General features: G+C 64.2%; 50 protein-coding genes and 3 pseudogenes (1 of these 53 running past the window's edge). 29 read left to right on the top strand and 24 right to left on the bottom strand.

The window, feature by feature from the left end; all coding sequences use genetic code 11:
- From AC1DQ3_RS20235 to AC1DQ3_RS20245, 3 genes and pseudogenes are all read left to right on the top strand, one after another.
- Positions 1–493, top strand: a pseudogene (locus AC1DQ3_RS20235) (ISNCY family transposase); the annotation flags it as partial.
- Positions 494–578: 85 nt separating this feature from the next.
- The gene (locus AC1DQ3_RS20240; protein ID WP_477121938.1) at positions 579–1,016 is read left to right on the top strand and encodes a hypothetical protein; all 438 of its coding nucleotides are present in this window, start codon (positions 579–581) and stop codon (positions 1,014–1,016) included.
- 164 nt (positions 1,017–1,180) lie between these two features.
- A complete protein-coding gene (locus AC1DQ3_RS20245) occupies positions 1,181–2,377 on the top strand; it encodes an efflux transporter outer membrane subunit (protein WP_477121939.1) in 1,197 nt (398 codons plus the stop codon).
- A gap of 114 nt (positions 2,378–2,491) precedes the next feature.
- Here AC1DQ3_RS20245 and AC1DQ3_RS20250 read toward each other — a convergent pair whose 3' ends face one another.
- Positions 2,492–3,175 carry a TetR/AcrR family transcriptional regulator gene (locus AC1DQ3_RS20250; RefSeq protein ID WP_477121940.1) on the bottom strand — a complete coding sequence of 228 codons (684 nt, stop codon included), beginning with the start codon at positions 3,173–3,175 and terminating at the stop codon, positions 2,492–2,494.
- Positions 3,176–3,261: 86 nt separating this feature from the next.
- Here AC1DQ3_RS20250 and AC1DQ3_RS20255 point away from each other — a divergent pair, with 86 nt between their 5' ends.
- The 3 genes from AC1DQ3_RS20255 to AC1DQ3_RS20265 all read left to right on the top strand — a co-directional run bounded on the left by AC1DQ3_RS20255 (position 3,262) and on the right by AC1DQ3_RS20265 (position 6,220).
- Entirely contained in the window at positions 3,262–3,996 is a 735-nt protein-coding gene (locus AC1DQ3_RS20255; protein ID WP_477121941.1) for an SDR family oxidoreductase, read from the top strand.
- A 211-nt stretch (positions 3,997–4,207) separates the two neighbouring features.
- A complete protein-coding gene (locus AC1DQ3_RS20260) occupies positions 4,208–5,200 on the top strand; it encodes a DnaJ C-terminal domain-containing protein (protein WP_477121942.1) in 993 nt (330 codons plus the stop codon).
- A 342-nt stretch (positions 5,201–5,542) separates the two neighbouring features.
- The gene (locus AC1DQ3_RS20265) at positions 5,543–6,220 is read left to right on the top strand and encodes a hypothetical protein (RefSeq protein WP_477121943.1); all 678 of its coding nucleotides are present in this window, start codon (positions 5,543–5,545) and stop codon (positions 6,218–6,220) included.
- Between the two features lie 188 nt (positions 6,221–6,408).
- On the opposite strand, the gene AC1DQ3_RS20270 is transcribed toward AC1DQ3_RS20265, so the two are convergent.
- Positions 6,409–6,894 carry a SixA phosphatase family protein gene (locus AC1DQ3_RS20270; protein ID WP_477121944.1) on the bottom strand — a complete coding sequence of 162 codons (486 nt, stop codon included), beginning with the start codon at positions 6,892–6,894 and terminating at the stop codon, positions 6,409–6,411.
- Between the two features lie 754 nt (positions 6,895–7,648).
- Here AC1DQ3_RS20270 and AC1DQ3_RS20275 point away from each other — a divergent pair.
- Positions 7,649–8,092 (top strand): GNAT family N-acetyltransferase, encoded by a 444-nt coding sequence (locus AC1DQ3_RS20275; protein WP_477121945.1) that lies wholly within the window; start codon positions 7,649–7,651, stop codon positions 8,090–8,092.
- 91 nt (positions 8,093–8,183) lie between these two features.
- On the opposite strand, the gene AC1DQ3_RS20280 is transcribed toward AC1DQ3_RS20275, so the two are convergent.
- From AC1DQ3_RS20280 to gabT, 6 genes are all read right to left on the bottom strand, one after another.
- A complete protein-coding gene (locus AC1DQ3_RS20280) occupies positions 8,184–10,112 on the bottom strand; it encodes a potassium transporter Kup (protein ID WP_477121946.1) in 1,929 nt (642 codons plus the stop codon).
- Between the two features lie 248 nt (positions 10,113–10,360).
- Positions 10,361–10,606: a hypothetical protein gene (locus AC1DQ3_RS20285; protein WP_477121947.1), complete on the bottom strand. Its 246-nt coding sequence runs from the start codon at positions 10,604–10,606 to the stop codon at positions 10,361–10,363.
- Positions 10,607–11,063: 457 nt separating this feature from the next.
- The gene (locus tag AC1DQ3_RS20290) at positions 11,064–12,653 is read right to left on the bottom strand and encodes a gamma-glutamyltransferase family protein (protein WP_477121948.1); all 1,590 of its coding nucleotides are present in this window, start codon (positions 12,651–12,653) and stop codon (positions 11,064–11,066) included.
- A gap of 57 nt (positions 12,654–12,710) precedes the next feature.
- Entirely contained in the window at positions 12,711–13,694 is a 984-nt protein-coding gene (locus tag AC1DQ3_RS20295) for a Bug family tripartite tricarboxylate transporter substrate binding protein (RefSeq protein WP_477121949.1), read from the bottom strand.
- A gap of 187 nt (positions 13,695–13,881) precedes the next feature.
- Positions 13,882–15,339: an NADP-dependent succinate-semialdehyde dehydrogenase gene (gene gabD, locus AC1DQ3_RS20300; protein WP_477121950.1), complete on the bottom strand. Its 1,458-nt coding sequence runs from the start codon at positions 15,337–15,339 to the stop codon at positions 13,882–13,884.
- 37 nt (positions 15,340–15,376) lie between these two features.
- Positions 15,377–16,639 carry a 4-aminobutyrate--2-oxoglutarate transaminase gene (gene gabT / locus AC1DQ3_RS20305; protein WP_477121951.1) on the bottom strand — a complete coding sequence of 421 codons (1,263 nt, stop codon included), beginning with the start codon at positions 16,637–16,639 and terminating at the stop codon, positions 15,377–15,379.
- A 413-nt stretch (positions 16,640–17,052) separates the two neighbouring features.
- Here gabT and AC1DQ3_RS20310 point away from each other — a divergent pair, with 413 nt between their 5' ends.
- The 5 genes from AC1DQ3_RS20310 (at position 17,053) to AC1DQ3_RS20330 (ending at position 20,202) form a co-directional block, all read left to right on the top strand.
- Positions 17,053–17,364: a helix-turn-helix domain-containing protein gene (locus AC1DQ3_RS20310; RefSeq protein ID WP_477121952.1), complete on the top strand. Its 312-nt coding sequence runs from the start codon at positions 17,053–17,055 to the stop codon at positions 17,362–17,364.
- Positions 17,365–17,443: 79 nt separating this feature from the next.
- Positions 17,444–18,688, top strand: a complete 1,245-nt coding sequence (locus AC1DQ3_RS20315) for a type II toxin-antitoxin system HipA family toxin (RefSeq protein ID WP_477121953.1) — start codon at positions 17,444–17,446, stop codon at positions 18,686–18,688.
- A 440-nt stretch (positions 18,689–19,128) separates the two neighbouring features.
- A complete protein-coding gene (locus AC1DQ3_RS20320) occupies positions 19,129–19,410 on the top strand; it encodes a hypothetical protein (protein ID WP_477122035.1) in 282 nt (93 codons plus the stop codon).
- A 225-nt stretch (positions 19,411–19,635) separates the two neighbouring features.
- Positions 19,636–20,031, top strand: coding sequence for a hypothetical protein (locus tag AC1DQ3_RS20325; protein ID WP_477121954.1), 396 nt, complete (start codon positions 19,636–19,638; stop codon positions 20,029–20,031).
- Between the two features lie 30 nt (positions 20,032–20,061).
- Complete coding sequence (locus tag AC1DQ3_RS20330; protein ID WP_477121955.1) at positions 20,062–20,202, top strand: hypothetical protein; 141 nt, start codon at positions 20,062–20,064, stop codon at positions 20,200–20,202.
- Between the two features lie 179 nt (positions 20,203–20,381).
- Here AC1DQ3_RS20330 and AC1DQ3_RS20335 read toward each other — a convergent pair.
- The 3 genes and pseudogenes from AC1DQ3_RS20335 to AC1DQ3_RS20345 all read right to left on the bottom strand — a co-directional run bounded on the left by AC1DQ3_RS20335 (position 20,382) and on the right by AC1DQ3_RS20345 (position 25,893).
- Positions 20,382–22,906: pseudogene (locus AC1DQ3_RS20335) on the bottom strand (spermine/spermidine synthase domain-containing protein).
- Positions 22,907–23,056: 150 nt separating this feature from the next.
- Entirely contained in the window at positions 23,057–23,779 is a 723-nt protein-coding gene (locus AC1DQ3_RS20340) for a protein-L-isoaspartate(D-aspartate) O-methyltransferase (protein ID WP_477121956.1), read from the bottom strand.
- Positions 23,780–23,877: 98 nt separating this feature from the next.
- Positions 23,878–25,893 (bottom strand): thioredoxin domain-containing protein, encoded by a 2,016-nt coding sequence (locus tag AC1DQ3_RS20345; protein WP_477121957.1) that lies wholly within the window; start codon positions 25,891–25,893, stop codon positions 23,878–23,880.
- Positions 25,894–26,164: 271 nt separating this feature from the next.
- On the opposite strand from AC1DQ3_RS20345, the gene AC1DQ3_RS20350 reads away from it, so the two are divergent.
- The 4 genes from AC1DQ3_RS20350 (at position 26,165) to AC1DQ3_RS20365 (ending at position 28,896) form a co-directional block, all read left to right on the top strand.
- Positions 26,165–26,602 carry a universal stress protein gene (locus AC1DQ3_RS20350; RefSeq protein WP_477121958.1) on the top strand — a complete coding sequence of 146 codons (438 nt, stop codon included), beginning with the start codon at positions 26,165–26,167 and terminating at the stop codon, positions 26,600–26,602.
- A gap of 103 nt (positions 26,603–26,705) precedes the next feature.
- On the top strand, positions 26,706–27,068 hold the full coding sequence (locus AC1DQ3_RS20355; RefSeq protein WP_477121959.1) for an avidin/streptavidin family protein: 363 nt from the start codon (positions 26,706–26,708) through the stop codon (positions 27,066–27,068).
- Positions 27,069–27,125: 57 nt separating this feature from the next.
- Positions 27,126–27,812 (top strand): TetR family transcriptional regulator, encoded by a 687-nt coding sequence (locus AC1DQ3_RS20360; protein ID WP_477121960.1) that lies wholly within the window; start codon positions 27,126–27,128, stop codon positions 27,810–27,812.
- 172 nt (positions 27,813–27,984) lie between these two features.
- Positions 27,985–28,896, top strand: a complete 912-nt coding sequence (locus AC1DQ3_RS20365) for a LysR substrate-binding domain-containing protein (protein ID WP_477121961.1) — start codon at positions 27,985–27,987, stop codon at positions 28,894–28,896.
- A 76-nt stretch (positions 28,897–28,972) separates the two neighbouring features.
- On the opposite strand, the gene AC1DQ3_RS20370 is transcribed toward AC1DQ3_RS20365, so the two are convergent.
- The 6 genes from AC1DQ3_RS20370 to AC1DQ3_RS20395 form a co-directional block, all read right to left on the bottom strand.
- On the bottom strand, positions 28,973–30,298 hold the full coding sequence (locus AC1DQ3_RS20370; RefSeq protein ID WP_477121962.1) for an ATP-binding protein: 1,326 nt from the start codon (positions 30,296–30,298) through the stop codon (positions 28,973–28,975).
- A complete protein-coding gene (locus tag AC1DQ3_RS20375; RefSeq protein WP_477121963.1) occupies positions 30,295–31,047 on the bottom strand; it encodes a response regulator in 753 nt (250 codons plus the stop codon). The genes AC1DQ3_RS20370 and AC1DQ3_RS20375 overlap by 4 nt, the downstream gene beginning before the upstream one ends.
- Positions 31,040–31,303, bottom strand: coding sequence for a hydroxyquinol 1,2-dioxygenase (locus tag AC1DQ3_RS20380; protein ID WP_477121964.1), 264 nt, complete (start codon positions 31,301–31,303; stop codon positions 31,040–31,042). Before AC1DQ3_RS20380 ends, AC1DQ3_RS20375 begins: the two co-directional genes overlap by 8 nt.
- A gap of 610 nt (positions 31,304–31,913) precedes the next feature.
- A complete protein-coding gene (gene rpoD / locus AC1DQ3_RS20385; RefSeq protein ID WP_477121965.1) occupies positions 31,914–33,878 on the bottom strand; it encodes an RNA polymerase sigma factor RpoD in 1,965 nt (654 codons plus the stop codon).
- A 431-nt stretch (positions 33,879–34,309) separates the two neighbouring features.
- Positions 34,310–35,545, bottom strand: coding sequence for a type II toxin-antitoxin system HipA family toxin (locus AC1DQ3_RS20390; RefSeq protein ID WP_477121966.1), 1,236 nt, complete (start codon positions 35,543–35,545; stop codon positions 34,310–34,312).
- A complete protein-coding gene (locus tag AC1DQ3_RS20395) occupies positions 35,542–35,922 on the bottom strand; it encodes a helix-turn-helix transcriptional regulator (RefSeq protein WP_477121967.1) in 381 nt (126 codons plus the stop codon). The genes AC1DQ3_RS20390 and AC1DQ3_RS20395 overlap by 4 nt, the downstream gene beginning before the upstream one ends.
- A 222-nt stretch (positions 35,923–36,144) precedes the next feature.
- On the opposite strand from AC1DQ3_RS20395, the gene AC1DQ3_RS20400 reads away from it, so the two are divergent.
- Positions 36,145–36,948, top strand: coding sequence for a TatD family hydrolase (locus AC1DQ3_RS20400; protein WP_477121968.1), 804 nt, complete (start codon positions 36,145–36,147; stop codon positions 36,946–36,948).
- 22 nt (positions 36,949–36,970) lie between these two features.
- Here the strand turns inward: AC1DQ3_RS20400 and AC1DQ3_RS20405 are convergent, their stop codons facing one another.
- The 3 genes from AC1DQ3_RS20405 to AC1DQ3_RS20415 form a co-directional block, all read right to left on the bottom strand.
- Positions 36,971–38,806: a flavin monoamine oxidase family protein gene (locus AC1DQ3_RS20405; protein ID WP_477121969.1), complete on the bottom strand. Its 1,836-nt coding sequence runs from the start codon at positions 38,804–38,806 to the stop codon at positions 36,971–36,973.
- A gap of 36 nt (positions 38,807–38,842) precedes the next feature.
- Positions 38,843–40,207, bottom strand: a complete 1,365-nt coding sequence (locus AC1DQ3_RS20410; RefSeq protein WP_477121970.1) for a c-type cytochrome — start codon at positions 40,205–40,207, stop codon at positions 38,843–38,845.
- A 129-nt stretch (positions 40,208–40,336) separates the two neighbouring features.
- A complete protein-coding gene (locus tag AC1DQ3_RS20415) occupies positions 40,337–40,522 on the bottom strand; it encodes a DUF2970 domain-containing protein (RefSeq protein WP_477121971.1) in 186 nt (61 codons plus the stop codon).
- Between the two features lie 171 nt (positions 40,523–40,693).
- Between AC1DQ3_RS20415 and AC1DQ3_RS20420 the strand changes: the two genes are divergently transcribed.
- A complete protein-coding gene (locus AC1DQ3_RS20420) occupies positions 40,694–42,103 on the top strand; it encodes an aminotransferase-like domain-containing protein (RefSeq protein ID WP_477121972.1) in 1,410 nt (469 codons plus the stop codon).
- Positions 42,104–42,127: 24 nt separating this feature from the next.
- Here the strand turns inward: AC1DQ3_RS20420 and AC1DQ3_RS20425 are convergent, their stop codons facing one another.
- Positions 42,128–43,642, bottom strand: a complete 1,515-nt coding sequence (locus AC1DQ3_RS20425) for an ABC transporter permease/substrate-binding protein (RefSeq protein WP_477122036.1) — start codon at positions 43,640–43,642, stop codon at positions 42,128–42,130.
- Positions 43,643–43,926: 284 nt separating this feature from the next.
- Here AC1DQ3_RS20425 and AC1DQ3_RS20430 point away from each other — a divergent pair, with 284 nt between their 5' ends.
- The 10 genes from AC1DQ3_RS20430 to AC1DQ3_RS20475 are packed head-to-tail and all read left to right on the top strand — an operon-like array spanning position 43,927 to position 54,488.
- Positions 43,927–44,925: a LysR family transcriptional regulator gene (locus AC1DQ3_RS20430; protein WP_477121973.1), complete on the top strand. Its 999-nt coding sequence runs from the start codon at positions 43,927–43,929 to the stop codon at positions 44,923–44,925.
- Positions 44,922–46,418 (top strand): NAD(P)-binding domain-containing protein, encoded by a 1,497-nt coding sequence (locus AC1DQ3_RS20435; RefSeq protein WP_477121974.1) that lies wholly within the window; start codon positions 44,922–44,924, stop codon positions 46,416–46,418. Before AC1DQ3_RS20430 ends, AC1DQ3_RS20435 begins: the two co-directional genes overlap by 4 nt.
- Positions 46,415–47,401 (top strand): ABC transporter permease, encoded by a 987-nt coding sequence (locus tag AC1DQ3_RS20440; RefSeq protein WP_477121975.1) that lies wholly within the window; start codon positions 46,415–46,417, stop codon positions 47,399–47,401. The genes AC1DQ3_RS20435 and AC1DQ3_RS20440 overlap by 4 nt, the downstream gene beginning before the upstream one ends.
- Positions 47,398–48,330 (top strand): ABC transporter permease, encoded by a 933-nt coding sequence (locus tag AC1DQ3_RS20445; protein ID WP_477121976.1) that lies wholly within the window; start codon positions 47,398–47,400, stop codon positions 48,328–48,330. Before AC1DQ3_RS20440 ends, AC1DQ3_RS20445 begins: the two co-directional genes overlap by 4 nt.
- Positions 48,327–49,337, top strand: a complete 1,011-nt coding sequence (locus AC1DQ3_RS20450; RefSeq protein ID WP_477121977.1) for an ABC transporter ATP-binding protein — start codon at positions 48,327–48,329, stop codon at positions 49,335–49,337. Before AC1DQ3_RS20445 ends, AC1DQ3_RS20450 begins: the two co-directional genes overlap by 4 nt.
- Positions 49,334–50,371 carry an ABC transporter ATP-binding protein gene (locus AC1DQ3_RS20455; protein WP_477121978.1) on the top strand — a complete coding sequence of 346 codons (1,038 nt, stop codon included), beginning with the start codon at positions 49,334–49,336 and terminating at the stop codon, positions 50,369–50,371. The genes AC1DQ3_RS20450 and AC1DQ3_RS20455 overlap by 4 nt, the downstream gene beginning before the upstream one ends.
- Before the next feature lie 48 nt (positions 50,372–50,419).
- Positions 50,420–51,994: an ABC transporter substrate-binding protein gene (locus AC1DQ3_RS20460; RefSeq protein ID WP_477121979.1), complete on the top strand. Its 1,575-nt coding sequence runs from the start codon at positions 50,420–50,422 to the stop codon at positions 51,992–51,994.
- A 12-nt stretch (positions 51,995–52,006) separates the two neighbouring features.
- Positions 52,007–53,326 (top strand): acyl-CoA thioester hydrolase/BAAT C-terminal domain-containing protein, encoded by a 1,320-nt coding sequence (locus AC1DQ3_RS20465; protein ID WP_477121980.1) that lies wholly within the window; start codon positions 52,007–52,009, stop codon positions 53,324–53,326.
- Between the two features lie 44 nt (positions 53,327–53,370).
- Positions 53,371–53,901 carry a CMD domain protein gene (locus tag AC1DQ3_RS20470; protein WP_477121981.1) on the top strand — a complete coding sequence of 177 codons (531 nt, stop codon included), beginning with the start codon at positions 53,371–53,373 and terminating at the stop codon, positions 53,899–53,901.
- Entirely contained in the window at positions 53,898–54,488 is a 591-nt protein-coding gene (locus AC1DQ3_RS20475; RefSeq protein ID WP_477121982.1) for a peroxidase-related enzyme, read from the top strand. The genes AC1DQ3_RS20470 and AC1DQ3_RS20475 overlap by 4 nt, the downstream gene beginning before the upstream one ends.
- A 62-nt stretch (positions 54,489–54,550) precedes the next feature.
- On the opposite strand, the pseudogene AC1DQ3_RS20480 reads toward AC1DQ3_RS20475, so the two are convergent.
- Both AC1DQ3_RS20480 and AC1DQ3_RS20485 read right to left on the bottom strand, forming a co-directional pair.
- Positions 54,551–54,628, bottom strand: a pseudogene (locus tag AC1DQ3_RS20480) (IS6 family transposase); the annotation flags it as partial.
- Between the two features lie 123 nt (positions 54,629–54,751).
- Entirely contained in the window at positions 54,752–54,973 is a 222-nt protein-coding gene (locus tag AC1DQ3_RS20485) for a DUF2188 domain-containing protein (protein WP_477121983.1), read from the bottom strand.
- Here AC1DQ3_RS20485 and AC1DQ3_RS20490 point away from each other — a divergent pair.
- Positions 54,972–55,439, top strand: a complete 468-nt coding sequence (locus AC1DQ3_RS20490; protein WP_477121984.1) for a hypothetical protein — start codon at positions 54,972–54,974, stop codon at positions 55,437–55,439. The two genes, AC1DQ3_RS20485 and AC1DQ3_RS20490, sit on opposite strands and share 2 nt — an antisense overlap.
- Before the next feature lie 411 nt (positions 55,440–55,850).
- Here AC1DQ3_RS20490 and AC1DQ3_RS20495 read toward each other — a convergent pair whose 3' ends face one another.
- Positions 55,851–56,330, bottom strand: partial view of a cation:proton antiporter gene (locus tag AC1DQ3_RS20495; RefSeq protein WP_477121985.1) — the 3' end only. The gene runs 765 nt beyond the window's last position; the window shows 480 of its 1,245 coding nt (coding positions 766–1,245); its start codon lies off the right edge, out of view; it ends in the stop codon at positions 55,851–55,853.

Here is a 56,330-nt window from a genome sequence, read left to right on the forward strand (position 1 = left end):
CCACGACGCGCATCGGCCGCTGCGACCAGATGAGAATCTGGATCTGATCTTCACCTGGCGCGAACCGCGCTGCGTGTCCAAGAGCCTGACGATTCAGTACGACAAGATGCTCTACCTGCTTGCCGACACCTCGGAGCATCGCAAGCTGGTTGGGCGCTATATCGATGTCTATCACTACCCGGATGGACGCATAGAACCGCGGGCGAATGGCGCCGCCCTTCCCTACGCTATCTACGACCGGCTGTCGGAAATTGATCAAGGTGCGATCGTCGACAACAAGCGGATCGGACACGTCCTGCAGATGGCGCAATACGTTCAGGAGAAGCGTGACAATCGGCGCTCTCAGGCTGTGCCAAGTACCGATGGGACACCGCGCAAACGTGGCCGGCCGCCTGGCAAGAAAGCGCAGCGGTCGCTGGATCAGAACGATATGCTGGAAGCGCTGCAGCGGTTGCAGAAGCAGCCATGGCCACTCAACGGAACCGACAACTGATTCGCTAGTTGTGCCATTCCAACAGGATCATCTCTAGCGCTCTTCTAATCGTGGCATGCTTCTAGATCTACAGCAAGGGGGAAGCATGGCACGTCCGCTCTGGAAGCAGGATCTCATTCGTTGGTTAATAGCACTCTCGCCAGCGCTTCTGATCTTGTCAGCAAAAGCAGCTACGGATGCACGTCCACAGATCTACGTCGGCTTTTACAAAGACCGCGGAATGCTCGTCCTCTATCCCAACAATCCGAAGACAGCAAGGATCTTTCTAGACGGTGACTTCGGCGAGAACGTGACGCACATAAGTTGTGGTGGCCACATAGAGACAACAGCGAAGCGGATTGGAGAAGACACCTATATTGCTGCCGAGCAAAGTACAGACAAAGATTTCTCCGGCCAAGTCTGCAGACTAAGAATCAAAGTGACGGGGCACCGTGCCATTGTCTCAGAGGAATCTTACGGGTGCGCACTCTGGCGTGGCGCATGCGCATCGTTCTCTGGCCATGCGCGCCGTATCTTTCCTTAAAATCCCGCCCGGCGGAAAGCGCTGCCGCTAAGCTTCAACCCGGACATTTCAACTTAGCCAAAGACCGGACATCTGAATTTAGCCTAGACAGTTGGTGTAGCGGCAAAGTTGTAATGTCGCGATCTGGCTAGATAGAAATGTCGTACCCACGAGCTAACGCGAGCATGCTGGCGCTCTATCCGCCTGGATCGGAGTCCAGCCATGCCGAAGCCCGAGATGTTGACCATGTCGATGCGCGAACTGGACCGGCTCAAGGTCATTCAGGCAACGGGGTCAGCGGACTCGATGGCCGTGACGCGCGCACCCCGTTCAACCTCTACCAGTTCGGTTTCGATGCCTCCTGGGAAATTGACATCTGGGGCCGGACGAGGCGCGCGATCGAGGCCGCGGACGCCCTGACCTTCGCATCCGCGGAATCAAGACATGCCGTGATCCTGTCGGTGGTCAGCGAGGTGGCCGCCAACTATATCCGCCTGCGCACGGCCCAGGCGACCCTTGCAAGCGTAAAACGAATGGTCGCGTTTGCGCGCGACAGCCTGGCCCTGACCGAGAACCGCTGTGCCGCCGGGGCCGCAACAAAACTCGAGGTCTCCGAGGCGAGCGCGCAGCTCCATGCCATCACCGCGCGCATACCCGATCTTGAAACGGAGATCGAAGTCTCCATGAACGCCCTGAGCCTGCTCCTGGGTGAACAGCCTGGCTCGCTTGCCGAAGCGCTGGCGCAGGAAACGCCCATTCCGCCGGTTCCGTCAGTCGCGCCGATCGGGCTTCCCTCCGAGCTCGCCAGGCGGCGCCCGGACATTCGCGAGGCCGAGGCCAGGCTACATGCCGCGACGGCAACCATCGGCATGGCCAAGGCTGACTTCTATCCCTCGGTCACGCTGAGTGGCAGCTTTGGCACCCAATCCCTGAACTTCGCCACGCTTGGCTCGTGGGCGTCGCGCCAGTTCGCGATCGGGCCGACACTCCACCTGCCGATCTTCGAGGGAGGACGCCTGGTCAGTACACTGCGGCTCCGCGAGGTCCAGCAACAGACCGCGGCAATCTCGTACCAGAAAACCGTCCTGAGCGCCTGGAACGAGATCGACAACACGCTCACCGCTTTTGATGGCGAGCAGCGCCGCCGGTCTTCCCTGCAAGCGGCGGTCGATCATGGCCGCACCGCGCGGGAAGCCGCACGCGCCCGCTACAAGGCCGGCTCCGTGACCTTCCTTGATGTGCTTGTCATTGAGCGGGCGCTCCTCGAGAACGAGGTCCAGCTGATCCGCACACAGGGGAATGTCTCGCTGACCGCGGTCCGCCTGTATAGGGCACTCGGCGGGGGTTGGGAGATTTCCGCCGCCGGGGCGCATGACGGTTGACGGGAAGTCCGGTTTCCCGCGCGGTGATGCGGGACCCGGAAGTGCGGGACGTCCATCGGCATCAGTGCGGCCCGGATGGATGTGCCCGGCTACGCGCAGCGGTCATGGATGCGTTTAACGTGGCGCTTTCCGGGTGCGCGTAGTGCGCTTGAAGACGGGCGATGCTTTCCCGACAGCCATTGCCTGCAGATACGCCAGGCACATCGTAGCAAGTTGAGTGCGCAGCACCCGCAACATGGCGGGCGGTGCGCCCCGCTCGAAGGCCGCACGCGTCATTCCAGCCATTGTGGCGCCCAGGGCGAACGTGATGGAAGGAAGGTCGTCGAATGCGGCGTCCGCCGCAGTGGTCAACAGCGTGGCCATGGCATCTTGCACACGCTGTGTGATGCCGCCCACCAGATCGGCCGTGTCCAGTTCGGCCGCTATCAGGTAGAGCGCACGCGACAAATCCACATGGGCTGTCTTTGCATTGATGTAGGCGGTAACCAGGCCACTTACCATCGTGGCCGCGGGCGCCCCCCGGAACTGAAGGCAAGCGGCCTCCACCGTGCTGGCGACGGCTTCAAGGTGCTGCTTCAGGACCGCATACAGCAAGGCCTGCTTGTGGGGGAAATACTGATACATCGTGCCCACCGACACACCTGCCCGCTCGGCCACGCGCGTCGTGGTCAGCCGGCCGGCTCCCTCAGCCAGCAAAACCTGAATGGTCGCCTCGAAAATAGCCTGGACGGTGGCTTCCGAGCGGGCTTGCCTCGGCTTCTTTCTTGGCTTCAGGCCCTCTGGGTGCAGTGCTTCCATATGCGAATTCAAAAGCTGAAGGAATGTTCATAAACTGTAGCGCATCCGCCGAGCAGTTTCCACGTCAAAGAACCTGGGAGTTCATCATGCAAGCGTCAACGGATCGGATCGCACTGGTCACCGGAGCCAATAAGGGCATTGGCTTCGAAATCGCTCGCCAGTTGGGCAAGTCAGGTGCCTGCATCCTGCTGGGTGCGCGCGACACCGCCCGCGGCGAAGCAGCCACTGCCAGCCTGAAAGCGGAAGGCATCGATGCGCATTTCACGCAAATCGATCTCGCCGAGCCGACCACCATCGAGGCCGCCGCCGCGGCTATCGAAGCCAGGTACGGCCGACTCGACATCCTGGTCAACAACGCTGGCATCGCCGATCACGCCGACGGCCCGCCCAGCAAAGCCAGCATCGACGCGATGCGCCACATCTTCAACGTGAATTTCTTCGGCGCGCTGGCTGTCACTCAAGCGATGTTGCCGCTGCTGTACAGATCAAGCGCGGCACGGATAGTCAATGTATCGAGTGGGCTGGGTTCGCTCACACACAACAGTGATCCAACATGGGAATTTGCACAGGTCAAGCTACTCGGCTACAACGCATCCAAGGCTGCACTCAACATGCTGACGGTGCAACTCGCGGCCGAACTGAGGGAAACTGGGATCAAGGTGAACTCCTCGGATCCGGGCTTTACGGATACTGACCTGAACGGCCATCGTGGCTACCAGACGGTGGCCCAGGGAGCGGCAGCAGCAATCCACCTTGCGCTACTCGGCGATGATGGCCCTTCTGGTGGCTTCTTCAGCGCGAAGCAATCTGAGCCCTGGTGAGCCGTTCCGACTCAGCTGGCAACGACAGTGCCCTGGGCTATCGTTCGCCACACGCATTTGAACACATTCACCGCTGCGCAGCCTTTTATTCAGGCAATTGGCGCCTCAAGATCCGCCGAGTTATGCCGATATCGTTTGAGACGAGCATGGCCAATTCAAGGCCATATTCCACTTTGGCTCGCAGCGGGGCCTATGGCAGGCGCAATCTTACGTGACCAAGCATGACTATTATCAGACCCTCGGAATAACCCCCGCAGCAACGCGGGAGGAGATTCTGCACGCCTTTCGGCGGCTCGCCATGCGCTGGCATCCCGACAGAAATCTCGAACGCCCATCGGAGGCCGAAGAGAAATTCAAGCGCCTCCAGCAAGCATACGCTGTGTTGAAGGACGAGAAGGCACGAGCGTCCTATGACGCCGCGCGATCCGAAGCGAATACCGCGCCGTCCGCACAACATGACAGGAACAGGGACGCACGCCGGAGCCGGGATGGATCGCCCCCAAAGCCAGGAGCGGACTATTTCTGCGAAACCAGCATTCCTCTTGAGACCGCGGTACTTGGGGGATTGGCTTCGACCAGGGTCAGAATGGCGGTCGGGTGCGGCCCGTGTGACGCGCGCGGGATGTTATTTGTGGCCTGTATTGCCTGTGCGGGAACCGGTCTTGTCGCGCGAGGCCTGTTTAATCTGCAAGCCGCTTGTGCGCGGTGCGGCGGCAACGGGCACACATCGACCCGATGCCACAGTTGTTCAGGCATGGGGAAGAATCGCATAGATAAAGCGCTGCGAATCAATATCAAACCAGGCGTGCTGGATGGAATGGTATTGCGCGCGCGAGGCATGGGTAGCGCCGGTGTCAATGGCGGACCCAATGGCAATCTGATGTGCAAAGTCAGAGTGAGGAAGGATCGCGTATTTGACGTTAGCGGGCTGGATCTCACACGGGAATTGAAGATCGATTTCGTGCTTGCCTGTCTTGGAGGAAACATCCCTGTGATGCGTTTCAGGGAGGCAATCACGGTGAACATTCCTGCCATGACACGCAGCGGAACCGTCGTACGTGTTGCCGGGCTGGGATTGCACGACCGCGCGCGCCGCCGGACGGGGGACTTGCTCCTCACCATTGCGATTGACCTGCCGCCGCGCATGCGTATGCCGAACGAAGCCCAACGCGCCCTGCTGCGCGAGCTCTCGCAGGGCAGATAGCAGGAAAAGCCGCTGTACTTCGATCTCGTGCGACAGGCCGCGCTCCGCCATCATTTCGAAGCGGGAGGGCATTGGGATAATGCTGCACCTGCACAAAGTCGGTGGCGGCTGTTTGAACGGATTGAGGTCGAGCAGCCCGCAAAAGGGGCGACCCCACCAAAATGCGAGATAGACCTTCTGCCGCGCATGGACCAAACTGGAATGTAGTGGCGGCCGTTGTGTGTCCTGGCGCCCAGAGCTTCTGTTGTTCGCCGGGCAGACTCCCGAGTGTGTGGTGAGCGCCGGCTGCGCGGCGGCGATAGCCACGCCACACCGAAGCTGCCTTTCCTGGGGACAGAGGCCATGAGCTACATTCGCGCACCGTTCACCGACGATCAGGTCCAGAACCTCAACGAGAACCAGGTCGGCCTCGGCGGCCCGGTCCTGCGCGCCTTCACCTGCAGGAACAGCAGCGATCATCGCCACGGGCTCGAAGGTGGTGCCCTTGGCGTTCTGATCGCCACGAAATCCGGCTGGGTTTGCCCACACTGCAGCTACACAAGGGACTGGGCATTCGCGATCATGGCAACCCGGTTGTCTCGCCCGCCGACCGCAATCCAATCCTTTGTCTATGCGACGCCCTCAATTGAGAAGGCCAACCTCCTCCTTGGACAATACGAGCGGCTCGCGGCAGTCGAGCGCCTCGGCGCCGCCGTGATGGTAGCCTGCATCAAGAATCGCATCGAGGAAATGTCCCTTCCCGGATTCGGCGTCGTCGAACTGGGCGAGATCCCCACCGAAGCGATGGTGCGGCGATCAGAGGGCAATCACTACCGCATCGTCTCTGGGAGAACGCGCCTGCAGGCCGCCCTGCGCCTGACCGGCCGCGCACTGGTGACGGACGCTGTCACCCATGAGCCTCTGCACGTCCATGACATTGACGGCAAGTTGTTCGCTATTCCGTCGGACGCCCAGGCGGTGCTTGATTTCGAAACGTCCAAGACAATCGAACACGCCAGGAGCGATTCGGATTCGTATTAGCGGCGACCGTGGCGCCGCCCTGCCCTTAAATCCCCACCGGACGGTGCAGGGGGTTCCATCCTTTGCAATAGTCGGGTCGTGTCTTACACGACACATCTTGAGTGTCCGAGCCTATACGCTTCCGGTTGCCCGACGGCGCGGCCCAACGATGAAGCTGGGCCTGGCGCCGCACATCGGCGAAGTCTGAACTATTTCTTCGGTGTGTCCATCCTCACCTTCGCCGGGCCGATCTCCGCGACATCCGCCCACGCCTTTGCGTCGAAGCAGAACTCCGCGATGGCGCATGTTGGCATGTCAGTGATCGTGCTCGATAGCCGGTGCGCGAGGTCGGTGATCTCGGGATTGTGGCCAAAGAGCATCACGCGGTCCAGCCTGTCGTCGAGTGTGCAGATGACGGCGAGCAAGTTGTCCGGGCTGCTGGCGTAGAGCCGTTCATCGATGACGATGTCCGTGCGCTTGTAGCCGATCTCATCGGCGATGCGTTGCGCCGTGGTCAGCGCACGCAGCGCCGGGCTCGACACGAGCAGACCGGGCTCCACCCCGCGATCAGTCAGGCGCTTGCCCATCCTGGACGCGTCATGGCGGCCGCGATCGTCTAACGGTCGCAGCCGATCGGGCAAGGACGGATCGTCGCGACTCGATTTGGCATGCCGCACCAGAAACAGGGTTTTCATGATCAAGCTGAAAGAGGATGGCCTGAATCGTCATTATTGTGCGCTTCGGCCGCCCCGGCGACTACCTGGAAAGCCAGCCAGGGACATTCGGCTGACGTTCAGGGCTGTTCTCTGGCACCTGCACGAAGGCGTCCGAAGGCTTTGAGGAAAACGTATCCCTGGATAGTGACCGCAGGTCGACTGCAGCGTGGCCCAAGACATTCAAGGGTGATGAGTTGATTTTCCAGCAACGCTCGCACATCCTCGGAATCAGGCTCAACCTGGCCGGGGCTATCGTTCACAAGTATGAGAGTGGCAAATTCATGAGGGCTCAGCATCATCGTCTCCTGGGCTATAGCTCTATGTCTACTGGGAGGACTACGACTGCAGGGTGGATGGCAGCAAGCCGGGCAACTGCCTTTTTGCTGCATGAACAAATGCAAAAGTTGAGTGGAGAACGCTTATCACCGCGCTTCGAAGAACATATTAGATGCGCTCCCCTCACAATTCAAGATACCCGAAAAGCATATGCCGGGTTTTTCACGGTATCTTCATAATCCGCTGCCATATTGACCGGCCGTGCTCGAGTCTGGTGGCAGGTTCATCACATAGTGATGCAGATTGCATCTGGCTTGTCATCGGCGCATTCAAGCGATAGCTTCGCTGCAGCACATGGTTGCGCGGCACCAGTAGTGGGTACTGGGTACTGATACGTAGCATCAACAAAGTGCCAGGCTGTTGACAGCCCCATCGAGCACTGACCGGAGACCTTTTCATGCTGACCCACGTTTATCTCCGTTCGGCTTCCCAAGCCGATACGGAGCAGATTGCTGCATTGCTGGCACGATGCGGCCTGGCCACGGAGGATGTGGCGGAGATGCTCGACACCTTCCAGATTGCGCTTTGTGATGACCGTATCGTCGGCTGTGCCGCAGCAGAGCGTCATGGGCGATCCATTGTTATCCGGTCCGTGGCAGTGGAGCCTGCTTATCGCGATCGAGGTGTCGCGGGCCGCCTCGTAGAGAAACTCCTGGTGCGCGCTCGCGGTACCGAAGCGCGGCAGGCGTTTCTCTTGTCCGCATCGGCTCCTGCCTTTTTCGCTCGCTGGGGTTTTTCCCATATCCCAGTCGATAACGCGCCTTCTGAGCTTCAGGTCTCGCTTGAGTTTCGGAACGCGGCACGAACCTCAGCGCTGTGCATGCATTGCGCGCTCAATTAAACCCAGGCTCGGAGAATTTCGATCGGCATGCGCCAAGGAACTGTGTCACGTGATTTCCGTACTGTGGCAGAGCCCGCGCCTGCGTCATGCATCAAATCTCCACCCTGGCCCCGAGCTCGATGACCCTGTTGGCCGGCAGCTTCAGATACGCGGCGACGTTGCCGACGTTGTGCAACATCACGGCGAACAGTTTTTCGCGCCATAGCGCCATGCCCTTGCTGCCGGGCGTCGGCACCACTGTTGCGCGGCTCATGAAGTAGGACGTCTCGCTCGGCTCGAATACGAGGCCGTATGGCTCGCAGGCTTCCAGCGAGCGTGGCAGATTGACCTCGTCCTTGAAGCCAAACGTCACCGTGATCTGGTAGCAGTCTTGCCCCAGCGCATGCACCGCTACGCGCTCGCTCGCGGGAACCCACGGCACCTCGCGGGTCGTCACCGTCAGGAACACCACGCGCCGATGCAGCACGCGATTATGGATCAGGTTATTCAGGAGCGCATGCGGTACGCCGTTCGGATCGGGCGACATGAATATGGCCGTGCCTCCCACACGGATCGGCGAGCTCGCCAGCAGCGCTTCCAGAAACGGCTTGAGCGGCGTGGCGCCGGCGCGCGCCTGCGCTTCATGCAGCATCATTTTCCAGCCGCGTCCCCACGTCGCCATGATCGTGAACAGAACGAAGCCGATTGCGAGCGGGAACCAGCCGCCCTCTGCGATCTTCAGCAGGTTGGCCGCGAAGAACGTCGCGTCGATCACGAAGAAGATACCGGTGGCGAACACGCAGAGGAACCAGTTGTAGTGCCAGGCATAGCGCACGACGAAGAACGTGAGCAGGGTCGTGATCAGCATCGTGCCAGTGACGGCGATTCCATACGCGGACCCCAGCGCGGTCGAGGAGCCGAAGCCGATCACCGCAGCGATAACCGCAGCAAGCAGCGCCCAATTGATACCCGGCACATAGATCTGGCCGATTTCCTTTTCCGACGTGTAGATGACGTTCATGCGCGGCAGGAAGGCCAGTTGCATTGCCTGCTTGGTCATCGAGTAGGTGCCGGAAATCACGGCCTGCGACGCGATCACCGTTGCGATCGTCGACAGCACGACCATCGGATACAGCGTCCAATGCGGAAACAGCCGGTAGAACGGGTTCTCCAGCGCCGAAGGATCGGCGAGGAGCAAGGCGCCCTGGCCCAGATAGTTCACTGCGAGCGCGGGAAAGACGAGCCCGAACCACGTGAGCCGGATCGGGCGCTTGCCGAAATGCCCCATGTCCGCATAGAGCGCCTCGGCGCCGGTCAGCGAGAGCACCACCGCACCCAGGGCGACGAATGCGAGCCAGCGGTGATGCAGGCAGAACGCGAGCCCGACGAACGGATCGAGCGCCGCAAGAATGCGCGGCGCATCGAGAATATTGACGAGGCCCGCGCCGGCCAGGATGACGAACCAGATCACCATGATCGGCCCGAATACCGCGCCGATGCCTGCCGTGCCGTGCTTCTGCATGACGAACAGCACGATCAGCGCGATCAGCGTCACGGGAACGACATAGGGCCTCAATGCCGGCGTCGCGACTTCGAGCCCCTCGACCGCGCTCAGGACCGAGATCGCCGGCGTAATCACGCCGTCGCCGTAGAACAGCGCTGCACCCATGACACCGGCGATGAGCAGCGCTTGGCGCAATCGTGGACGGGTCGCAACCGACGACGCGGCAAGCGCAAGCAGCGCCATGATGCCGCCTTCACCGTGGTTGTTCGCGCGCATGATGAGCGCCACGTATTTAAGCGAGACGACAATCGTCAGCGACCAGACGATCAGAGAGACGATGCCGATCACATTGTAGGCATTCAGCGGCAAGCCGTTGCCGGGGTCGAAAACGGTCTTCAGCGTATACAGCGGACTGGTGCCAATGTCGCCATAGACGATGCCCAGCGCGGCGAGGGCGAGGCCCCATACTGCCGGCCGGTGCGATCCGGATTGATCGACTTCATTGTCGCCGGATGCAGCCGATGCAGAGCGCCCCATGATTCCTCCAGTTGCGTGCCCTTCGCGGCAAAGCGCTGTCTCTGTCTTGGCGGCGATGGCGCAGATCGTCCCGCAAGACGACCCACGCTGGTTGAATTGTCAGGGAATGGCTTCTTCCCTGTGGTTATCGAAGTATAGGGAAGCGTGGCGGGAAAAGCGGGTTCTATCCCGTCAAGAACGTGTGCTGGGAGTCGGTGCGCTACCCCGGCCGGCATTGGTCGAAGCGCGCCGGCCAGTATGGACGCGTATCAGCGAACGGCGTCGCAACCGTCCTCATTTCCGCGAGCAGCTGGACCGTGACTGGGCCAGGCGTCGTGGTTCAGGCCGTGCTTGGCCATCTGGATGCGGACCCAGGTGATGGCCGCTGGGAAGTTCCAACTGGTCTGGTCCGCCCAGGCTTGAACTTGGCGCGCGTCGCCGCCCTTCCGGCGCTGCGCGCGCTCCCGGTCGATCTCGCGCAGCGCGCGGCGCTCGGTGGCGCTGGCGACGGCCATCTGCTCGCGGGTGCGTTCCGGTTCCGTCGCGAACTACGCGCGCTGCGTGGCAACATCGGCCTGCAAGGCGGCGTCGAACCGCGTGGATTCAGGGTCGGCGGTCATGTTTGCGGTGGCCGGCATTGACGACGATGTAAATATTACTACGTAATACGTAGCATTTATGACTCGTATGGCATATCTTTAGACATAATTATTGTTCTGTCTATATCTTCACATTGGCATTCAGCAAGAGACTCCTTCTCCACCGATGGAAGCCAGCCCACTGCCCCCAGCGGCCAACCCAAGGAAACGCTGGTCGACGAGGTCGGCGAGCGAAGGCGCTCCGCCGCAAGGAGACGATGCTCTTGGCGATCAGCGGATCGCCCGGCTGCGCTGCATGACATCAACGCCGAAGGAGGCGCCGCCATCGTCATCCGGGCATTGCCAATCGTATGGCCGGCTGGCGCCTCACCCCTCAGAAACCCACCGCTTGCCCATCCCGCCGCGAATCCGAGGCAGCGATATACCCGTGCTCCGCCTTGTAAATCAACTGTGCGGATCCGAACTCCAGGCTTTGCGGCGGCGCCACTTCGACCTTGTGCCCACGCGCCCGCAGCGCGGCTACCACGTCACCCGGCATATGCGATTCCACGTTGACCACCGGACCGTTCTCCACGCGGAAGCGCGGTGCATCGCTCATGGCCTGCGGGTTCTGGCCGAAGGCTGCCAGCCGCGCCATCATCTGCACGTGGCCCTGTGCCTGCATGGAGCCGCCCATTACGCCGAATGACATCACAGGCGCGCCGTTGCGCGTGACGAAGCCAGGGATGATGGTGTGCATCGGCTGCTTACGCGGGCCGACGCAGTTGGCGTGCCCCGGCTTCAGGTTGAAGCCTTCGCCGCGGTTATGCAGCGAGATGCCGGTACCCGGCACCACTACGCCCGAGCCAAAGCCGCGATAGTTGGACTGGATGAACGAAACCATCGTCCCCGCCGCATCGGCCGATGTCAGGTACACCGTGCCGCCAGTCTTGGGCATGCCGGCGCCAGGCGTGCTCGCCTGCGCCATGTCGATGGTCGCTGCGCGCCCGGCCAGATAGGCCGGATCGAGAAATGCCTTCGGATCATGCTGCATGGTCGCCGGGTCGGAGACGTGGCGATGCAGGTCGGCGAACGCAAGCTTCATCGCCTCAACCCCGACATGATAGAAGTCCGCGCTGTCGCGCCCCATGTTTTCGATATCGAAGCTGTCAAGAATACCTAGCCCGATCAATGCAGCCAGACCCTGCCCATTGGGCGGAATCTCGTGCAGCGTGTAGCCACGGAAATTTTGCGACAGCGGCGTAACCCAGCTATGCGCATGCTGCGCCAGGTCATCGGCACGGATCGCGCCACCGGTCTCCTCGGCAAAGGCGACGATGCTTGCCGCCAGTTCGCCCCTGTAGAAGCTCTCACCATCGCTCTCGGCAATGCGCTGCAGCGTGGCGGCCTGCTCCGGGAAGCGCCAGCGCTCACCAGCCTGCGGCGCCTTGCCATCGCGCAGGAAGGCCTTGGCGAAACCAGGCTGTCCGGCCAGCACAGGTACCTGTGCCGCCCACTGGCGCGCGATCTGCGGCGACACCATAAAGCCCCACTCCGCATATTCCATTGCCGGTGCGAACAGGCGCGCGAACGGTAGCTTGCCGAAACGAGCGGACAGCGCCTTCCAGCCGGCAACCTGACCCGGCACCGTCACCGTATCCCATCCGACCGACGGCATTTTCTCGCGGCCGGCGAAATATTCGGGCGTCCAAAGCGCGGGGGCGCGGCCGCTGGAGTTGAGGCCATACAACTGGCCTTCGTGCCAGACCAGCGCGAACATGTCGCCGCCAATGCCATTCATCACCGGCTCCACCACCGTCAGCGCAATCGCCGTGGCAACCGCGCTGTCAATGGCGTTACCGCCTTCGTACAGCATGCGCAGGCCGGCTTGCGCGGCGAGAGGCTGGCTGGTGCTCACCGCATTGGCGGCCAGCAGCGGCATCTTCTGGGAGAGATAGGGAAAGGACCAGTCGAAAGGCAACATAAGGTGCGACTCAGTAAGATAGGGAAAGGCCGGAACTCGGATGGAAGCACGCGTTACTTATTGCAAGGCGATGCCGGATTGCCTCACCAGCTTTTCGGTGCGTGGAATCTCGGCGCTGACCATCGCGTTGAAGTCCGCCGTGCTGCCGCCGCGCGGCTCGGCGCCCGTAGCGGCCAGCCTCTCGCGGAAGGCGGGGTCCTTGAGCAGCTTGTTGATCGAGAGATTGAGCTTGGCCACGATCTCGTGCGGCGTGCCCTTGGGCGCGACCAGGCCGTACCATGGCGCGATATCGAACCCCGGATAGCCCTGCTCCGCAATGGTCGGCACATGGGGCACCATCGACGAACGCTTGTTGTTCGATACACCAAGCGCGCGCAGCTTGCCCGCCTTCACAAAAGGCAACGCCGTCATGATGGTGTCGAAGTACATCGAGACCTGACCCGACAACAGCGCCGGAATGGCTTCCGCTGCGCCCTTGTAAGGCACGTGGACGATGTCGATGCCGGCCATCGTCTTGAGCATCTCACCGGCCAGATGCGAGGTGGTTCCAGCGCCGAAAGAGGCGTAGCTCAGCTTGCCCGGATTGGCCTTGGCATAGGCCACCATCTCGGGCAGCGTCTTGAACGGCAGCGACGGATCCGACAGCAGGATATTCGGCGTGTAAGCGACGACTGCGACCTTCTCGAAGGCATCCGGCTCGTATCTGAGCTTCTTGTAGAGGAAGCGGTTGGTCACCATCGACGCGGGACCGGACATCAGCAGCGTGTAGCCATCGCCAGGCTCGCGGGCCGCAGCCTCGCTACCGATCATGGCGGAAGCGCCAGGCTTGTTTTCCACCACGAAGGGTTGGCCGTATTCCTTGCCGAGTGCCATGCCGAGCTGGCGGGAAAGCAAGTCGGTGGCAGAGCCGGCCTGGAATGGCACGACGATGCGAACCGGCTGCGTGGGCCAATCGCCCGGGCCCTGCGCCAGGACCAGGGACGATGCCGCCATTGCCGCCAGAGCGGCAAAGGCGCGGATAAAACGAAAGCGAGCCTGCATGAAACTACCCTCCTCGATAGTAGAGAATCCACTCGCCGCGCTGCGGACAACGCATGCCCTGGGCGGGCGGCCACCGCAGCGGACCGCCTCTTCCCAGGTTGTGGCTTAAGTCAATACCGGCACAAATCCAGACAGAAAGACATCGGGCGCCGGGACGATTGCCTCGGCAGTGCCAACCCCGCCGGCTTCAGCGGTCCACGCCTCCCATGCATAAGTACTTGATCTCCAGGTAATCCTCGATGCCGTACTTCGAACCCTCGCGGCCCAGGCCGGATTGCTTGACACCGCCAAACGGCGCGACTTCGTTCGAAATCAGGCCCGTATTGATGCCCACCATGCCGTACTCGAGTGCTTCAGCCACGCGCCAGATGCGGCCGATATCGCGGCTGAAGAAATAGGAGGCGAGACCGAACTCGGTGTCGTTGGCCATGCCGATCACTTCCTCGTCGGTGGAGAAGCGGAACAGCGGTGCCAGCGGGCCGAACGTCTCCTCCTTCGCCACGCGCATGGCCGGTGTCACGTCGGCCAGCACGGTGGGTTCGAAGAAGGTGCCGCCAAGAGCGTGCCGCTTGCCGCCGGACAGCAGCCGCGCGCCCTTGGCCATTGCGTCAGCGATATGCAGTTCCACCTTGGCCACCGCGTCTTCATTGATCAGCGGACCCTGCAGTACGCCGGGCTCGACACCGTGGCCAACCTTGAGCTTCGCCACGGCGGCTACCAGCTTCTGCGCAAAGGCGTCATAGACCTTGTCGTGCACGTAGAGGCGGTTCGCGCAAACACAGGTCTGGCCCGCGTTACGGTACTTCGAGGCGATCGCCCCCTCCACCGCGGCGTCGAGGTCGGCATCGTCGAATACGATGAAGGGCGCATTGCCGCCGAGTTCGAGCGAGAGCTTCTTGATGGTATCCGCCGACTGGCGCATCAGGACGCGGCCAACTTCCGTCGAGCCGGTAAAACTGAGCTTGCGCACGATCGGATTGGCGGTCAGTTCGCCGCCAATGGACCGGGCGTCGCCCGTCACCACGCTCAGCAGGCCGGCCGGCACACCCGCACGCTCCGCCAATACCGCTAGCGCAAGGGCCGACAGCGGAGTGTCTTCCGCCGGCTTGAGCACCATCGCGCAGCCCGCAGCAAGTGCGGGCCCGGCCTTGCGCGTGATCATGGCCAGCGGGAAATTCCAGGGCGTGATCGCCGCGCAGACGCCCACCGGTTCCTTCAGCACCAGCATCCGCTTGTCGCCGGCTGGGGAGGACAGCACGTCGCCGCTGACGCGCTTGCCTTCCTCGGCGAACCATTCGAGGAACGACGCGGCGTAGGTCACTTCGCCTCGGGCTTCGGCCAGCGGCTTGCCTTGCTCGGTCGTCATCAGCAAGGCCAGGTCGTCGGTATTGGCGAGCATCAGCTCATGCCAGTTGCGCAGCACCTGGCTGCGATCGCGCGCGGTCTTGCCGCGCCATGCGGCCTGCGCGGTACGCGCGGCCTCGATGGCGCGGCGCGTTTCCGCCGCGCCCATCAGCGGCACCGTGCCGATCACGGCGCCGGTCGCGGGATTGGTGACGGCGAAGGTCTCACCGCTATCAGCGTTCTGCCACGTGCCGCCGACCAGGGCTTGCGCACGCAGCAAGCCTGCATCCTTGAGTTCCATGATGAAGTCCGTTTGGGTCCGTTGGGGACGTTTGGTATTAGCGGGTCAATGCGTCGGCCAGAATGTCGAGACCCTCGTCCATCACGGCATCGCTGATGGTGAGGGGGAACAGGAAACGAATCACGTTGCCGTAGATTCCGCACGACAGCAGCAGCAGGCCCTTCTCCAGCGCGCGGCTCTGCACGGTGCGCGCGAAGTCGGCGTCCGGGCTGCCATCGGCCTTGCGGAATTCCACGGCGACCATCGCGCCGACGCCACGCACTTCGGCAATTTGTGGCACGCTGGACTTGAGGTTCTCCAACTGGTCCACCAGGCGCTGGCCCAGCACGGCGCCGCGTTCGATCAGGTTCTCGCCCTCCAGTACATCGAGCACCGCGAGCGCGGAAGCCACGGCCAGCGGATTGCCGGCATAGGTGCCACCCAGACCGCCAGGCGCGGGCGCATCCATCACCTCGGCGCGGCCGCATACCGCCGACAGCGGCATGCCGCCCGCCAAGCTCTTGGCCATGGTGGTGAGATCCGGCGCCACGTCGTAGTGCTCCATGGCAAACAGCTTGCCGGTACGGCCGAAGCCGGTCTGCACTTCATCGGCGACCAGCAGGATGCCGTGTTCATCGCAGATGGCGCGCAGTGCCTTGACGAACGCCAGCGGCGCCACGTTGAAGCCGCCCTCGCCCTGCACCGGCTCGAAGATGATGGCGGCCACGCGCCTGGGATCGACATCAGCCTTGAACAGGTTCTGCAGCGCCTTGAGCGAGTCCTCCACGGACACGCCATGCAGAGCGCAAGGGTACGGCGCATGGAACACTTCGCCCGGAAACGGTCCAAAGCCGACTTTGTATGGCACGACCTTGCCGGTCAGCGCCATGCCCATCATCGTGCGGCCATGGAAGCCTCCGGAGAAGGCGATCACGCCTGGACGACCGGTGGCGGCACGCGCAATCTTGATGGCGTTTTCGACGGCTTCGGCGCCCGTCGTAAAGAACGCCGTCTTCTTGACCGAGCGGCCGGGGGCGCGCTGGTTGATCTTCTCGGCCAGCTCGATATAGCTGGCGTAAGGCACGATCTGATAGGCGGTGTGCGTGAAGCGCTCCAGCTGGCGCTGCATCGCGTCCACCAGGCGCGGATGGCGATGGCCCGTGTTCAGTACTGCGATGCCAGCGGCGAAGTCGATATAGCGCTTTCCCTCCACATCCCAAATCTCCGAATTCTCGGCACGCTCGGCGTAGAAATTGCACATCACCCCAACGCCACGGGGCGTGGCTGCATCTTTGCGGCGGACCAGTTCGGCGTTCTTCATCTCTTGCTCCATCTCTGCTTCGGTTTGTGCTGATGGGCTTCGTCGCCCTGTGCTTGCGTCATTCGGCAGCCAACTGCGACAGCGCCGCCGTAACACGGTGGAGTGGAAAATTAACTGATAAATGGCCCCATGGATAGATCCACAATTGCGATTGCCAATAGAGCCATTCTCGAGGGGCCAAACTGGTCCGCGGCCTGTATGCCCGCGAGCAGCATGCTCTATGCGGCATGTCATCACGCCAGGGCGCGCCATTCCCGCATCGTTATGTCTTCTATTCCGGTAGTTGTGTCGCCTAATGCCACGTTACATCTGCTATAGCGGTCTTATCGATGTATATATTGACATGCCATCATAGATGCAGGACCATATGATGTATCTGCCTTTCCAGGCGTAATCGCCAAATAGATCACGTTATGCCTGCTATCCGAAGCACATCGACAGGTGATGAAATCGCTGCTGAAATCGGTGCGCGCCTGCGCTCCAAGCGCATAGAGCGCAACTTCACGATCGAGGACCTGGCGAAGCGCGCCGGGATCGGCCGGACCGCGATGGGCGACCTGGAGGCCGGACGGGATGTGCGCGTATCCACGCTGGTGAAGGTGATGCGAGCGCTAAGCATGATCGGCAACCTGGAAGCGGCCTTCCCGGATACCTTGCCGTCAAGCGAAGCGCTGTCTGCACGCGGCGAGGTCCGCAAGCGCGCCTACAAGCCCAGGGAGCGATAGTTTGGTAACGCAAAGGAAGTCGCGCTCGCCACAGCGCGCCCGTCCGGCACAAGGCGTTCTCGCGAGCGCCCATGTCCTCATGCACGGTCAGGCCGTCGGTGCCGTCACCGAGTTCGATAACGGCCGAATCGGCTTCAACTATGACGCGGAATACCTGGGCACCGGGGGGCCGAGCATTTCCCCTGAGTCCCTTCCATCCCGGTCAGGCACCTTCGAGTTTCCCGAGCTGCGGCGTGTCGACGCGTTTCTGGGTTTGCCCGGCGTACTGGCGGACGCGCTGCCGGACACCTTCGGCAACCTGATCATCAGGAAGTATTTCGAGGACCGAGGCGAGCCTGACAAGGCGATGAGCCCGGTCCAGCGCCTGCTCTATATCGGCGACCGTGCAATGGGTGCGCTCGAGTTCCGGCCCAGGATCGACCGGAGGGCAACGGCAGGCGAGAGCGAAGCCCTTGAGGTCGGCACGCTGGTGGAGGCGGCGCGCAAGCTCGTGGCCGGCGAACAGGATGGCGCGATCCAGGAACTGATGCGGATTGGTGCGAGCGCCGGCGGGGCGCGGGCCAAGGCGCTGATTCTCTGGAACCGTCGGGACAAGCAGATCCGTTCCGCATTCGTCAAGCCGCGTAAGGGCGAGGAGAGTTGGCTGATCAAGTTCGGCGGCGTCGAGTCGGCCAACCCGAATGACCATCACGCCCAGCCTTTCAACCGGGTTGAATACACCTACGCTCTCCTGACGAAGGAACTCGACATCGACATGGCGCCGGTCGATTTCATCGAAGAGGACAACGGCCGCTTCCACTTCCTGACCAAGCGATTCGATCGCAGCGAAGGCGGTGGCCGAGTGCATATGCACAGCCTGGCCGGTCTCACGCACATCGACTACAACATCCCGCGCGCCTACAGCTACGACCAGTACTTCCGCTGGATCAGAGCCTTCCAGATGCCCCATGCAGCGATCGAGGAAGCCTACCGCCGAATGATTTTCAATGTAGTGGGCCGCAACCAGGACGACCACGTGAAGAACTTCGCTTTTCTGATGTCACCCACCGGCGAATGGAGCCTGTCACCGGCCTATGACCTGACGTTCTCCGCGGGCACTGGTTACACGCTGCAGCACCAGATGACCATCGGCGGCAAGGCGGACAATTTCACCGTGGACGACCTGGCCGACTTCGGCAAGAAATTCGATGTAGCCGATCCCAAGGCAGTGATCGAGCGCACTGTCGATGCCTTCAGCGGCTGGGCAACACTGGGCCGACTCTGGAAAGTGGCACCAAAGGAAATTGAGGCGCGCGCCGGGCGCCTGCGTCTGTTTACATTCTGATCTGCCTGGCGCCCGGGGGATTGCTTTGTGTCGTACGCCATCTCCCCTTTCAGGCCAGGAATTCGACGACCCCACCGTCCAGGTGGTACATCGCTCCAACAACTTTATTTTTCCATCATTCTCCATCGGGGCCAGCACGTTACTGCCCTTTCGTATTGCGTCGATCGTGCGGCCGCTCCTGAGCCGGTCGGAAATTACAGAAAATTACAGAAAATTACCCTCTCCCTCGATCTCGACGCATCGCTATCGATGCATCAAACTCAGCTTCGGCATCAACAAATCGTTACAAAGCACCCCGCCCTCTCGTCATCGCCGCCCGATTCCGCGGCGTTACTGGATCATGCGCGGCCAATCCTGCCGGGCATCAACAACCAAGGGAGCTCACGGTGTTTACTCGCAAACTGATCGGAAGTGTGGCAATCGCCGTTTTGGCGGCAGGCATGGCTGGTGGCGCCATGGCAAACGATACCCAGTGGCAAAAGAATCACCCGCGTCGCGAGCAGGTCAACACGCGCCTGGCCAACCAGAACGCTCGTATCCATCAAGAGGTCAAGGAAGGTGAAATGTCCCGCGGCCAGGCAGCCAGACTGCACAGCGAAGATCGCCAGATCCGCGCCGAAGAACGCACCATGGCAAGCCATGACGGCGGCCACATTACCCGTGCCGACCAGCGCGCCCTTAACCAGCAGGAAAACGCCGTGAGCAAGCAGATCGGCCGTTGATCGATCGCTATGGATTCGCGTCCTGATTCCTGATATCACTGCTCGCCAGGCAAGAGTCAGCACGCGCGAATCAGGAAGCAAGCCGGCGACCCGGTCGTCGTAGCCCGCCCGCCGGCGGGCTTTTTTGTTCCAAAAGCACAGGGAGCGGCACTGAGTTGGCGGGCGCGCCGTGGGAATGCTGCGCAGGCGTTCTTGTCTAATCATTCGGATGTACGGGGCACGTCAATGAACACATGTATCCGAACCCTTTCGATCTGCGCGGCGTTGTGCGTGCCGCTGGCCGGCTGCGTGACAGAGCCAGCCTACGACCCCTACTATCCTTACTATCCCTACCAGCCGTCAGGTCCTGACCTGGATTATTACCCCTACGGCCTCTACGACGGCTACGACCCCTACTACGCGGGCGACCCCTACTATTTCGGCTGGTGGCCCGGGTTCTACGGGGGCGGCTTCTTCATCGGAGGCGGCGGTCATGGCGGAGGGCGCCACGGCGGCCATGGGGAGGGTCACGGCCATGGGGAGGGTCACGGCCATGGTGAGGGTCACGGCCATGGTGAGGGCCACGGCGAAGGCCGTGGCGGTGGGCATGGCGGTGGGCACGGCGGAGGCCACGGCCGATAAGCTGCGCAAGATGCCGGACAGGGGGCTGACATGACGATTCTCACGCTATTCATCGCCGCACTGCTGATCCTGGCGATCTACGTTTTCGCAATCCGCTCGATCTTTCACCACGATCGCCGCCCCGGACGTGGTCCGGCGCGGCCGCATCACCGGCGGCACTGGCACACCTGAGGCCTGCTCGAGTTCCACGTTGGGTGGCGATGGCTGTGCGGCGGGAGTCACGATGGTGGACTCGCCGGCGCTTGACTTCATCGCCCATGTCGCCCAATCATCGCTTTCCATATCTTCTGCCGCTCTGGTCGCGCCGCCGCCCGCAAACCAGGCCCCGCCATCACCCGTACGTCCGGAATCTATGGATAGCTGAATGCCGCCGCAAGATAGAGCAAAAGCGCTATCAGCACCACCGCGGCAAAGCCAAGATGGATCGCCAGCAGGGGGGCGAGGATCGCAGCCACTACCGATGCGCAGGCGTTGATGCCCCACGCCCAAGGTATGAGCGATTCAACGCGGGAGGCAAGCCGCCCGAGCCCCAGTGGAAACGGCATTCCCATCGCGAACGCGAGCGGTGCCACCAGCAGTGCAGAGATTGCGATTCTGGCTGCATCCGGGAGGGATATCAGCAGCCTGAACAGGGTTGGGAGGATGGCCAGGTAAAGCAGGGCGATAAGACAGATCGCGAAAACGATCCAACCAACCGGGTACCAGCGCGGGTACCAGCGCGGGTACCAGCGCCCCCTCCTCCAGCGCGATCCGTACATTGGCCTGCGTGGAGTCTGGCCGCCTGCTTGCAAGCGCTGTGCATATCGGCTTCCCAGTCCGGCAAACGATAGGAATGCGCATAGCACCACCGCCACCGCATAGAGCGGGTGAATCAAGAACAGGATGAACTTCTGAATGAACGCGATTTCGATGAACATGAATGCGGAGCCAACCGCGAGGAAGTAGAGGACGACGCGCCGGTCTGACAGGGCCGCTGCTTCAGTGCCATCGCCGACAAGCGATGGCGTTGACGGCGACGGCACGTGAACCAAGCCATGGCGGCGCCTTATCACCCAGAGCGGAAGGATGATCAGGAACAGGCTCGCGAGTACGGCCTGAAGCAGCGTCGCGATGAGTACCGGGTAGCCCCATTCCAGCAATGGCAAGCCGCCCTCCTCTTTCAAGGCGAGGAGTTCGGGGAGCGAGCGCCATTTGAAGAAGTGAAAGAAGTATGGCTTATCGTCGGTGGCGGGCCGGACATCGAACTTGTAGCGCGCCCAGAATCTGTCGCGACCGGCGCTCAGCAAGGCTTGCGCGGCGTCGAAGAAATAGGGTTTCTCCAGCAGGTTGTAGTGGTTTGCCTCTGCCGCCGACATCCCCGAGTAATATTCGACGTCGAACGAACGCGCGCGGCAGAATTCGCGCAACGCGGCGATTTCCGCTGCGCTGATCTCCCCGTTCTTGACCACCAGCGTCGCGGTCTTCCAGCCGCGAATCAGCGCGAGCCGGCGGGACGGCTGTGACACGCCGGTGCGTTCCATCGCCATCATTGCGGTTGCAAACAATTTGGGGATATCGCGCGGCGGCAGCGTGACCCAGCGCGTGATCGCCAGGAGGCCACCGGGTCTGAGATGGCGGAGATAGTCCTGGAACGCTTCCACCGTGTACAAATAGCTCTCGGAAAGCGCATAGAGGCCGGCCGACGAGGCGCCGAACGAATCCAGCAGCGCGACCTGGATGAGGTCGTAGTGCTCGCCTCGGCCAGCGATGAAGCCGCGCGCTTCGCCGACAAAGACGCGGACGTTGGGTGCGCTGTAGGGCTTGCCGGAGAATTCGGCGAACCGGCCCTGCACCAGGTCGATCACCTGTGGATTCAACTCTACCGCGTCGATGGTGCTCGCCTGATGGTATATCGCCTGCAACACATCGCCCCGGCGCCGCTACCAAGTACCAGGACCCGGGGGTGTTCCAGCAAGTGGTAGGGAAGCGCGGAGGTGAGGTAATCCAGATACCCGAGCGGCTCGCGCTGGCCGTCATAGCGATTGAGCGCAGAGAGCCCCTCACCGTCGGTAAACACCCCCAATTGTGGCGGCGGTTCCAACATGGCGTTGAGGCTCAGCCCCGGTGCGTGCCGGAAAGGAATCGAAGGGCTTTCCACCACCGAGATGAGACCCAATGGGCTCGAGCGTTCAGCGACCACCCGTGCGTCCTTGATGCGCAGAGTCTGACTCAATTCCTTGTACTCGGAGGGCCGCAGCGCGATCCACTCGCTTGGCAAGCCAGCCGGCACAATGGCCGCCGCGCCCAATAGCAGTACCGGCAACCAGTGTCGATGCCAACTGCATTCGATGCTTGCCAGTGCGGCTGCCGCCAGACCCGCGCCTCCCAGAAGGCGGAGCGCATCCACGGGAGTCAAGGCGAATAGTGCAACGATGATGGCGACGCTGCCTGTCCCTGCTCCCAGGATGTCAAAGCTGTAAATGCGGTGGACCTGATGATGGAACCGTGTGAAGGTGAGACAGATACAAGTCGCGGCGCAAAAGAAAGGGACGAACAGGAGCAGATACATCAAGAGCAGACGCAGCGCCTGTCGCGGATTCCACAGCATCTCCAAGGGATTGAACGCGACGCGCTGGGCGAGCGCAAAACAGGCGATCGCGGACACGCCGAACAGCATGGCGCCGGTAACGAACACCGCTGCAAACCTGGGTGCGATCGTGCGCTGCGCCAAGGCCACAATGGCACCGGCCGCGCCATACCCCAGCAGGGCGACACTGATCATCATGTAGGCGAAGTGGTGCCATTGAATGATGGAAAGAAGTCGCATCAGCAGGATTTCGTAGCCGAGCGCGGCAGCGGAGAGCAGGGAAACGGCGAAGAGCGGCGGGGAGAGCATGGTGGTGTGACGACGCAGGATGCAGCATGCAAGACACGCATAACAAATACGGTTCATCCGACTTTCGTGTGGGTCGATTCATCGCTGGGCCAATTCCAGCACTGCCGCAATTCCCCTTCCATTTCATCCCGCCATCCCTACCCCGGCACCTCAGCGCCCTTCGGCCAACGGCACGAACCTGACAGGCAAGATCTGTTTGGTGGAGATCGTTCCGTCCCCCGCTTTTTCGATCAGTAGCAAGTACTGGGTCAGGAACGGGGCGCCCACCGGGATTACCATCCTGCCGCCGGGTTTCAGTTGCCGAATCAGCGGGGGAGGAACATGGCTTGCGGCCGCGGTGACGATGATGGCATCGTAGGGTCCGTTGGCCTCCCATCCGTAGTAGCCGTCGCCCACCTTGGTCTGCACCTGGGTGTATGCGAGGCGTTTCAAGCGTTCCTGCGCCTGTGCCCCCAGCGGCTCGATGATTTCCATCGTATAGACCGCTCGCACCAACTCTGCGAGGATCGCCGCCTGGTAGCCGGAGCCGGTGCCGATTTCCAGCACGACGTCGGTGGGCTTGACCCGCATCAGGTCGGTCATCAGGGCAACGATGTAGGGCTGCGAGATGGTCTGGCCATATCCGATGGGCAGCGGCCGGTTCTCGTATGCGTGGTGTGCCTGCTCGGGCGGAACAAACTCTTGGCGCGGCACCTTCTCCATGGCCGCCATGACGCGCGCATCAAAGACATGCCTACCCGTCGCGGCGCCGGTATCAACCGTCAGCGCTGTAATTTCCCTGACCATCCCGGCACGCAGTGCCGCAAAATCGTCGGCGGCGCGGACGCCGGCAGACGCCACCGCCATTGCGATTGCCGGAATCAAGATGCGCATCAGGAGCGTCGTTGGTTTCACAATGGCCTCCACGCTTGCCGTACAGTCATCCCATTTCCGCAAGTGAGCACCCGCAGGCCGTGTTGAAGCCACAGGTGTCACGCCCCAATATCTTCATTTCTTGCCTGGGCGCAGCGTTCAAGGAGCGCCTTGCCACTGGTCACCGGCGCCGCACAGGTGCGATGCCGGCACACGTAGGCTGCCGGCCGGCCTTTGATCGGGCACCGCCCGTGGCCGATTGGGACGTCTTCGGCAAATGCCAGGACGCGTGCCGGCAGGTACGTGCGGTGAACGCTATGCACGAGGTCGGCAGCCGCCGCCTTATCGCCAGCAAGAACGATCTCGAACGGGCCGCACTGCGCGAAATCCCGGGCGGCCAGCAGGTGCGCGAAGCCGGCCGGCGCCGCGGCGGCCACGGACCGGTATCTGCGGAATTCGTACTCGGCGACGTCGCGGTAGTGATCGTGCCCGGTAAGCGCATGCAAGCGCAAGCAGGCGAACACGCTGGTCGAGATGCCCGATGGCCAGGCGCTGTCGTGCGGCGCGCGGGGCCTATGCACCATCCGCTCGCCATCGCGGGACGTGAAATACAGCCCATCGTCCCGGAACTTGTCGAGGATGAGCGCCACGAGTTCGACTGCGCGATCCAGATAGCGCTTGTCGAAGCAGGACTCGTAGAGGTCGATCAGCGCATTGGCCAGGAAGGCATAGTCCTCAAGGAACCCGGGCACCTTGGCTGCGCCGTCCTTCCAGGCGCGGTACACGCCACCGTCTGGCATGGTGAGTTTGTCCTGGATAGCGCTGGCGGCACGCCGCGCGGCGGCGAGGTGCGCGGCGGTGCCCGTCGCCTGGTAAGCCGCACAGAGTCCCTGGATCATGAGGCCGTTCCAGGCAGTGAGAATGTTGTCGTCACGGCCAGGGCGCACGCGTTGGGTGCGCGCTGCGAATAGCCGCTCGCGCCAGCCTTCGCGCCGCGCCTCGTCCAATGCGTCCAGCGCGACGGCGCGGCGAAGCACCGATGTACCGTGTTCAAAGTTCCCACCGTCGGTCACGCCATAGGCCAGACATGCCCGGGTGCCCTCGGCTTGGCCCAGCACAGCCTTCACCTCGGCCGGTGTCCAGACATAGAATCGGCCTTCCCCGCCTTTGCTGTCGGCATCCTCGCCGGCATAAAAGCAGCCATCGGGGTGCGTCATGTCACGCAGAATGTACGCGATGGTGTCCTCGAAGACACGGCGCCAGGCTGGCTTGCCGGTCTGGCGATAGGCGTCGGCGTACAGCGCGACGAGCTGGCCGTTGTCATAGAGCATCTTTTCGAAGTGGGGCACGGCCCAGCGCTCGTCGACGCTGTAGCGGGCAAAACCGCCGCCGAGCTGGTCATGGATGCCACCGGCGGCCATGCAGTCGAGCGTGCGCTCCAGCGCTTCAAGCAGCGCGGGTTCACCGGTTCGTTGATAGATGCGCAGCACGAGGTCGTAGCCGCTTGCGTTGGGAAACTTGGGCGCGCCGCCGAACCCACCATGGATGGGATCGGTGCCTTGTGCCAGGGCGCGAGCTGTCTGCGCAGGCAGGTCCTCGACTTCGTCGGCGTCACGGCCAGGAGCCGCCAGGTCGAGCTGGTGGAATCCCCGCAGAAACTGTTCGATCAGGTCGCGCAGTTCGTCGCGGCGATGCGTCCATGCATCGCTCAGGCTCAGCAGCAGCCGCGCAAACCCTGGGCGGCCGTAGCGGTCATCCGGCGGAAAATAGGTGCCACCGAAGAACGGCTCGCCTTGCGGCGTCAGGAACACCGTGAGTGGCCAGCCGCCGCCCTGCCCCATCATCAGGGGAACCTTCTGGTAGATGTCGTCGATGTCGGGACGCTCCTGCCGATCCACCTTGATGCTGATGAAATGCTCGTTCATCAGTCCGGCGATCCGGGTATTCTCGAACGATTCGTGCGCCATGACGTGGCACCAATGGCATGCGGCGTAGCCGACGGAAAGCAGAACCGGTTTGTCTTCGTCGCGCGCGCGACGAAAGGCCGCTTCGCTCCAGGGATACCAGTCGACCGGATTCTCCGCGTGCTGTCGGAGATAAGGCGAGGTTTCTGTGGCGAGCCGGTTTTTCATCATCGTCTCCAGCTTGGTCCGTTAAGACAACTGTGGCGCAGAGCGGGACGCCCTGCAAGCGCGAGATCGGGTTGCACCACGGCGACGCGCTTGCTCGTGATTCCTCGCCAATTGACGTGAGGCCTTCGGCACCTATACTCAATTCAGGTAATGGACGTCTGCAAGCAGCCGTGGACCCTTGCGCTTTCGGTTGTCGCCTTGGCATCTCACGCCGACCGGCGGGAAAAGATAACCGGCACGAGGGTCCTCGCAGCGAGCAGGCAAGGATGACAACATGTTCACGCATCTTCTGCTGGCGGTCGATGGTTCCCCTTTGTCTGACGCCGCCTTTCAAAAAGCACTCCTGTTGGCGCAGGAAATGAAAGCCCGCATCACGGCGCTGCGAGTCGGTCCCAAGTACCACGTGTTCGCCTATCACACCGAAATGCTGTCGGACGCCCGGGAGCTATTCGCAGAGGAGATTGCAGACTCGGCGACGAAGTATCTGAAAAGGATCGCGCTGGAGGCAGCCGCGGCTGGTGTGACATGTGAGACGACCTTCCTGGTCGATGATCTCCCGTATGAAGCCATCATCAAGACTGCCGAAGACAGGGGCTGTGACCTGATCGTGATGGCATCTCATGGCAGGCGCGGCGTGCAGGGCGTGCTGATCGGCAGCGAAACGCAGAAGGTGCTGACCCACAGCAAGATCCCCGTGCTGGTGTACCGTTAGCGCCATCGTTGCGCGTCGACAGGCCTGGCGGGATGGACGCTGGTTCCTGATGAGAGGTGCCTCCACGAAAAATGCCGAACAGACTTTTTTTGCGACCAAGACCGTGGCGCCCAGCACGTGCGTTGATTTCAATGGCCGTTGGGTCAACGAGCTGGGATCGACCATGCAGATCGCGCTCAATGCGGATGCTTCCATCACCGGCACTTACACCAGCGCCGTGAGCGAGACCGGTGCGCGAACGCCGGAGATGCTGCTATCGGGAACCGTGGCCGGTGACCTGATCTGCTTCACGGTAAATTGGGGAGAGTCCATCACGGCCTGGGTTGGCCATGGCATCGTGGACGACAAACAGGCGCGGATCCTGACGCTCTGGCATATGGTGCTGGCAACGCCAGACGAGACCGACCCCGGGCAGCAGTGGAAAACCGTCATGACAGGGGCGGACGAGTTCAGGCCAGCCTCATGACTTCGCCAGTCTTGCTCCTTGGAAATGACGCGGGCGGTTCTCGAGGAAGAGCAAGCCATGAAGGAGTACCCTGATCCGGCCGACCGGATTCTGGCGGTCGCGTTGATACTGGCCGAGCGCGGCGGATGGGACGCATTGCATCTCCATGAGATTGCCGCGACCATGGAGATCGGGCTGGCCGACATTTATCGGCACTACCGGCACAAGGACGATCTGGCCGAGGCCTGGTTCGGCCGGGCCGACCTCGCGCTGGTTTGCGCAACCCAGCGCGAAGACTGGCATTCCCTGTCCACGCGTGAGCGTCTCTCGCTAGCCATCCTGGCCTGGCTGGAAGCCTTGACGCCGCATCGGCGGCTCACCGCGGAGATGCTGCGCTACAAGCTGCAGCCGGAGCACCTGCATCTGCAGGCGCAGGGCCTGCTGCATATCAGCCGCACCGTGCAATGGATCCGGGAGGCCGCCGGCCTCCCGGCGGCCGGCTTGCGCCGGGAGGCGGAAGAGGTCGCGCTGACCGGGATCTTTCTCTCCACATTCGGCGTCTGGCTACACGACTCGTCGCCGGAGGCCGGCCGCACACTAGCCTGGCTGGACTGGCAACTGCGGCTTGCCGAGCGTCTGGCCCTACGCATCCCCGGCGGCACGCGGGCAGCCCGACCAAACGCGATTTCCGCAATGAAATACGGGGCGCCGGTTGCCACCTCGATCAGCACTTGCGTTGCCGTGGTATCCCGGGCGTCAATGTAGAATGCCTGCTGGAGAGCACGAAATGGCGGAAGCAGCTTCTGTCCGGCAACGAGTGCGCGCGGTTACCACGGCTCGGCAAACGGGCTCCGTGTCATATGCGAAGCCTTCGCGCATGGACTGGAACCGATCAACGCCTCCCGCGACATAGCAGTCGTTACCTGAGCGCAAGACGATGAAACGCAAATTCGATGATCTCCAGCTCGGCAGCATCGAGCTTTTCTGTCTCGCCGCAGAACTCAGCAGTTTCACTGCTGCGGCAATTGCTACCAGCGTGACGCCGGCAGCAGTAAGCCGCTCCGTTTCCCGCCTGGAATCGCGCCTGGGTATACGCCTGTTTGTCAGGACTACCCGACAAATCAGGTTGACGGATGAAGGTCGGATCTATTTCGAGCAATCTCGCAGCGCCCTGGCACAGCTGGTCGATGCCGAGCGACAAGTGAGCGGTCAACACGGGAGTCCGGCAGGCCTGCTACGCATCAGTCTGCCAACCCCATATGCGCATTACCGGGTGCTGCCGGTACTGCCGGAATTCCATGACCGCTTTCCCGATGTTTCCGTCGAAACCCATATCAGCAATCGCAACGTGGAATTCGCAGACGACGTCTATGATCTTTCGGTCCGTGGCAAGGTGCCGGAGGATTCCACTCTCATCGCCAGGAAGCTGGAAGACGCGGAACTCGTGGTCATTGCCACGCCGGGCTACCTCAAGCGCGCGGGCAAGCCGAAGACGCTCGACGATCTGCACACGCATGAGTGCATTCAGTTCGATCTTCCCAGCAGCGGACGCCGGTTGCCCTGGACCTTCAGTCATGATGGGAAACACATCGACATCGCGACAACGGGAAGCTACGGATGCGCGGAGGACGTGCTCGGCGGCGCCACGTTGGCGCGCGCCGGAGCAGGGTTGTTTCAGACCTACCGGTTTGTGGTGGAGTCTGACCTGCGCGAGGGGAATCTGGTGGAGGTGTTGCCGGAGTATGGCGGGGCAAGCCGGCCGTTCGTCCTGCTCTACCCGCACGCGCGCCATTTGTCATTGCGCGTGCGAGCCTTCGTCGACTTCCTGGTGGGGAAATTCGCGCACTGATCGGTGCGCCCTGCTCCACCGGCCGGATCTACGCAATGGCTACCAGCACGACAGCGGCTGCGCGCCGGACAGGCCGCTATGTCCCTGCAGGCAGGGTGAGCCTGGCCTCAAGGCCGCCCCCTTGCCGATTGGAGAGAACTAACCGGCCACCAAGGGCCTGCGCCAGTTGCTGCGCAATCGCCAGCCCCAGGCCCGTACCTCCCGTCTCCCTGTTCCGGGACGTTTCCAGGCGATAGAACGGCTGCATGACGCGTTCGAGCTCGGCGTCGGGAATGCCGGGACCGCGGTCCCCCACTGCGATGGCAAGACTCTCATCCGCCTCACGGTACAGAGCAACGTCAACGTCGCCGCCAAACTTGATCGCATTGTCCACGAGGTTCGTCAGGATGCGCCGCAGCGCCTGAGGGCGCGTCTGTATCGGTGCCCCAACCTTGCCGTCAACGGAAACCGTATGTCCTCCGTCCAGATAGCCACCGGCCAGGCTGTCCAGCAACGCATCGACGTCCACACGAGCCAGCGCTTCCGCGCTGCCATGCAGCGTGCGCGCATAAGCGACACCTTCGCGCACCAGATGCTCCATCTCGCGAAGATCGCTGCAAAACTTGTCCTGTGTCTCGGACCCCTCCATCAACTCCACACGCAACCGCATTCGCGTGATGGGCGTCTGCAAGTCGTGGGAGATCGCCGCGAGGATTTGTACGCGCTCAGCGAGATAGCCCGCGATGCGCTGCTGCATGGCATTGAAGGCCGCCGCGGCGTGTACCACCTCGGCCGGCCCGCGCTCGGGGATCAGGTCGGCTTTCAAATCCGGCCCCAGGTTCTCCGCGGCCGCCGCCAGTTGCTTCAGCGGGCGCGTTACCAATCGCACGGCAATCCAGGCGCAACCTGCCAACAGCGCCAGTTGAACGCACAGCAGCACCGGCAGCCAGGTCGACAGCCCCTTGGGTGCCGGGTGAACATCGATGGTGAGCGGGCTATCGTCGCTCAGGCGCACATGCACCTGGAACTGCTCCCCATCGGCCGATAGTGCAACTGCCTTCACATGGTAGCGCGCCCCCAGCGCCTGTGCGATCATCGCGACAGCTTCCTGGGAAATCGGCAAGCGCGGTGGACCGCCGCCGACCATGCCGGCATTGAGCAGATAGCTGTAGTTTCGGCGCCCCAGCCGATCCAGCCAGGCCGGCCGCTTATCGGCCGGCATCATATCCAGGATGGCAACGGAACTGGCCACATCGGGACCGAGATTGCCCAGCATCAACCTGTCGGCTGCCTGCGAGCGCTCCCGCAGCACAAGGCTGAAGGCAAGCCCTTGCGCCAGCACGAGACCGATCAGCAGGATGACCATCAGGCGTGCAAACAACGTGCGCGGCCATCCTCGCAGTGCTCCATCCGGGCGGCTCATGTGCGCTCCTTGCGGATCTCCACCATCGCCGCGAACACATAGCCCTCGCTGCGCACGGTCTTGATATATCGGGGCTCCTTGGCATCGTCTCGCAGGCGCTGCCGCAGGCGGCTCACCATCAGGTCGATGGAACGCTCGAACAGTTCGGCTTCACGGCCCTGTGTCAGGTTGAGCAGTTGATCCCGGGTCAGCACCCGCTGAGGATGGCCGAGGAAGACCCGCAGGAGCCGGTACTCCGCGCCGCTGAGGGCGACGATGGCATCGCTATCGTCGACGAGGTGCCGCGCGGTCGTATCCAGCAGCCAGGGGCCGAAAGCCAGCACGGTAGCCGCTTCGGTGATCTGCAGGTTGGGGGGCAGCATGCGCGTGCGCCGCAGCACCGAACGTATCCTGGCCAGAAGCTCGCGTGCCGCGAATGGCTTGACGAGGTAATCGTCCGCGCCCATCTCGAGCCCCAGGATGCGATCGGCCTCCTCGTTGCGGGCGGTGAGCATCAGCACTGGCATGTTCCTGCCTGCGCCCGCGCGCAAGTCGCGGCACAACGTAAGTCCGTCTTCGCCGGGAAGCATCAGGTCCAGCACGACGAGGTCAACCGCCCCCGTCTCCAATGCCGCGCGCATCTCGCGCCCGTTCGCCGCCAGGGTCGCACGCATTCCGCCGCGTTCGAGATATTCGGCTACGAGCTCACGGATCTCGCGGTCGTCATCCACGATAAGGATATGGTCAGACACGCAGGCGCCGTCAAACATTGGGATCGACATTGCGCGTGGCTTCCGCCGAGACGTGCGTGCGATCCATGCCGGCCAGGACGTGGGCGCCGTCGTGGTACGGATCAACGTTGCGCGCACCGTCGATGTACGGGTCGCGTGGCTCGCGCACCGAACGGGCACCATCGGTGTACGGGTCTCGCGCGCCCGCATGGGACAGTCCGGCGGCCTGTGCGCCGGCAGCGGCGGCAACCAGGGCGACGGCGAATACAAAATGCTTTGCGATATTGGTACTCATGGTCGAACTCCTTGAACATTTACGTCGGTGACTGTGCAGGCCGGGACCGAATCGTTGCTGTTCGCCGCCGCGCCACGGAACGTATTTAAGGAGACTGATGTATCGCGCCCGTAGCACGTTACGGCCGCTTTTGTCACTGCACTTGTCGCTGCGGCGGCTTGATACAAACGGGTACAAATATTGTGGGATATCGCGTGATTCGGGAGGTCTGCTTCCAGCGATGGTCACCATCCAATACGGATGGGTTGTGTTGCTCTGGCGAGAACGAAGCGTGAACGCGGTTACTGTTGGTCGAAACATCCGGCTCTGTCACTATCGGCGACATCGATATCTCGTTGCGCTGGCTGCGCATAGCCTCGCACGCGAACTCGAAGCATTCGGGCGGGAACCGATGGCCCCCTGACACACCGCCCGTGATCCGGACCGCGTCAAGCGCATCGTAGCGGTTCATGAAAAAGCCGGCGCGGCAGGGCGTGGGCCGCCTATGCCATGCAGATACACGGCAAGTCCGTTGTGCCGGCTTGAAACAAAAACAGGGGGATTACGTTACCGTAATCCCCCTGCTTCGTCTTGTCGCGTACGACCGCCAGCGCTAGCCTGGCATGACCACTCAACCTTCCTTCAGGAACGCCTTCAGATGGTCCGCGCGGCTCGGATGCCGCATCTTCTTCATCGCCTTGCTTTCGATCTGGCGAATCCGCTCACGGGTCACATCGAACTGCTTGCCGACTTCTTCCAGCGTGTAGTCGGTGGACATGTCGATGCCAAAGCGCATCCGCAGCACCTTGGCTTCGCGCGGCGTCAGGTCGTCGAGCATTTCCCGCACGGTCGCACGCAGGCTCGCATGCAGCGCCGCTTCCGCCGGGGACGCGGTATCCGAGTCGGCAATCATGTCGCCCAGGCTCGTATCGCCATCCTCGCCAACCGGCGTTTCCATGGAGACCGGCTCCTTGGCGATCTTCATGATCGAGCGGACCTTCTCCTCGGGCATCTCCATGCGCTCGGCCAGCGCCGCGGGATCCGCGGCCTTGCCGGTGCGCTGCATGATTTCCCGCGAGATGCGGTTGAGCTTGTTGATCGTCTCGATCATATGCACCGGCACCCGGATGGTCCGGGCCTGGTCGGCGATCGCCCGGGTCACCGCCTGGCGAACCCACCACGTTGCATAGGTGGAGAATTTCCAGCCGCGGCGATACTCGAATTTATCGACCGCCTTCATCAGGCCGATATTGCCTTCCTGGATCAGGTCCAGGAACTGCATGCCGCGATTCACGTACTTCTTGGCGATGGAGATCACCAGGCGCAGGTTGGCCTGCGTCATTTCGTGCTTGGCCTGCCGCATCTGGCGCTCGGCAGCCAGCATCTGGCGATTCACCAGCTTCAGTTCCGACAGCGGCAGCACGGCACGCGCGTGGATGTCGACCAGCTTTTGCTGGTGCGATTCGAGGTCCGGCAGGCTGCGGCCGACCGAGTCGCTGTACGAACGCGATTCGGCGGCAAGCGCGCGGCCCCACCCAAGATTGGTTTCGTTGCCGGGGAAGCGTTCGATGAACTCTTCGCGGGGCATGCCGCAGCGCTCGACCATCAGCTGCAGGATCTGGCGCTCGACGACGCGCACTTCCTCCACCACGGCCTGCACGTCGGCGCACAGGCGCTCGATGGTCTTGGCGGTAAAGCGGATCGAGCGCAGCTCTTCACGAACCGCAAGCTGGGCCACGAGGAATCCCTCCGACTCCACCCCGTGCGCGGTGTAGGCCTTGCGCATCGCCTCGAAGTGATTGGCCACGCGGGCGAACCGCGTCAGGCATTCGTCACGCAGCTTGGCCAGCGCAGCGGATTCGATGGCTTGCGCGCTCGCGCCTTCGTCGCTCTCGTCTTCCGCACTGTCGTCATCGGCGGCGGCGGCATCGTCGCGGCTGGTGTCGTCCTCGGCTTCGGCAGCTACCTCGGCTTCGACCTCGATCAGCCCGTCGACCAGTTCGTCGATACGGATCTCATCGCGCTCCACGCGCTGCGAGAGTTCGAGGATGGTCGCAATGGTGGAAGGGCAGGCGGCGATGGCGTGAACCATGCGGTTCAGGCCGTCTTCGATGCGCTTGGCGATCTCCACTTCCTGCTTGCGGGTCAGCAGTGTTGCCGAGCTCATTTCCCGCATGTACATCCGCACCGGGTCGGTGGTCCGGCCAAACTCGGAGTCGACGGTCGACAGTGCGACTTCCGCCTCTTCGTCGGCCTGGTCGTCCGAGGCCGCGACCGCGCTATCGCGCAGCAGCAGCGCTTCGGCGTCCGGCGTCTGCTCGTAGATCGTCACGCCCATTTCAGCGAACGTGCTGACGATGCTTTCCATCGCCGCCGTGTCGGTGAAATTGCCCTGCAAATGGTCGCTGATATCCGCGTGCGTCAGGTAACCACGTTCCCTGCCCAGCTGGATCAGTGCGCGCAGCTGCTGGCTGCGCTCCGTCGCTTCGACCGCGGGATCAGCTTGGGCCGTGGACGCCGCACCCCTACCGGCCGGCTTCTTGCCGACCAATGCTGTTTTCGATTCTGCCAACGTCCGTTGTGCGCCACTCGCCATTAACTGCTGCTCCCTTGCTGAATTACTTCGATTACTTCCTGACTGTTGCCCACACGAGCGTACACCCATCACACCTGCGGCTGTCAAAGCCCCGGCAGCACTGCTGGCTGCCGGGGGACGGACCAGGTAGCAACCCGCCGGGATTACCAAGCCGGCATTGCGTGTCCGTTCAAGCCAAAGGGCGATATTCTACATTCGTTGTTGCAACGCATCACGCGAAAAAACCGAATGCCATGTTGCCAATGCCTTGATTCCGCACGGATCCCCCTATGCCAGGGGCATCCGGTGTTAGGTATCAGACCTATCAAGGCGCATTCCACTGCATCGATCCTTCAGATCTGGCGGGCTTTGTGACCGAAAGCACCATCCGGATCGACGTATACATTTGTTTGCTTCCTGCCCACCAAATCGTTCCGCCCGCACAAGCCGGCCTAATCGCGTAGCGGCGCAGGCTCCGGCTTGCCCAGCTTCGCGTCCGGCTTGATGTCCTCGATGCCTTGCGCCCACGCCTCCAGCATGCGCCCGGCAACTTCTCTGAACTCCGGGTAGCGCTCGGCGCACCCGCTCACCAGCGGAATTACCTTGCGGATCGCCTGCGTCACCTGTGCCATACATGCGGCCATATCCGCGCTGGACAAGTTCAACCTTGCGCCGCCGTATTGCGCCAGCAGCTTCCCGGATGCCCAGGTCCGCTTGCCGGCCAGCGGCAACCGCGGCATGTCCGCCCTGTACTCCGGGTAGGCGGTCACCGTGACAATGTCGTACACCGGCGCCAGCCTGACATCCTCGATGGTGCTGTACACCGCCGCGAAATTCTTCAGATTCGCGTCGGCACTGCGCAGCGCGTAATTCAACAACAACAGCGTAAACAGGCGGCGCGCGCTTTCCTTGCGATGCGGGGCGCTGACGTAAATCGCCAACAGCTTCGCCAGATCCTCAAGACTTCCCTTGTACCTGTTGACCGGGTCCAGTCCCCTTAGCGCACAAAAATCCTCTACCGCCAGCCGGCTGCCGTCAGCCAGCCGATCGAAACGCCGGATCGCCAGCACCTGGCCATCCTCCGACAGTGCCGTCTCCGGCACCTCCAACCCCGCATGCCGCGCGACTTCGAGGCACAGGAACGCATTCACCGACAGGCCGGGCAAATCCACCGGACCTGTCTTCAGGATGAACTCGTCGGTCCAGACCGTCGCCTTGTCCTCAAGCCGGACAGGCACCTTCGATATGACGTCCGAGTCGCCTTCGGCAATCTCCGCCTCCAGGTGCCACAACAGGTTATTCCGCGACCCGGTGGAGGCGAGCAGGCTCGCCACATCCAGGTTCGAGCCAGCTGGCGCCAGCGGCGCCCCATGCGGCACCACGCGCACCCTGCCGACCCCGTTCGCGCCGGTCAGCGCAAGCAGGCCCAGGTCGCTTGCGTCGGCATGGGCCCCGAGCTTCCGCCGGAGCAGGTCCTTCCTGTATCCCTCGGGCAAGATCATCTGGAAAAATGGCAGCAGCCCGGCTGCCCATTTATACGACTCTGCCCGTACCGGCAGCAGAAGCGAGACGAGGTCGTGCACAGGGACATCTGGCAGGTAGGTGAATACGCTCGCGCGCGCCTCTTCAGTCAGCGTGCCGACGGGCGTTGCATTCACATAGACATCCAGCATCTGTGCGCCGCTCACTTGGAACCCTCGTCGTGAGCCGGTTCGGATGCAATAGGACCGGCCCGGGACGCGTCGGGTTCTGCGGCTGGCTGCGGCCGGCGGTGAAAGTGCCTGACACGCTGGCGCGCCTCCTCGGATGCCGAATCCCCTTCCTCGGTCTCCGCCAGGACGTCGTCCAGTGTCCGTCGATGGCCAGCGGGCCTTGCGAGCAGTTCAAGCCCGACGGCCTCGAACAAACTCAACAACTTCACCGCGCCCAGCTCCGGCAATCCGCCAGTCTCAAACCGGCTGATCCGGGCCCGCGGTACCCCGCTGTACTCGGCGACTTCCTGTTGGGTCTTGTTCGCAAGGATCCTGGCGCGTTTAAAGGCCTCTCCCAGCTCCGCAAGATTCATGTGCTACCTGTAGAACATTATGCTCAATTTATGGAGTAACGTACTGTATACGAAACAACAGCAACAGTCAAGATAACGTGCCGCAAATGGAACATTAAGCGCTCTATCCAGAGTATTGCTTTATATATAGAACATTATGAGCGCGGCATACCGGTTCGCCCAAGGTTAGACTGCATGCTGTGAACGATCAGCCCCGATCAGCCTCCCATTTTTCGGCCAGACATGCACCTCATCGACATCGGCGTCAACTTTCACTCCTCCCAGATTCTCCCGCACACAGACATGATTCTGGAGCGCGCCAAGGCCGCAGGGGTCGTGGCAATCCTCGCCACGGGGACCTCGCTGGATTCGAGCAGGAAGGCGCGCGACCTGGCCAGGCTGCATCCCCATCTGCTTTTCGCAACGGCTGGCACCCACCCGCACACGGCAAAGGATTGGTCGCCGGCGGTCCTGCAGTCGCTCCAGCCACTCTGGGAGAGCGCCGAGGTGGTGGCAATCGGCGAATGCGGACTGGACTACAACCGCAATTTCTCGACGCCGGCCGACCAGCGCAGGGCCTTCGCCGACCAGCTTGCGGCGGCTGCCCTCTGGAAGAAGCCCCTGTTCCTCCATTGCCGGGATGCTTTCGAGGATTTCCATGCCATGGTGGAACCTGCTGTCCGTGCCGGTGCCCACGGCGTGGTGCACTGCTTCACCGGCACGGCCGACGAGGCGGCCGCGTTCGTGGCGCTGGGCCTGGACATCGGCATCACGGGATGGGTCACGGACCTCAAGCGTGGCCAGGCGCTGCGCGAGGCCGTGCAAGCGATACCGCTGGACCGCCTGCACCTGGAAACCGACGCCCCCTATCTCGGCCCGAAGAACCACAAGAACCGGAGGCCCTACAACGAGCCCGCCAATCTGCCCTGGATCGCGCAAGCGGTGGCCGAGCTGAAGGGACTGGCGGTGGAGGAAGTCGCCAGCCAGTGCACCCGCAATAGCCGCCGCCTGTTTGGCATGCCGGCCCAGGGCATGCGGGCACTGTGAACCAACGCGTCCATCGCTGAAATCAGCCGGCCAGCTCCCCGATCGCCCGCCACGCCTGGTCGATGGCCGCGGTCAGCGAAGGACTGCCTGCACTGTCGCTATTGGCGATCACCACATTGCCCGCGCTGGCGCGCGAGCGGTCCAGCACGGCCTGCGCTGCCGCCGCCTCCTCGAACAGGCTGTTGGGCATATAGCTGTAGCCGTGCGCCCAGCGGTTGACGGTGATGCCCCGGATGACGTCCTTGCCGGCAAAACCGCCGGGGGCCAGCATGCGGTCGAGCTGGCTGCGGACCCCCTTCTCCATCTCGCTGAACGGCGTCCCCAGCAGGAAAGCCCGCCCGGCACGAAAGCGCTCGCGCGCCTGCATGCCGCTGTCCGGCACGGTGGGCACATAGAGCATATGCAGCACCACGGGATCGGCCGGGCGGGCGCCGGCCGGTTTTTCCAGCCATAGGTCGGTGTAGGCCATGGTGGGCGCATGAATGCGGCTGACCTTGAGCGCCTCGAAGGCGCGCCAGTTGTCCAGCGCCACCTTGGTGTAGACCACGGGCGCCTTCACGTCCGAGCGCAGGGCTTGCTTCTGGGGGACGGGCAGGCCGGGCATGATGAACGGGATCATCATGTTGTAGCCGGCCAGCACCACGTGCGCGGCCTCCACGCGGTGCAGGTTGCCGCTCCAGCCATAGGTCACGCGCGTGATGCGCTGGTCCGGCTCGATGGCGATGGCCGTGCTGTTCAGGCGTACCCGCACCTTCGAATCGTCGGTATCGAGCCGGCTGTAGTCGAAGGCCGCCGCACCAATGTCGTCCGGGCTGCCGGCCTTTGCCACGCCAGGGACCATGTTCTGCACCAGCAACCGTGCCAGCGTGGCATTGCCGTCGGCAAACCAGAGCTTCGATGCCGGCGACTTGCCAAGGCGTGGATTGAGGCCGGGCGGCGGCATGTTCCTGCCAGCCGGCAGGCCGATGGCCAGCGCGTCGAAGACGGACACGCCATCGGCGTCCAGCGCATAGGCATCGTTGCTGCGGCTGCGGAAGAAGCGCTGGCCGTCCAGTCCCAGGCCCGCCTTCTCGCGCAGGAAGGCCGCGTAGGTGGTGCGCTTCAGGTAGGCCAGCCGCTCGCCTTCGCCCATGCCCGCCAGGTAATCCGTGCTGCCATCGGCCAGCCGCGCCAGCGCATCGCGGTCTTGCTGCGGCAGCGGCGTCTTGTCGAGGAAGGCCTTGAAGGCCGCGGCATCGGCCGGCTGTGTCCCGGCATTGCGGGCATCGATCAGGCTGGCGAACGGATCGCCGGCGAGCAGTTGGTCGCGGCCGAAATGCTCCGCGTCGAAGAACACCGAGCGGCCCATGCCCAGTTCGCGATACGGGTCGCGTTCGGCGGCTTGATGGCGCTTGGGATCCACACCGAGTCCGGCCAGCAGCGTGGCGACCGCGCGGCTGTCGAGCGCGGTCGGCGGCATCTCGGCACTGCCGCCGTACGTCACCAGCCTCTGCCCGCGCACGGTGAACTCGTTGCGCTTGGCGTGGCCACCGAAATCGTCGTGGTTATCGAGGATCAGGATGCGTTTGCCGGCGCCGAAGCGGCGCTGGTAGAACCAGGCCGCCGCCAGCCCGCTGAGGCCACCGCCCACAACCACCAGGTCGAAGACTTCGCGCGCCATCACGGCGGGGTACCTGGCGCCCTCGCGGGCCAGGCTGTGCGCCAGCGTGTAGGTGCCCGCATGGTTGCCGCGCAGTCCGGTCAGTGCCGGCGGATAGCCGGCGCCGCGTTCAGCAGCCTGTAATAGCCGGGACGGCGCCAGCCCCGCGGCGATGGTGAGTGCGGCGCCGTTGAGAAAGTCTCTGCGCGTGATGGTCATGGCAATATCCGTTCGCTTGATTCGAGTGGCGCTGGCTCAACGGGTGTCCGGGGTGTCCCGCTGGCGGCCGAGTCCGGCGCGGCGCGCGGCTACCGTTCCCTCGGCCACCGGGCTGGCGCGATTGCCCCACCCGGTCCGGATAAAGGTCAGCACGTTCGCCAGTTCCTGGTTGTCCAGCGTCCAGCCATAGCCGGGCATGTGGTAATCGGTGGCCGCGGTGCCCACCTGCGCGGTCACGGCGCCGTTGAGCAGCAGGTTGGCCAGCGACGACGGATCGGGATCCACCACGGTGGGATTGCCCGCCAGCGGCGGGAAGACGCGGGCAAAGCCCTGGCCGCCGGCACCATGGCAAGGCATGCAGAATTCGGCGTACTGGCGCGCGCCGGTGGCGTCGAAACGGCCCTGCGCAAGCATTTCGGCAGTGCCGGCGTCATGGACGAATGGCGTTTCGTCGCTGCGCGCGCCCGGTATCGACTTGAGGTACACGGCAACGGCATCCAGGTCCGGGCGGCTCATGAACTGCGTGGACGATGCGATTACCTCGGACATCGGCCCGAATGAGGTCGCATGCGCGTTGCGGCCGGTGCGCAGGTATTCGGCAATGTCCTCGCGTGACCAGGCGCCCAGCCCGGTGCGTGGGTCGCCCCGCAGGTTGGTGGAGGCCCAGTCCGCCACGCTGGCGCCGGCCAGGAAATGCTGGCTGCGTGCGTCCAGGCCCTTCTCGGCCATCAGTGTGCCGCGCGGCGTATGGCAGGCGCCGCAGTGCGCCACCGCCTGGACCAGGTAAGCGCCACGGTTCCACGCGACGCTCTGGCTGGCGTCGCTGCGTACCGGGCCGGATTCGAGGAACAGCCAGTTCCAGACGCGCAGCAACCAGCGCATGCCGAACGGCCAGCGCATCTCAGGCTCGGCGGTTTGCTGCCGCACGGCTTTCACTTCGGTGCGCAGGTAGGCGTAGAGCGCCCGCACGTCCGGCTCGGCGAGCCTGGCATACGACGGGTAAGGCATGGCGGGATAAAGCCGCTTGCCGTGTTTCGCCACGCCCTCGCGCAGTGCGCGGTCGAACTCTTCGAATGTGTAGGCGCCGATGCCGCTCTCGGCATCCGGCGTGATGTTGGTGGAATAGACGGTGCCGACGCCGGTCTTCAACGGCAATCCGCCAGCAAAGGGCGCGCCACCGGGGCTGGTGTGGCAGGCGGCGCAGCTGGCTACCCTGGCCAGGTAGCGTCCGCGCTCGATCTGCGATGCACCAGGTGCGTCAGCCGCCGGCGCGAGGCATGGCGCCAGCAACAGGGCAACGACGGCGGCGCTGGCGCCACGGCGTGATCTGCGCGCGAACCGGGAAATCGTGCCGGCAAAGGCGGCTGCGGTAGCGGAAAACCGCCTTGTGGCAAGGCTCATGGGGCTGATTGTCGTTTTTCCATGCGGCGAACGTGCGCAGCCCGCGCGCGGCGGGCGGGGCTTCGTGGTTGCCGGCCTGGGCGGCCCTGCGGATGCGGGATGGATTTGAGGATTTGACGCGCCCGCGCTTCAGGCGTGGGTCACCGCCCAATGCGCCAGCGACACAAGCAGCAAGACCAGCCCCGCCGCCAGCGCCACGCCGGTCAGGATCAACGGCACCGGCCGCACCGCCTGCAGGTCGCGCATATGCTCCTGGCCCTTGCGCAGGCCAAAAAATCCCCACAGCACCGTCATCACCAATCTCAAGGGGTTCATTTCGTTCTTCCTTGCTTGCTTGCGTGCCAGCCGCCGCGCGGCCGTGCTGCGGGATGGCTTTTACTGGGTACAGGGGCATTATGGCCGTGGCTGACAAGTAATAACAGAATCAGATCTGCGATAATTTTGCATATCAGTTTGCCGGTCGAGCATGAATCGCCCCCCTCCCCCATGAAGCGCTACGAAGAACTGGCGGAAACGCTGGCCAGGGACATCCGCGGCGGCAACCTGCCGCCTGGCACCAAGATGCCGTCCATCCGCAAGACCGTGGCGCAGTACGGCGTGAGCCCCTCCACCGCGTTCCAGGCTTACTACCGGCTGGAGGAACGCGGCCTGGTGCGGGCGCGCGAGCGCTCCGGCTACTACGTGACGGGACCGGTGGGGCGGCCGTTGCCGCAACCGGTGGTAAGGCGCTCGCACGAGGTCTCGACCGACGTCGATATTTCCAAGCTGGTGTTCGCGGTACTCGACGCCGCGCGCGATCCGCAATTGATCCAGCTCGGCTCGGCCTTCCCTTCGCCCGAGCTGTTCCCCTGGGAACGGCTCGGCAAGTCGCTGGCCCGCGCCGGGCGCGAGCTCGATCCCTGGTATTCCGTGAACGACATGCCGGCCGGGCACCTGGCCCTGCGCCAGCAGATCGGCTTGCGCTACCTCGGCGCGGGCGCCCCGCAACCCACCGAGGAAATCGTCGTCACCAATGGTGCGCTCGAGGCGCTCAACCTGTGCCTGATGGCCGTGACCCAGCCCGGCGACGTAGTGGCCATCGAGTCGCCGGGCTTCTATGCCGCGCTGCAGGCGCTGGAACGGCTGCGCCTGCGCGCGGTGGAGATTCCGGTAGACCCGCGCGAAGGCATCGACCTGGACGCGCTGGACGCTGCCCTCAAGCACCACCCGATCAAGGCCTGCTGGTTCATGACGCAGTTCCAGAACCCGCTGGGCGCCAGCATGTCCGAGGCCAGAAAACAGGAGCTGGTGGCCTTGCTGGCGCGCCACCGCGTGCCGCTGATCGAAGACGATGTGTACGGCGAGTTGTACTTCGGCAACCGCTGCCCCCTGCCCGCCAAGGCGTTCGACCAGGAGGGGCTGGTCATGCACTGCAGCTCGTTTTCCAAGACGCTGGCGCCGGGCTTCCGGGTAGGCTGGGTGGCGCCCGGGCGGTTTGGCGAGGCGATCCAGCGGCTACGGCTGATGACCACGCTGTCGGCGGGCGTGCCCACCCAGGTCGCGCTGGCGGAATACCTGCAGAACGGCGGCTACGACAAGCACCTGCGGCGCTTGCGGCATCTGCTGGAGATGCAGCAGGGCCAGCTGATTGCGGCCATTGGCCGGCATTTTCCTGAATCGGTACGCGTTTCGCAGCCCGCCGGCGGGTACTTCCTGTGGGTGGAGTTTGCCGAAGGCTTCGATGCGCTGGCCTTGCACCGCGCCGCGCTCAAGCATGGCATCGGCATTGCGCCGGGTCCGATCTTTTCGGCGCGGCAAGGCTACCGCAATTGCATCCGGCTCAACTATGGCCACTTGTGGAGCGACGCGGTGGAGTCTGCGGTGGCGAAACTGGGCGAACTGGCGAAGGCGCAGTAAATGCCGGTGCGGGCCGCGATCCTGTCAGCCCGCCGTCCGCCCGTGCCGTCCCAGATACCATTCCCCCAGCTCGAATCCTCCCTGCACCACCAGCGCGAGCACTGCGGCGGGGATGGCGCCCGCCAGCAGCAGCACATGATCGTTCAGCGCCAGCCCGGTGGCGATGCGCTCGCCATAGCCGCCGGCGCCGACGAAAGCGGCGATGGTAGCGGTGCCTACGCTGATGATGGCGGCAGTCTTGATGCCGGCCAGCAGCACTGGCATCGACAACGGCAGTTCGACGTACCGCAGCACCTGGCCGGACGTGAAACCCAGCGCGTGCGCCGCCTCGCGCATGCCCGCCGGCACCTGCTGCAGGCCGGTCAGCGTATTGCGCACGATGGGGAGCAAGGCATAGAGGAACAGCGCCACCATGGCCGGCCATACGCCGATGCGCCCCAGCAACGGAATCAGCATGGCCAGCAAGGCCAGCGACGGCACTGTCTGCAGCACGCTCACCGCGGCCATCAGGACCTGCCCCAGCCGCCGCCGGCGCGCGGCTACGATGCCCAGCGGCACGCCCAGCAAAGTCGCCGCGCCGACCGCGCCCAGCACCAGGGCCAGGTGGCGCCAGGTCAGGCGCAACGTGTCGCGGCCAAACAAGGTGCCGGCAAGTCCGGCCCGGGGCGCCGGCAAGGCCCCTTCCTTTGCATCTGCCAGGCCGGCTCCGCCATTTGCCAGGAAGGCGTGCGCCACAGTGGCAAAGGATTGCCCGTCCAGCTCCGCCGAGGCGTTCATGGCGATCATGTCCGCCGCGCTCACCTTGCCGGCCAGGCCCGTCAACGCTTGCCATTCGGCGGGAAAACGCTGCGGCAGGTCGAGCCGGTAGAGCACCACGGCGTCATAGCGCGGGAAGTAATGCCGATCGTCGGTCAGTACGCGCAGGCCGTATTTACGGATCTTGGCGTCGGTGGAATAGATATCGATGGCATCGACCTGCCCGTTGGCCAGGGCTTCATAGGCGACGCCGTGGTCGAGCCCAACCGGATGCTGGCGCATGCCATAGCGCCGCGCCAGGCCAGGCCAGCCGTCCGCCCGGCCGAGAAATTCATGCGATAGCCCCAGCCGCAACCGCGGCTGCGCGGCCAGGTCGACCAGCCCGGACACGCCAAGCTGGCGTGCCTTGGCCTCCTCCATGGCGAGCGCATAGGTGTTCTCGAAGCCAAGAGGAATGCCCGCCGCCAGGCCCAGCGGCGCCAGCGCCTGATTGATCTGCGCCAGGCTGGCGCCGGGCAGCAGCTTGAGGATTTCGCTGGAGACGGTGCCGGTGTAGTCGGGATACAAGTCGATGCTGCCGGCCTTGAGCGCCTCGAACACGATCGCCGTGTTGCCAAGGCCCGGCGTGTGCTGCGCGCTGCCATGGGCGGCCGCGGTCTGGGTGAGGATCTCGCCGAGGATGTAGGACTCGGTAAAGCGCTTGGAGCCGACCCGCAAGGTGTCGGCGTGCGCGGCGCCGGCGGGGGAGAGCAGCCACGACCCGGCCAGTACCCAGCACAGCATCGCGGCCAGCCAAGGCCTGGCCCGGCGCGGGTTTCCTGATCGCAATTTCAAATGGAACGTTCTCCAGAGTCCGGTGCGGGCAAGCTTGCCTTGCCCCGCCTGCCAATGCCCGAGGGCACCAATCATCCATCACATGATACGTGCACCGCTTCGGCAGCGATGCCAGGCATCAGGCCCACTGTTGCGCAGCGCATGTGCACAGGCAAAATAGTATTTGCAATTCGGATGCTGAGTGGGTGAGAATCCATAAAACGCATACATAGCATCGACAACATCTCGCCCCTATGGAAATCCGGCAACTGGAAGCTTTCGCGGCAGTCATGACCAGCGGCAGCGTAACCGCCGCTGGCCGCCTGCTGGGCCGCTCCCAACCGGCGATCACGCGCCTGATCCAGGAGCTGGAGAGCGAGATCGGCTTTGCGCTGTTCGCCCGCAGCGGGCCGCGCGTCAGCCCTACCGAGCGGGGCTTCCTGCTGTACGAGGAAGTGGAGCATGCGCTGGTCGGCCTGCAGCAGATCCGCGCCCGCGCCGCGGAAATCGCCCGCGAGGAAAACCGCTCGCTGCAGATCGCCGCGACGCCGGCGCTGGCGGCTGGGCTGCTGCCGCTGGCGCTCGCCGGCCACCGGCCGGATCATGCCGATCCCGGCGGCCAGGCCTGCCACATCCATATCAACAGCGCCTCCCCCGAAAAAGTCGTGCATTCGGTGCTGACCGGCGCGGCCGAGATCGGCCTGGCCAGCCTGCCGCTGGAGCACCGCGGCGTCACCGTGCACTGGATCGGGCAGGCTGCCTGCGTCGCCGCGGTACGCGCCGACGATCCGCTGGCAGCGCGCGCCACCATCCCGCTCGCGGCCTGCAGCGGGCGCCGCATCGTCACCATGCAGAACCCGTACCGGTTGCGCCGCCGCCTGGACGAGGCGTTTGCGCGTGCCGGGGTGGAGCCGGCGGCGCTGATCGACACCAATTCCTCGCTCAATGCGCTCACCGCGGTGCGCGCCGGACTGGGCATCGCGGTGCTGGAGCCAGTGACCGCGCGCGGCGTGCCGCTGGCGGATATCGTGGTGCGCCCGATCGATGCCGACATTCCCTTTTACTTTGGCGTGATCACGCCCCAGACCCGGCCCGCCAGCGCGACGGTGCTGGCGCTGATCGATACGCTGGCCACCGCGGCGCGCCAGTTGCTGCCCGATTTCACCCAGCGCGGCCCGGAGCAGCATGGCGCGCTGCTGCAGGCACTTTACGGTGATGCCGCCTCCCAAGACACCGAACACATCGACCTATGAACTTGCCCGCTGACGCCATCCCGGCACGCTCCGCCGCAGCCGAAGGCCTTGCCGCGCTGGAAGCGCGTTTGCGCCAGGACCTGTCCTGGCTGGAACTGCCCGCCAGGAACTGGACGGTGGCACGCGCGCATGACGGCGAGCCGGTGCTGGACGTTGCCGTGATCGGCGGCGGCATGGCCGGCATGGCGGCGGCGGCCACGCTCAAGCACCTGGGCATCGACGCACGCATCTTCGACCGTTCGCCGGACGGCTTCGAAGGCCCCTGGGCCACCACGGCGCGCATGGAGACGCTGCGTTCGCCAAAGCAGCTGACGGGACCGGCGCTGGGCCTGCCCGCGCTGACCTTCCGCGCCTGGTTCGAGGCCCAGTTCGGCACCGCCGCCTGGGACGCCCTGGACAAGATCCCGCGCCTGCAGTGGATGGATTACCTGCGCTGGTACCGCCAGGTGCTGGAGCTGGACGTACGCAACGAGCATGTGGTCGAGCGGGTGCTGCCGCGCCCCGATGGGCTGGTGGCGCTGGAAATCCGCTCGCCCGCCGGTGCGCAAACCGTGCTGGCGCGCCGCGTGGTGCTGGCCACGGGCCGCGACGGCCTGGGCGGCGCGCATGTGCCGCCCTTTGTCCAGGCCCTGCCGCGCGCGCGCTGGGCGCATTCGAGCGATGCGTTCGATTACGGCACCTTGCGCGGCAAGCGCGTGGGCGTGGTCGGCGCCGGCGCCTCCGCCATGGACAGCGCCGCCACCGCGCTGGAAGCGGGCGCCGCCAGCGTCGACCTGCTGATCCGACGGGCCGATATCCCACGTATCAACAAGGGCAAGGGAGCAGGCAATCCCGGCCTCACGCATGGCCATCCCGGCCTGCCCGACGACTGGAAATGGCGCATCCGCCATTACATCAACGCGCAGCAGGTGCCACCGCCGCGCGGCAGCACATTGCGGGTTTCCCGACACGAGAACGCCCGCTTCAACCTGGGCTGCCCGATCGAGCGCGTCGAGCAATCCGGCGATGCGCTGCTGGTGCATACGCCAAAGGGGGCGTTCGAGCTGGATTTCCTGATTGTTTCAACCGGGTTCCGCATCGCGCTGGAAACGCGCGAGGAATTCGGCGCCTTCGCCGGCCAGATCCGCTACTGGCGCGACCGCTACACGCCGCAGCAGGGGCAGGAGGATCAGGAACTGTCGGATTCGCCGGACCTTGGCCCGGCCTTCGAATTCCTGGAGAAGACGCCGGGCGCTTGCCCCGGCCTGTCGCGCATCCACTGCTTCTGCTATCCGGCCGCGCTGACGCACGGCACGGTGTCGGGCGATATACCCGCCATCAGCGATGGCGCCAAGCGTCTTGGCCAGGGTATCGCCGCCCTGCTTTACCAGGAAGACGTGGCGCAGCACTACGCCAACATGGAAGCCTTCGCCGAACCCGAAGTCTTCGGGGACGAGTGGGTGCCGGCCGGACCGCCGCCGGCCATTCCTGCCGACGCGGCGAACGCATCATGAGCCGCTGGCCGATCCGATGGCTGGCGCGGCGGCTGGCGCAGTCGCTGCTGGTGGTGCTGGCGATGACGGTGATCGTGTTCGTCGGCCTGCACGCGATCGGCAACCCGGTCGATATCCTGATCGGCCAGGACGTGGACCAGATCGAGCGCGCCCGCATCATCGCCCGGCTGGGGCTTGACCAGCCGCTATGGCGCCAGTACCTGTCCTTCCTCCACGGCGCCCTGCGCGGCGACCTGGGCAATAGCCTCGTCTATAACGTGCCGGCCATCCAGCTGATCCTGCAGCGGCTGCCGGCCACACTGGAGCTGGCGGTGGCTGCGCTGCTGCTGGCCGTGCTGGTGGGTGTGCCGCTCGGGCTGTTTGCCGGCCTGTATCCCGAACATCCGCTGTCGCGCGTGCTGATGACCGGCAGTATCGTCGGCTTCTCGCTGCCGACATTCTGGGTGGGCCTGATGCTGATCATGGCATTCAGCGTGCGGCTTGGCTGGCTGCCCTCGGGCGGGCGAGGCGCCACCGCCGAATGGCTGGGCGTGCAGTGGTCCTGGCTCACCGCGGACGGCCTGCGCCATATGATCCTGCCTGCGATCAACCTGTCGCTGTTCAAGGTCTCGCTGGTGCTGCGGCTCACCCGCGCCGGCGTGCGCGAAGTGCTGCCGCAGGACTGGGTCAAGTTCGCCCGCGCCAAGGGCCTGTCGCCGCAGCGCGTGGTGCTGGGCCACGTGCTGCGCAATACGATGATTCCGCTGGTGACGGTGCTGGGGCTGGAATTCGGCTCGACCATCGCCTTCGCGGTGGTGACCGAGAACATCTTCGCCTGGCCCGGCGCCGGCAAGCTGATCCTGGACAGCATCAATTCGCTGGACCGGCCGGTGATCGTTTCCTACCTGATCGTGGTGGTGTGCCTGTTCGTCACGCTGAACCTGATCGTGGACATTCTCTACAAGCTGCTCGATCCGCGCGTGCGGCTGGAGACCGCCGCATGAGCGTCATCGACAAACCGGTTGCGGCTGCACAAGCCGCCCCCCGGGCACTGCGCCGCGAGTCGCCATGGCGCCGTGTGGCGGCGGACTTCTTCGCCTCGCGTACCGCCGTGTTCGGCCTGGTGCTGCTGGCGATCCTGGTCCTGGCGGCGATCTTCGCGCCGCTGGTGACGCCGCAGAATCCCTACGACCTGATGCAGCTCGACGTCATGGACGCCCGCCTCGCGCCCGGCACGCCGAGCGGCACCGGCACCTACAGCTACTGGCTGGGCACCGACGGCCAGGGGCGCGACATCTTCTCGGGCATCCTCTACGGGCTGCGCATCAGCCTGACCGTGGGCGTGGGCTCGGCGTTGATCGCCGGGGTCATCGGTACCCTGCTCGGCCTGCTGGCCGCTTATGCCGGCGGCCGCGTCGACAGCGTGATCATGCGCACGGTGGACCTGCTGCTGTCCTTTCCGTCGATCCTGGTGGCGATGATGATCCTGGCCTTCCTGGGCAAGGGCGTGCTCAACGTGGTGCTGACGCTGGTGATCCTGGAATGGGCTTACTACGCCCGCGCCGCGCGCGGCCAGGCGCTGGTGGAGAGCCGGCGAGAGTACGTGGAAGCGGCGCGCGGCCAGGGCATTTCCAGTTGGCGCATCGTGGTCGGCCATATCCTGCCGAACTGCCTGCCGCCGCTGATCGTGATCGGCTCGCTGCAGGTGGCGCGCGCCATCACGCTGGAGGCCACCCTGTCCTTCCTTGGCCTGGGCGTGCCGGTCACCGAGCCCTCGCTCGGGCTGCTGATCGCCAATGGCTACCAGTTCATGCTGTCCGACGAATACTGGATCAGCTTTTTCCCCGGCATCGCGCTGCTGGTCACGGTGGTTGCCATCAACCTTGTGGGCGACCGCCTGCGCGACGTGCTCAACCCGAGATTGCAGAAATGACGGCGCCAGTCATCGACAACGCCGTGCCGACGCTGGAAGTCCGCCATCTGCGCACGCACTTCGAAACCCGCGCCGGCGTGCTGCCCGCGGTGGACAACGTCTCCTTCACCGTGCCTCGCGGCCGCATCCTCGGGCTGGTGGGCGAATCCGGCTCGGGCAAGTCGGTCACGGGGTTTTCCATCATGGGCCTGGTGGACGCGCCGGGGCGCATCGTCGGCGGCGAGATCCTGTTCCAGGGGCGCGAGCTGACCAGCATGCGGCCGGCCGAACTGCGCCAGTTGCAGGGCAACCGCATCGCCATGATCTTCCAGGACCCGATGATGACGCTGAACCCGGTGATGCGGGTGGACGCACAGATGATCGAGGCCGTACGTGCCCATAGCCCCGCCAGCCACAAGCAGGCGCGCGAGCTGGCGCGCGACACGCTGGGCATGATGGGCATCCCGAGCCCGGATGAGCGCCTGCGCGCCTATCCGCACCAGCTCTCCGGCGGTATGCGCCAGCGCGTGGCGATCGCCATCGCCATGCTGCACCGGCCCGACCTGATCATTGCCGACGAGCCCACCACCGCGCTGGACGTCACCATCCAGGCGCAGATCCTGTCCGAGGTGCAGAAGCTGGCGCGCCAGCACGGCACGGCGCTGATCTGGATCACGCACGATCTCTCCGTGGTGGCCGGGCTGGCCGATGAAGTGGCCGTGATGTACGCCGGCCGCATCGTCGAGCAAGGCCCGGTCGATGCCGTGCTCGACCATCCGCTGCATCCCTACACGGCAGGCCTGATCGGCAGCCTGCCGAGCCTGAACAAGCGGGGCCAGCGGCTGCGCCAGATTCCCGGCATGACGCCCAACCTGCTGACGATGCCGCCCGGCTGCGCCTTCGCGGCGCGCTGCCCACGCGTCTCCGACGCCTGCCGGCAGGCGCCGGCGATCACGTCGCCGGAAGCGTTGCGCCAGCTGCGTTGCTTCCATCCGGGCCAGCCGGCCGTCACCGCGGAGCTCGCATGAAGCCGACTGAACACGCCGCCGGCGAGCAGCCGAAGCTGCCCGCCCTCATTGACGCCCGTCAGCTCGCCAAGCGCTTTGGCGAACAGCATCCTGGCCGCCTGGGTCGCGCGCTGCAGTGCCTGGGCTGGTCGGAACCGTCACCGGTCACGCACGCGGTAGACGGCGTCGACCTGCAGATCCGCCGTGGCGAAGTGGTTGGCCTGGTTGGCGAATCCGGCTGCGGCAAGTCCACGCTCGGCCGCATGGTGGCCGGTCTGCTGGCGCCGTCGGCGGGGGAAATCCGCGTGGACGGGCAAAACGTCGAAGGCCTGGACGCCGGCGCCCGCCGCGCCTTGCGCCTGAAGATCCAGATGGTGTTCCAGGATCCCTACGCCAGCCTGAACCCGCGCTTGCGGGTCGACCGCATCGTCGGCGAAGGCGCGCGCCTGCACGGGCTGGTGGACGCGGCCGGCTTCGACGACTATGTCAGTGCCCAGCTGGAACGCGCCGGGCTGGACCCGGCCCTGCGCCAGCGCTACCCGCACCAGTTCAGCGGCGGCCAGCGCCAGCGCATCGGCATTGCCCGCGCGCTGGCGGTGCAGCCGGAGCTGCTGGTGTGCGACGAGGCGGTGGCCGCGCTGGATGTCTCGATCCAGGCGCAGGTGCTCAACCTGTTCATGGACCTGCGCGAGCAGCTTGGCCTGACCTACCTGTTTATCAGCCACGACCTTGGCGTGGTGGAGCATGTGTCGGACCGCGTGGTCATCATGTACCTGGGCCGCGTGGTCGAGAGCGCGCCCACCGAGGAGATCTTCCGGCAGGCCAACCATCCGTACACGCAGGCGCTGCTGGCGGAAATCCCGCGGCTGGACTCGCGCCACAAGACCTTCACTGCCATCAAGGGCGAGATTCCCAGCCCGCTGGCGCCGCCGCCGGGCTGCCATTTCCATCCGCGCTGCCCGCATGCCATGGCGCGCTGCCGGACCGAGGTGCCGCGCCTGCGCGGCATTGCCGTGAACCATTTCAGCGCCTGCCACTTGAACGACGGCAGCTGAAGCCTGGCGCAGTCCCATCCATTCCCATCGCCCCGAGGAAATCCAACCATGAAACGCCTGCTGTCCCTCTCGATCAGCGCCACCGTAGCGGCCATGCTGTGCGCCGGTGCCGCGTGCGCGCAGTCGCTGTCGATCGCCTTCGCCGATCCGCTGTCCTCGCTGGACCCGCAACTCAACAATCATGCCGGCGACCGCTCCGTGGACCTGCATTTCTGGGACTTGCTGGTGGAGAACAAGGACAACAAGCTGCAGCCGGGACTGGCGCTGTCGTGGAAGGCGCTGGATGACAAGACCTGGGAATTCAAGCTGCGCCGCGACGTGAAGTGGCAGGACGGCAAGCCTTTTGGCGCCGAGGACGTGATCTTCTCCTACCAGCGCGCGCGCAGTGTGCCGGGCAGCGTGGCTTCGTTCTCGGGCTACCTGCGCACCGTGGAATCGGTGACTGCCAGGGATCCGTACACCCTTGTCGTCAAGACCAATATCCCGAACCCGGACCTGCCGCTGAACCTGGCCTCGATCCACATCGTCAGCAAGCACGTGGGCGAGAAGGCCAGCACCGAGGACTACAACAGCGGCCGCGCCGTGGTCGGCACCGGCCCATACAAATTCATCTCCTACACGCCGGGCGACCGCGTGATGATGGCGCGCAACGACGGCTACTGGGACGGCAAGCCGGCCTGGCAGCAGGTCAACTACCGCTATATCAACAACGGACCGGCCCGCACCGCCGCGCTGCTGTCCGGCGACGTCGATGTGATCGACAAGGTTTCGGTGTCCGACCTGGCCAAGCTCAAGCAATCGCCCAACGTCAGCGTGTTTCCCTACGCCGGCCTGCGCGTGATGCTGCTGCAGCCGAGCTTCAAGCCCGGCCCCAACCCGTACATCACCGACAACGCCGGCAAGCCGCTGGACAAGAACCCGCTGCTGGACGTGCGCGTGCGCCGCGCGCTGTCGCTGGCGATCAACCGCCAGGCCCTGGTGGGCCGCATCCTGCAGAACACCGCGAGCGTGGCCAACCAGTGGATGCCCAAGAACACCTTCGGCTACAACCCGGAGGTCAAGGACATTGCCTACGATCAGCAGCAGGCCAGGAAGCTGCTGGCCGAGGCGGGTTTCAAGGACGGCTTCAAGCTGACCATCCACGCCCCTAACGACCGCTATCCGCAAGGCCCCGAGACCGCCCAGGCCGTGGCGCAATTCTGGACCCGTATCGGCGTCACGACGCAGGTGGAAGTGGTGCCCTGGTCGGTGTATGCGGGCCGCGCCAACAAGAATGAGTACGCGGTCAGCATGCTGGCCTGGGGCAATGGCACCGGCGAGGCCAGCTATGCGCTGGTAAACGTGCTGGCCTCGGTGGATGCCAGGAAGGGCCTGGGCGCCTCCAACTGGGGCCACTACAGCAACCCGGCGGTGGACAAGGCGCTGGACGAATCCACCGCCGAGTTCGACGTGCCCAAGCGCGAGGCCATCCTGCGGCGCTCGGTCAAGCTGGTGTCCGACGACGTGGGCGTGCTGCCGCTCTTCCACTACCAGAACATCTGGGCCGCCAGGAAAGGCCTGAAGGTGGCGCCGATGACCAGCGACCGCACCGCGGCGATGATGGTCACGCGCGACGGCAAGTAAGGCGGAGCGGGTATGGCACTGCTCACCATCACGCCAGCCGACGACCTGATCGACGTTGCCCGCCGGATTGCCGTGTCGGGCCTGCGCCCGGGCGAAATCGTCAGCATTGCCGCGCGCACGGTGCGCGGCCGGGAGATTCCCTGGGCGAGCGAGGCGGTGTTCGTGGCGGACGCCGCGGGCACGGTCGACCTGGAGCGCGACGCGCCTTCGTCCGGCAGCTACGCTGGCGTCAGCCCCATGGGCCTGCTGTGGTCCCAGCGCCCGGTCGACAGCGACAGCCGCGAACAATTCCACGCCGATGCCACCCGGCCGCTGGTCGCCGGTATCACGGTGCGCACGGTGCGCACGGATGGCGGCGAGGTCCGTGGCGAACTGGTGCAGCGGCTGGCGGCCGCCGGCGTGACCCGCCAGGAAGTGCGCGAGGACGGCCTGGTCGGCACGCTTTACCTGCCGGCCGGCCCCGGCCCGCATCCGGCAGTCATGGTGCTGAATGGCTCCGGCGGCGGCATCAACGAGCCGCGCGCCGCGCTCTATGCTTCGCGCGGTTACGCGGCGCTGGCACTGGCCTACTTCAAGGCCCCCGGGCTATCGGACTATATCTCCAACACACCGCTGGAATACTTCGAGCGCGGCCTTCGCTGGATGCGCGAGCGGGTGCGGCCGGCGCGCGATTTCATCGCCTTGTCGGGCCAGTCGCGCGGCGGCGAGCTGGTGCTGCTGCTTGGCGCGACCTTCCCGGAACTGGTCTGCGCGGTGATCGGCTACGTGCCCGGCGCGGTGGTACATAGCGCGCAGAATGCCGCCGACCCCGCCATCGGCCGCGAAGGCCCGGCCTGGCTTCACCACGGCAAGCCGCTGCCGCATGTGTGGGAGAACAACCGCACCGCGAGCTGGGCGCCTTTCGACGAAGGCCCGGCGCCGCACCGGCACGAACGCGCCATCCTGACCGCGCTGCAGGATCCCGACGCGGTGGCGCGCGCCCGCATCCGCGTGGAAGACATCCGCGGGCCGGTCATGCTGCTGTCAGGCACCGACGATGGCTCCTGGCCTTCCAGCCTGTATTCGCGCATGGTGGCGGACAAGCTGGCCGAGGCCGGGCATCCGCATCACGTCGAACACCTGGATTTCGAAGCCGCCGGCCATGCCATCCTCTTCCCCTATGTGCCGACCACGCAGATGGTCTACGCGCATCCGGTTTCCAGGCGCATCAGCACCACTGGCGGCACGCCGGCGGCCAACGCGATGGCGGACGAGCAATCCTGGAACGGCGTGCGCGCATTCCTGGGGCGCGCTGTCGCCAGCCATGCCGGCCGAGCCAAGGTCAGCGAATGACTAATCCCCCGAGTCAAGACAGAGAACAAGACAGAGAACAAATCATGACCCAAGCCAACCCAGCCACAGCCGACGTGGTGGACCGCGTTGCCGGCCTTGCCGCCGGCTCCGCCACCCATGCGCTGCGCCATCAGCGCGACAAGGTCGCCGTCGCCACGCAAGGCAGCTACGACGCGCTGTTCGATCCCGCCCTGCCCGGCCTGCCGCTCGTGCAGCGCCTCCTGGTGGCGCTGTACGCCGCCCGCCTGACGCCCGCGCCGGCGCTGATGGCGCATTATCGCGAGCGCCTCGCCGAAGCCGGCGCCGATGCCGCGCTGGTCGCCGTGGCCGAACAAGGCGATCCCGCCTCGCTGGCCGACACGCGCCTGCGCGCCATTCTCGCCTTCACCCGCACGCTGATCGAGAATCCCGTAGGGGGCGACGAAGCCGCCCTCAAGACGCTGCCTGCCGCCGGCCTGGCCACACCTGACGTGGTCACCCTCGCCCAGCTGATCGCATTCCTGTCCTACCAGGTACGCCTGGTGGYCGGCCTGAAGGCCCTGAAGACACTGCAATCCGAGGAGGCCGCGGCATGAGCGCACCGATCAAGATCCAAGGCTTCACCAACGAAGTCCTCGACTGGAAGGCGTGGCTGGACGTGGTCAAGGTTGACCAGGCCACGCCCGAACAGGTCGCGGTGCTGGAGGAAAGCCACCCCAAGGCCAAGGTTTCGGACTACTACCTGTTCCTGGTGCACCAGCCCGAGATCCTGCGCCAGCGTTCCACCGCCTTCAACGCCATCATGTACGCCCCGGGCGGCATGGCGCGCGCCGAGCGCGAACTGGCCAGTACGGTGGTCTCGCGCGTCAATGGCTGCGTGTATTGCGCGTCGGTGCATGCGCAGCGTTTCGAGCAACTGGCCAAGCGCAACGATGTGATCTCGCAGGTCTTCGAGGACCCGCAAACGGCCGGCACCACCGCGCGCGAGCGGGCGATCTCGCGGTTCTCCATTGCGCTGACCGAGCGGCCGGATACGGTCGATGCCGACAGGCTGCGCGCGTTGCGCGAGGTGGGCGTGAGCGATGCGGAGATCCTCGACCTGATTCACTCGGTCGCAATCTTTGCGTGGGCGAACCGGTTGATGTTGAATCTGGGGGAGCCGGTGTTTCCGGTTGAGGCGTAGGCTCGCTGCGGGCAAGGATGCGCCAGCGATCAGGTCTTCGGCCAGCGCCCGACGCTAGCGCTCCCCAGCATCGGCCGCGGTCGCCGTTTGATGGCCCGATGATCCTGCTCGACGATGTTGTTCAGGTACTTGCGTTGCCGATCCTGATCGGTGGAGTTTCGACGGAGGCTGTCTGGCCTTGAGGCTGGCAAGCATGCCATCACATCGGCAGTGGTCTCGCAGCCGTCAGCAGCCTTGGGCTGCTTCTGCTTCGTTTGAGTTGACTAACCCGAGGTGGAAGTCGGATCGTGGCTGAAGCCACGGCGGGTGCATATCCGGCCGTCGCGAGCGTGGATGACAAGTTCGACGCTTTCGTGCCGAGCTTGCACCGCCCCGGCAGCAATCGCCATCGCCTGCGTCCCATGATGCGACTCAGCATACCTTGCGCCTTCACGAATGACGTCCCAACCCTCTCTGTACGGCTTGATGTGGATATCGCTGTCCATGGCAGTCTCGAGCTTCAAGGAAGTAGATTCGATTCTTGTGATCGGTGCGCATGCGCTTCTCGTGGAAGCCTGCTCACTGGCTGCTGGTGCCAGCCAGCCTTTGGTCCGCCACGCTGCCGTTTGCGTCCAACCGTTCGTTCAGGAAAAGGGCGTCTGGGCGGATGGTGCCGGCTGTCGACGTTGGCACCCATCATTCCCTGGAGCGTTGCATTGGACCGCGCGTGCAGGCATGGAGTCGCCTCCCATGCGGGAAAAGTCGGCTCCAGTGGCTCGCATGCTCGTCCACGAGTTCCTCGGCGTGGTCGAACCCGATCGTCGGAAGCGCTGTTACGATGGCGTGCATTGCGGCATCATGCACCCCGTGCTCGAGTTCGATATGCACGGTAGTTTGGCCCAGGCGGCAGTCGATCACGACAACATAGCCGCGAGCCAGGGGTCCGAGGACCCTATGCAACCACTGACGTAGCGCGAGCACCTGGCCCGATGTCACGGCGAGGCGCAACCGAATCCAACGATGAGCGGTGCCAGGGGCATCCCCATGGGCTGGTGTGGAGCGCCCGATATCGTTGCCCGTGTGCCGGCGCGGAACTGAGGCAAAGGCGACTGCCAAGCTCGACTGTTGCATGGGTCTTGCGCCGGGGAGGCGCGGCTCATCTGTGAATGGCTGAATGGTAGGAGGAGCGACGTCAAGTTGATGCAACATTGCCGGTGCCTTGTATCAAAAAGCTATCAAGAGCCAACAGGCCATGCCTAGCCCAAGCCGCCGCAGGCGTTTCTTCATGTACTCGAAGAAACGTTCATCCTCTCCAGTTGGCCGTCCATCGACGTTGGACATGATCTGCAGCCGCGGCTCCAGCCAGAGTTCCCAAGGAGGCTGCTACCGCCCTTGCAGGCGTGCCTGGGTACGCCTGGCAAGCCATCCGATGGTCAGGCCCTGAGTAAATGTGGAGAAGATGACATTACCGTAGGTCAGCATGAGGACAATATCGCGCTCACGCCCAGGCGGCAGGGAAAGCGCTAGCGCAATGGAGATGCCGCCGCGCAGCCCGGCCCATACCAAAAGAGGCGCAGTCCTTGCTGGCAGCCGAAAGGCCGCGCTCATCAATGCAACGGGGACACCGACGGTCAGGATTCGAGCAGCAAGTACGATCAGGACGGTGGCCGGTATGGCAATCCAGGCACGCGTTCCTGCGTGCACGGAGACTGCCTCCAGCCCGATCAGCGTGAACAGAATCGCGTTGAGCGCAACATCGATCAGCTCCCAGAATGTGTCGATGTTGCCCCGCGTGGTAGTCGACATGGCCTGCTCTCGTCCCTCGTTTCCCAACAACACACCTGCCACTACCATCGCGAGAGG

It is taken from the genome of Cupriavidus sp. 01T418, assembly GCF_056398885.1.

Bases quoted from the DNA above. Each gene is read 5' to 3' on its own strand.
- AC1DQ3_RS20395 (WP_477121967.1), bottom strand. From the start codon at position 35,922: ATGAATCTTGCGGAGCTGGGAGAGGCCTTTAAACGCGCCAGGATCCTT.
- AC1DQ3_RS20350 (WP_477121958.1), top strand. From the start codon at position 26,165: ATGTTCACGCATCTTCTGCTGGCGGTCGATGGTTCCCCTTTGTCTGAC.
- AC1DQ3_RS20420 (WP_477121972.1), top strand. From the start codon at position 40,694: ATGAAGCGCTACGAAGAACTGGCGGAAACGCTGGCCAGGGACATCCGC.
- AC1DQ3_RS20460 (WP_477121979.1), top strand. From the start codon at position 50,420: ATGAAACGCCTGCTGTCCCTCTCGATCAGCGCCACCGTAGCGGCCATG.
- AC1DQ3_RS20445 (WP_477121976.1), top strand. From the start codon at position 47,398: ATGAGCGTCATCGACAAACCGGTTGCGGCTGCACAAGCCGCCCCCCGG.
- AC1DQ3_RS20415 (WP_477121971.1), bottom strand. From the start codon at position 40,522: ATGAACCCCTTGAGATTGGTGATGACGGTGCTGTGGGGATTTTTTGGC.
- AC1DQ3_RS20345 (WP_477121957.1), bottom strand. From the start codon at position 25,893: ATGATGAAAAACCGGCTCGCCACAGAAACCTCGCCTTATCTCCGACAG.
- AC1DQ3_RS20450 (WP_477121977.1), top strand. From the start codon at position 48,327: ATGACGGCGCCAGTCATCGACAACGCCGTGCCGACGCTGGAAGTCCGC.
- AC1DQ3_RS20255 (WP_477121941.1), top strand. From the start codon at position 3,262: ATGCAAGCGTCAACGGATCGGATCGCACTGGTCACCGGAGCCAATAAG.
- AC1DQ3_RS20425 (WP_477122036.1), bottom strand. From the start codon at position 43,642: ATGCTGTGCTGGGTACTGGCCGGGTCGTGGCTGCTCTCCCCCGCCGGC.
- AC1DQ3_RS20380 (WP_477121964.1), bottom strand. From the start codon at position 31,303: ATGAGTACCAATATCGCAAAGCATTTTGTATTCGCCGTCGCCCTGGTT.
- AC1DQ3_RS20435 (WP_477121974.1), top strand. From the start codon at position 44,922: ATGAACTTGCCCGCTGACGCCATCCCGGCACGCTCCGCCGCAGCCGAA.
- AC1DQ3_RS20250 (WP_477121940.1), bottom strand. From the start codon at position 3,175: ATGGAAGCACTGCACCCAGAGGGCCTGAAGCCAAGAAAGAAGCCGAGG.
- AC1DQ3_RS20320 (WP_477122035.1), top strand. From the start codon at position 19,129: ATGGCTGGTGGCGCCATGGCAAACGATACCCAGTGGCAAAAGAATCAC.
- AC1DQ3_RS20400 (WP_477121968.1), top strand. From the start codon at position 36,145: ATGCACCTCATCGACATCGGCGTCAACTTTCACTCCTCCCAGATTCTC.
- AC1DQ3_RS20275 (WP_477121945.1), top strand. From the start codon at position 7,649: ATGCTGACCCACGTTTATCTCCGTTCGGCTTCCCAAGCCGATACGGAG.
- AC1DQ3_RS20475 (WP_477121982.1), top strand. From the start codon at position 53,898: ATGAGCGCACCGATCAAGATCCAAGGCTTCACCAACGAAGTCCTCGAC.
- AC1DQ3_RS20430 (WP_477121973.1), top strand. From the start codon at position 43,927: ATGGAAATCCGGCAACTGGAAGCTTTCGCGGCAGTCATGACCAGCGGC.
- AC1DQ3_RS20490 (WP_477121984.1), top strand. From the start codon at position 54,972: ATGGCAGTCTCGAGCTTCAAGGAAGTAGATTCGATTCTTGTGATCGGT.
- AC1DQ3_RS20240 (WP_477121938.1), top strand. From the start codon at position 579: ATGGCACGTCCGCTCTGGAAGCAGGATCTCATTCGTTGGTTAATAGCA.
- AC1DQ3_RS20465 (WP_477121980.1), top strand. From the start codon at position 52,007: ATGGCACTGCTCACCATCACGCCAGCCGACGACCTGATCGACGTTGCC.
- AC1DQ3_RS20410 (WP_477121970.1), bottom strand. From the start codon at position 40,207: ATGAGCCTTGCCACAAGGCGGTTTTCCGCTACCGCAGCCGCCTTTGCC.
- AC1DQ3_RS20295 (WP_477121949.1), bottom strand. From the start codon at position 13,694: ATGCAGGCTCGCTTTCGTTTTATCCGCGCCTTTGCCGCTCTGGCGGCA.
- AC1DQ3_RS20280 (WP_477121946.1), bottom strand. From the start codon at position 10,112: ATGGGGCGCTCTGCATCGGCTGCATCCGGCGACAATGAAGTCGATCAA.
- AC1DQ3_RS20285 (WP_477121947.1), bottom strand. From the start codon at position 10,606: ATGGCCGTCGCCAGCGCCACCGAGCGCCGCGCGCTGCGCGAGATCGAC.
- AC1DQ3_RS20245 (WP_477121939.1), top strand. From the start codon at position 1,181: ATGCTGGCGCTCTATCCGCCTGGATCGGAGTCCAGCCATGCCGAAGCC.
- AC1DQ3_RS20325 (WP_477121954.1), top strand. From the start codon at position 19,636: ATGAACACATGTATCCGAACCCTTTCGATCTGCGCGGCGTTGTGCGTG.
- AC1DQ3_RS20375 (WP_477121963.1), bottom strand. From the start codon at position 31,047: ATGTTTGACGGCGCCTGCGTGTCTGACCATATCCTTATCGTGGATGAC.
- AC1DQ3_RS20310 (WP_477121952.1), top strand. From the start codon at position 17,053: ATGCCTGCTATCCGAAGCACATCGACAGGTGATGAAATCGCTGCTGAA.
- gabD (WP_477121950.1), bottom strand. From the start codon at position 15,339: ATGGAACTCAAGGATGCAGGCTTGCTGCGTGCGCAAGCCCTGGTCGGC.
- AC1DQ3_RS20265 (WP_477121943.1), top strand. From the start codon at position 5,543: ATGAGCTACATTCGCGCACCGTTCACCGACGATCAGGTCCAGAACCTC.
- AC1DQ3_RS20440 (WP_477121975.1), top strand. From the start codon at position 46,415: ATGAGCCGCTGGCCGATCCGATGGCTGGCGCGGCGGCTGGCGCAGTCG.
- AC1DQ3_RS20485 (WP_477121983.1), bottom strand. From the start codon at position 54,973: ATGGACAGCGATATCCACATCAAGCCGTACAGAGAGGGTTGGGACGTC.
- AC1DQ3_RS20330 (WP_477121955.1), top strand. From the start codon at position 20,062: ATGACGATTCTCACGCTATTCATCGCCGCACTGCTGATCCTGGCGATC.
- AC1DQ3_RS20270 (WP_477121944.1), bottom strand. From the start codon at position 6,894: ATGAAAACCCTGTTTCTGGTGCGGCATGCCAAATCGAGTCGCGACGAT.
- rpoD (WP_477121965.1), bottom strand. From the start codon at position 33,878: ATGGCGAGTGGCGCACAACGGACGTTGGCAGAATCGAAAACAGCATTG.
- AC1DQ3_RS20405 (WP_477121969.1), bottom strand. From the start codon at position 38,806: ATGACCATCACGCGCAGAGACTTTCTCAACGGCGCCGCACTCACCATC.
- AC1DQ3_RS20290 (WP_477121948.1), bottom strand. From the start codon at position 12,653: ATGTTGCCTTTCGACTGGTCCTTTCCCTATCTCTCCCAGAAGATGCCG.
- AC1DQ3_RS20315 (WP_477121953.1), top strand. From the start codon at position 17,444: ATGCACGGTCAGGCCGTCGGTGCCGTCACCGAGTTCGATAACGGCCGA.
- AC1DQ3_RS20370 (WP_477121962.1), bottom strand. From the start codon at position 30,298: ATGAGCCGCCCGGATGGAGCACTGCGAGGATGGCCGCGCACGTTGTTT.
- AC1DQ3_RS20455 (WP_477121978.1), top strand. From the start codon at position 49,334: ATGAAGCCGACTGAACACGCCGCCGGCGAGCAGCCGAAGCTGCCCGCC.
- AC1DQ3_RS20365 (WP_477121961.1), top strand. From the start codon at position 27,985: ATGAAACGCAAATTCGATGATCTCCAGCTCGGCAGCATCGAGCTTTTC.
- AC1DQ3_RS20360 (WP_477121960.1), top strand. From the start codon at position 27,126: ATGAAGGAGTACCCTGATCCGGCCGACCGGATTCTGGCGGTCGCGTTG.
- gabT (WP_477121951.1), bottom strand. From the start codon at position 16,639: ATGAAGAACGCCGAACTGGTCCGCCGCAAAGATGCAGCCACGCCCCGT.
- AC1DQ3_RS20340 (WP_477121956.1), bottom strand. From the start codon at position 23,779: ATGCGCATCTTGATTCCGGCAATCGCAATGGCGGTGGCGTCTGCCGGC.